Raw genomic sequence first — 56,812 nt, 5'->3', positions numbered from 1 at the left:
TGGCGACGAGCCTCGCCATAGCCGGCCCCTACCCCGACAAACCCATCCGCATGGTGGTGCCCTTCCCGCCCGGCGGCACCACCGACCTGCTTGGCCGCGTACTGGCCACCCGCTTGTCCGAAACTCTCGGCCAGCAGGTGGTGGTGGACAACCGGCCGGGCGCCGGCGGCACCATCGGCTCCGACCTCGTGGCCAAGGCGCCGGCCGACGGCTACACGCTGATGTTCGGCACGGTGGGGACGCAATCGATCAACGCCACCCTCTACAAGAAGCTGCCGTTCGATCCGCAGAAGGATTTCTCACCGGTGGCATTGTTCGCCGGCGTGCCCAACATCCTGGTGGTCAATCCGAACGTGCCGGCAAAAAACGTGCGCGAGCTTGTCAGCTATGCCAAGGCCAATCCCGGCAGGCTCAATATGGGATCGGCCGGCAATGGCACCACCAACCATCTGTCGGGCGAGCTGTTCAAGTCAATGGCGGGCGTCGAGATCGTGCACGTGCCTTACAAGGGCAGCGGCCCGGCGATGGCCGACCTGCTTGCCAACCAGGTGCAACTGATGTTCGATAACCTGCCTGGCTCGCTGCCGCATGTGAAAGCCGGCCGGCTGCGCGCACTGGCCGTGACCAGCGCCACGCGCTCGCCGGCCCTGCCTGACGTGCCGACCATGGCCGAGGCAGGCATCGCGGGCTATGAGGCGGATGTCTGGTTCGGCGTGGTCGGTCCGCGCGGATTGCCGCCCGAGGTATCCAGCCGCTTGTCGCAGGAAATCGCGCGTATCGCGCAGGACAAGGCGATGCGGGACAAGCTGGTGCAGGCCGGGGCCGCGCCGCTGGCTTCGACGCCGGAGCAGTTCTCGGTACTGATCCGGCGCGATACGGACAAGTGGGCCAAGCTGGTGAGGGCGTCGGGGGCGAGTATTGATTGAGTGGGCGTTGGTGGCGCGCCAAGGTCGCGCCGGCGGCCCAGGCCCGCCTCCCCGTCGTTGCTGGCGTGTATCGCCGTTTTGCGGCAACCAGTTTTCCCATTCATTCTGGTCAAGGAACGCCAGGCGAGGCTCGGTCATGGAGCGGGGCGCCATCGGACCAATGTGTCAGACCACTCCCTCATCCCGCAACCGACCCAGCTCTTCCGCTCCAATCCCCAACTCCCCGTACACCTCCGCATTGTGCTCGCCCACATCCGGCCCGGTACGCGGTGACGGCGGCGCATAGCCCGAGAAGCGCGGCACCACGCATGGCGCCGGCACCGTGCCCAGGTCCGCATCGGGCAGCCGCACGACGGCCTGGCGCGCCACCATCTGCGGGTCGTTGACGATATCGGCGATGCTGAACACCTTGCTGAACGGCACCTGGCATTGTTCCAGCCGTGCCGCTGCCGCGGCATAGGGCTGGGCGGCGAACCATTCCGCGATGCTGGCATCGAGTGTTTCGATATGGCGCACGCGGCCGGCGTTGGTGGTGTACTCCGGTGCCTGCGCCAGTTGCGGCACGTCCATGGCTTCGGCCAGCCGGCGGAAGGTGGCGTCGGACGAGGCCACCACGGTGACCCAGGTGTCGTCGGCGGTGCGGTACATGTTGGACGGCGCGGCGTAGGTGGTGCGGTTGCCGGCGCGCTGGCGCACATGGCCAAGCTGTTCGTATTCGATGGCAAGCGGATCCAGCAGGCGGAACAGTGCCTCGGTGGCGGCCAGGTCGATCTCGCGGCCGGGCTGGCTGGGCCTGGCGCGCTGCTCCGCCACCGCGGTGGCGATCGCAAAGGCGCCGAACACGCCGGCGATCATGTCTCCCACCGGGTAATTCATATGCATTGGCCCGCTTTGCGCCGTGCCCGCCAGGTTGGTGAAGCCACTGCGGGCTTCGAAGATGCGGGCAAACCCCGGCCGCGCCGCGTCCGGCCCGGTCTGGCCGAAGCCGGTCAGGCGCAGCACGATCAGGCTGGGGTTGGCCGCGTGCAGCGTGTCCAGGTCCAGCCCCCAGCGTGCCAGCGTGCCGGTGCGGAAATTTTCCACCAGCACGTCGAAGCCCGGCAGCAGGCGCAGGAAGAGCTCGCGGCCGCGCGGCGTGCGCACGTCCAGCGAAATGCCGCGCTTGCCGCGGTTGGTCACCTTCCAGTACAGCGCGTGATGGTCGGTGACCGGCTCCAGGCCGCGCAGCGGATCGCTGCCGTCGGGCAGTTCCAGCTTGACCACCTCGGCGCCCATGTCGGCACACAGCGTGGCGGAGAACGGTGCCGCCACCACGGTGGCCATGTCGAGGATGCGCAACCCGGCGAGTGGGCCGGTGGCGAGTGATTCAGACGATACAACTGGGGCGAGGGGGTCTGGCATGTGGGTCTCCGGCGGCAGGTTGTCCGCTGCAAGGTGGCAGGCGGGGCGGCCGGGCGCAAGTACGGTTTCGCTGTGCGGAACGGTCGTGCTACAACGTTGACGCCCCCTTCTCCGGATCCCAGCATGGAACCCAAGCAACCACCGCACCGCATGGACCGCAACCCGGAACTCCTGCCCCTGCCAGGCCTGGCCAGCGAAGACGCCCTGGCGACCGACCGCCAGTTCGCGACCAACCTGGCGCGCGGGCTCGAAGTGCTGCGGGCGTTCACGCCATCCAGCCCGGTGCTGGGCAACCAGGACATCGTCGCGCGCACCGGGCTGCCGAAGGCGACGGTGTCGCGGCTGACCTATACGCTGGGGCTGCTCGGCTTCCTCAGCCGCGTGCCGGGCAACCAGAAGTACCGGCTTGGCGCCGGCGTGCTGGCACTGGCCTACCCCATGCTGGCTGGGCTGGCGATCCGCCAGGTGGCCCGGCCTTACATGGAAGCGATCGCGCGCGAAACCGGCTGCACCGTGAACCTGGGCATGCGCGAGCGCTTGTCGGTGGTCTACGTGGACAGTTGCCGGCTGGACCCGGGCAACCTCTACCAGCCGGACATCGGCAGCAGCCGGCCGCTGCTGGCCAGCGCAATCGGTCGCGCGGTGCTGCTGGCTTGCAGCGCCGACGAGCGCACGGCGCTGCTGAACCGGCTGCGGGTGGAGGACCCGCAGCGCTTTAACCAGGAGCGCCAGATGTGGGCGGACGACCAGAAGCATTTCCGCGCGCACGGCTATTGCCTGAGCCGCGGCGAGTGGCGGCCCGAGATCCACGCGATCGCGGCGCCGCTGCGCCAGTCGCTGCACCAGGACCCGTTCGCGCTGAACTGCACCATCGCGGCATCGCGCAATCGCGACAACATGCTGGAGCGCCAGGTGGCGCCCCGGCTGCGCGAAGCGGTGCGGCAGATCGAACTGAGCTGCGCGCGCTGACCCGTTACGGGACCGTGGCGCGGCAGCGCAGCCTGCTGGCAATGCCGCCGGCAGAAGCATGACCAGCGGCCCGCAAGAGGCCCGCAAGAGGCCTGCAAGAGACTGACCTTGCGCCCGGCAACGTTCCGGCGCAGGCAACCAAGGAGACAAGATGGATGCCTTTTACCCATTGCGCCGGCTCGCCGCCGGCATGCTGGCCTGCGCCGCGCTGACGCCTGCGGCTACGCTTGCCGCCGCCGACAACGCCGCTCGCTTCCCGGACCGCCCGGTGCGGATCATCGTGCCGTTCTCGGCGGGCGGCGTGGTCGACTCGGTCACCCGCATCACCGCCGAAAACATGGCCAGGGTGCTGAAGCAAGCGGTGATCGTCGAGAACAAGACCGGCGCCGGCGGCGCCATCGGTGCCGACGTTGTCGCCAGGTCGCCCGCCGATGGCTATACGCTGCTGGCGGTCAGCCCCAGCTACGTGGTCGGGCCGCTGCTCAATCCGTCGATCCAGGGCAAGAGCGGCAAGGACTTCCGCGCCGTGGCCGGCATCGGCGCGGTGCCCAACGTGATCGTGGTGCCGGCCGCATCGCCGCTACGCACGCTGCCGCAACTGCTCGATGCCGCACGCAAGCAGCCCGGCACGCTGACCTACGCCAGCGCGGGCGTCGGCACCTCGAACCATCTGTCTGCGGAATTGCTGGCGCAGATGACGCACGTAAAGCTGACCCACGTGCCCTACAAGGGCCAGCCGGAGGCCATGAGCGACCTGCTGGGCGCGCGCGTCTCGATGATGGCGCTGACCTCCGCCATTGCGCGCCAGCAGGTGCAAAGCGGCAAGCTGCGCGCGCTGGCCGTGACCTCGGCCAGGCGCACGGCGGTGCTGCCGGACGTGCCCACCGTGGCCGAGGCGGCGCAGCTGCCGGGCTATGAAGTGGGCGCATGGTTCGGGCTGGTGGCGCCGCAGGGCACGCCGGACGCGGTGGTACGCAAGCTGGCCGACGCCGCCGCGCGCGCCACCGCCGACCCCGACACTGCGCACCGCCTGGCCGAGCTCGGCATGGAGCTGGCCCCGCAACCCCCCGCCGCGTTCGAGCGCTTCCTGGATGCCGAAACCAAAAAATGGACCGGCGTGCTGAAGACCGCCGGCATCACGGCACAGTAACCGCGCAACCCCCAACACGTTCAACTCACCCGAACCCTTCCATGATCCGTGACCCCGCCCGCCAGCAAGCGCTGCTTGCCGAACTCCGCCGCTTCGTGCTGGAAACCTGCATCCCGCTCGAAGCGCAGATCGACCGCACCGACGTCATCCCCGAGCCCGTGGTCGAGCAGATGCGCGGCCTCGGCCTGTTCGGCCACAGCATCCCGGAAGCCTACGGCGGCGCCGGCCTGACCACGGAAGAGCTGGCGCAGGTGAACATCGAGGTGTCGCAAGCCGCCACGGTGTTCCGCGCCCGCTTCGGCGGCAACACCGGCATCGCGTCCGAGTCCTTGGTGGCCGACGGCACCGAAGCGCAGCGCCAGCGCTACCTGCCGCAGCTGGCGTCGGGCAAGATGACCGGCTGCTTCGCGCTGACCGAACCGGAGGCCGGCTCGGATGCCACCGCGCTGCAGACCACGGCCAGGCAGGACGGCGACCACTACGTGTTGAACGGCAGCAAGTGCTTTATCACCAATGCGCCGATTGCCGACCTGTTCACCGTGTTCGCCCGCACCGACCCCGATACGCCGGGCGCGCACGGCATCAGCGCCTTCCTGATTGAACGCGGCACGCCGGGACTGAGCACCAGCGAGCCAGAGCGCAAGATGGGCCAGCACGGCTCGCCAGTGGGCGATGTCTACCTGAAGGATTGCCGTGTGCCCGCCAGCGCCATCGTCGGCGGCAAGCCCAATGTCGGCTTCAAGACCGCGATGAAGGCGCTGAACAAGCAGCGCATCAACCTGGCCGGCCTGTGCGTGGGGCCGGCGATCCGGCTGGTCGACGAGATGGTCCGCTACGCGGCGCAGCGCCGCCAGTTCGGCAAGCCGATTGCCGACTACCAGCTGGTGCAGCAGATGATTGCCGACAGCAACACGGAACTGCATGCGGCGCGCGCGCTGGTGCTCGACACCGCGCGCCGGCGCGATGCCGGCGAGGACGTGACCATGGAGGCGTCGATGTGCAAGCTGTTCGCCTCGGAAATGGCCGGCCGCGTGGCCGACCGCGCGGTGCAGGTGTTCGGCGGCAGCGGGTATATGGCGCGCACCGTGGCGGAGCGCTTCTATCGCGACGTGCGGCTGTTCCGGCTGTATGAAGGCACCACGCAGATCCACCAGCTCAATATCGCGCGCCGGACGGTGGAGGCGCGCGCAGCGGCGCTGGTTGCCGGTGGCGGCAGGCTGATGGAACGCAAGGTCGAATGACATGCCCCGTGCCGGGCGGCGGCACGCCGAAGAAGACCTGACGCGCCCCCGGGGACACCCCTGCAGCGACGGCCTCACTGTCGCCTTCAACGCGGCACGAGATTGCGCTGCGCCGCCGCTTCCGCGATAAAGGCCTCCAGCAATCGCTGCGCCGGCAGAGTCAGCGGCGTGTCGGCCCGGTACAGGGCATGGATGGTGGTGCTTGGCAGCGCGTCCGCAAGCGGCAGTTGGATCAGGTCCATGGCCGGCCCGTAGCGCTCGAAGAAGCCCTTGGGCATGATCCCGATCACGTCCAGCCGGGGCATCAGTGCCAGCAGCGTGGCGAAGGATTCGCATTCGAGCCTTACCTGCGGGGTGCGGTCTTCGGCGGGATCGAAGCGCAGGTTGCGCGGATCGCCGGGTCCGCCCGCAGGGCCGGTCAGCACCCAGTCGGCGTCGACCAGTCGCGCCAGCGTCTTCACGCGTGCAAGCGGATGGCTGCGCCGCGCGGCAATGACGATCTGGCTGTCGAAGAGCGGCAGTACCAGCAGCGCGCGCCCCGCCCCTTCCGTCGGCAACGGACCCAGTGCCAGGTCCAGCTCGCCGGCGCGGACCTGTTCCAGTGCGCGCGGGTACAGGGTATCGCGCACACGCAGCCTGACCTGCGGCCACCTGGCGCCGAAGCGCGCCACCGCGCCCGGTGCAAGCAGGATCGCTGCCACCGGGGACAAGCCCACGGTCACCTGCGCCTCGGCATGCCGCAAGTGCCATGCCACTTCCTCCCGCGCACGCTCCAGTTCGCGCACCGCGGTGCCGGCCCGCGCTGCCAGCAACTCGCCGGCAGGCGTCAGCCGCACGCCCTTGGGGGTACGCAGCACGAGCGCGGCGCCAAATTCCTCTTCCAGTTGCCGCAGCGCCTTGGTCAGGGCGGGCTGCGTGACGTTCAGGACCTGCGCCGAGGCGCGCAGGCTGCCGGTCTGGGCGATGGCCAGCAGCAGGTGCAGGTGTTGAAGGCGCACAGGCGCTCTCCGCGGGGGCGATAACCCATGGTAATCGACTTAGCCAAATGTGATGCGATTTTTGGCGGGCGGCCATCTACGATTCGCCCAAGTCGGCACAGTTGGCCGCGCGCCCCCCCGCCGGCGCGACCGCCGAGATGCCGTCATTCCCCTCACCTCGGGAGCGTCCCTTGCAAAAGCGAGTGAAGAACATCCTCTTCATCATGTGCGACCAGTTGCGCGCCGACCACCTGTCCTGCTTCGGCCATCCCGCGCTCAAGACGCCGAACCTGGACAGTCTCGCCGCGCGTGGCGTGATCTTCGACCGTGCCTATGTCCAGTCACCGGTGTGCGGCCCTTCGCGCATGAGCTACTACACCGGCCGCTATGTGCATGCGCACGGCGCGAGCTGGAACTTCGTGCCGCTCAAGGCCGGCGAGATGACCATCGGCGACCACCTGCGGCCGCTGGGTGTGCGTTCGGTGCTGGTGGGCAAGACCCACATGCGTGCCGATCTGGCCGGCATGTCGCGCCTGGGCATCGACCCCGCCTCGCAGATCGGCGTGCGCATTGCCGAATGCGGCTTCGATCCGTACGAGCGCGACGACGGCATCCATCCGTATTCGGGCCACGATCCGGACCCGGCCTACAACGCCTACCTGCGCGAACAGGGCTTCGATGGCGATAACCCCTGGGAAAGCTGGGCCAATTCGACTGTCGACGACGACGGTACGCTTCGCTCGGGCTGGTTCCTGAAGTATTCGAACCGCCCGGCGCGCGTGCCCGACGAGCATTCCGAAACCCCCTATATCACGCGGCGGGCGATGGATTTCATCCGCGATGCCGGCGACCAGCCGTGGTGCCTGCATCTGTCTTACATCAAGCCGCACTGGCCCTACATCGTGCCCGAGCCCTATGCCAGCATGTACCAGCCGGAGGATGCGCTGCCGGTGGTCCGCTCGGAAGCCGAGCGCCACGCCCCCCACCCGGTCTATGCGGCGATGATGGACCACCGGGTCTCGCGCACCTTCTCGCAGGACGGCGTGCGCGACGCGGTGATGCCCGGCTACATGGGCCTGATCAAGCAGATCGACGACCAGCTGGGCGTGCTGTTCGCCTTTCTCGAAGCACGCGGCCTGATGGACTCGACCATGATCGTCTTCACCAGCGACCATGGCGACTACCTGGGCGACCACTGGATGGGTGAAAAAGACCTGTTCCACGAACCCGTCATCCGCGCCCCGCTGATCATCTATGACCCCGACCATCGCGCCGACGCCACCCGCGGCACGCGCTGCGACGCACTGGTCGAGGCCGTCGACCTGGCCCCGACTTTCCTGGACGTCTACGGTGGCGAGGCCGTGCCGCATGTCATCGACGGCCGCTCGCTGCGCCCGCTGCTGTTCGGCCAGCGCCCTGCCGGCTGGCGCGAGCATGTGGTCTGCGAATACGACTTCGCGTTCCAGGACTCGCGCATCGCGCTCGGCACCGGGCCGCGCGATGCATGGATGCGCATGATCTCCGACGGCCGCTGGAAATACGTGCTGTTCGAGCACTACCGGCCGATGCTGTTCGACCTGGCCACCGACCCGAACGAGTTCGACGATCTCGGTGCCTCGGACCACCCGGAGCATGCGGCCGCGCGCGCGCGGCTGCACGAGGCCCTGTTCCGCTGGGCGCGGCAGCCGCGCCAGCGCGTCACGATTGCAGACGGCACCATCGAGTCCACCGAGATCCAGCCGCGCATCTCCGAAGGCGGCATCCTGATCGGCTATTGGGACGAAGCCGACCTGGCGCATGCGCGCCAGTCTTTCAAGCCCCGCTTCGCATCCAGCAATCCGCTGGTCAAGTCCACCCTGGACCGCCTGACCCATCCTCAAGGAGTCGAACATGATGACTGAAACGCCCGACATCACGCGCACCCAGACGGGTATCGATGGTGTATCGTGGAACATTCTCGGGCAGGTCTACGTGCCCAAACAGATAAGCGCCGACAGCATCGCCTGGCACGCCACCTTTCCGGTGGAGACCTTCGTGCCGCCGCATGTGCACCCGCACCAGGACGAATACATCTTCATGCTCGACGGGCAGATCGACCTGCTGCTTGGCGACAACAAGACATCAGCCAGCGCCGGCGACCTTGTGCGCATGCCGCGCGGCATTCCACACGCCTTCTTCAATAACTCCGGCAAACCCGTCACGGCATTGTTCTGGGCCTCGCCTGCCGGCAAGCTGCTTTCGCTCTATCGCCGCATCCACAACATGTCGAGTCCCTCAGAAGTGATGCGCGTCGCGCGCGACTACGATGTCGTGTTTCTTCCCCCGGTCTCGGCCGCGCCCTAGCACACCGGCCCACCCAGCAGGTATGGACGTCACCCAGGCTTGATAACCGGAGGTTCGATGCAATGAATACCTTGGCAAATGACGGCGTCGCGGTCAGCGCGATCGATGTGGCGGCCGCGACGCGGCGCAAGGCCTGGGGCGTCACGGCGATGCTTACGCTCTTCATGGTGCTGAACTTCGGCGACAAGGCCGTGCTCGGCCTGGTGGCCAAGCCGGCGATGGCCGAGCTGGGACTGACGCCGGTCGAATTCGGCTTCATCGGCAGCAGCTTCTTCTTCCTGTTCAGCCTGAGTGCGATCGTGGTCGGGTTCCTGGCCAACCGCATATCGAGCCGCTGGCTGGTCCTGGCGCTGACCATGGTGTGGGCCGCCGTCCAGTTCCCGATCCTGGCCGGCGGCAGCGCCACCGTGCTGCTGGTCTGCCGGATCATCCTGGGTGCGGGCGAAGGGCCTGCGCTGCCAGTTGCCTTGCACGCCACGCACAGCTGGTTCCCCGCCGAAGACCGCGCCCTGCCCAGCAACCTGATCGCCATCGGGCCCACCATCGGTGCCGCCATCGCCGCGCCGGTGCTGTCCTGGGTCATCGCCTCGCCAGCGCTGGGCTGGCGCTGGGCCTTCGGCCTGCTCGGCATGGCCGGCATCGCCTGGGGCATCGCCTGGGCCTGCATCGGCAAGGACGGTCCCTACCGGAGCGGCCACGGCGCCAGCGAGGGCGGGCATGTGGCAAGTTCCACCACCGAGAAACTCAAGTCCGTGCCGCTGCGGCGCGTGTTCGGCTGCAGGATGTGGCTGGCTGCCACGCTGGCGGGGTTTTCCTGCTTTTGGGCGCAGGGCGCCATGACCACCTGGGTGCCGCAGTACATCGGCGGCGTGCTCGGCGTCGAGGCGTCACGGGTCGGCCTGTTCTACGCATTGCCCTGGCTGTTCGGCACCGTCCTGCTCGTGGTGCTGGGCTTTGCCGGCCGCCACCTCATGCGCAATGGCGGCACCGCACGGGTGGCCGTAGCTGGCCTGTTCGGCGCCTCCCTGGTGGTTTCCGGCGCGTGCCTGCTATGGCTGCCACACACGTCCGGCCTGCTGGCAATGGCGCTGACGACGGTCGGCTGGGGTGCATTCCTGGTCTTTCCGATGGCCCCGACGGCGGTTGCCTATGCCGTCAATCCTGGCCAGCGGGCTGCCGTCATCTCCACCATGGTCGGCATCGCCTCGATCGGCGGCGTGCTGTCGCCCGCCGTGTTCGGCTGGCTGGTGCAGAAAGCCGGGTACGTCGCCTCCAGTGGCGGCACGGGTGACACGGCACTGCTTGCGCAAGGGCTGAACCTTGCATTTTCGCTAACTGGCCTGCTGCTGCTCGTTACCGGTCTTGCGGCTGTGATGCTGATCAATCCGGAGCGCACGGCTACGCTGTTGCAGCAGCACGCCGCTGAATAGCTACGGCGCCAGCCCATCGCCCTCATGACCGACGCTGAATTCCAGTATGTGGCCGGGCAGTCCCGGCCAACCTTTGCGGCGCTGCTCGCCGGCTTCGAGGCACGCAGTGCCGCGGCGATCCATACCGGGAACTGCCGGCTCGACCTCGCCTATGGACCGGCGCCGCGCCAGCGCTTCGACTTCTTTGTGGCGCAAGGACGGCCAAGGGGAACGCTGGCCTACTTCCATGCCGGCTATTGGCAGTCGCGGGACAAGGCGTCATTCCGCTTCATCGCGCCGGCCTTCACCCGGCTCGGGCTGCATGTCGCGCTGGTCAACTATCCGCTGTGCCCGGCCGTTTCGCTCGGCGCGCTGATCGAAGCCGCCAGCGCCGCGATCGGGGCTATCGGCGCGTATGCCGCCATCGACGGCCAGCACTCGCCGCCACTGGTGCTGGCCGGGCACTCGGCCGGCGGCCATATCGCGGTCGAACTGGCCCTGGCGCAAGCAGGCCGCCCGCATGCGCCCACGCCTGCCATCGCGGGCGTCGTGGCACTCAGCGGCATCTATGATCTCGCACCGCTGGTCGGCACCTCGCTGAACCGTAACCTGATGCTGGACACCGCAAGCGCTACGGCGCATTCGCCCCTGCACCGGCTGAAGCCGGGCTGCCCGGCGGCCTTGTTTGCCGTGGGCGCGGATGAGACGCTGGCATTCGTCGAACAGAGCCGGCACATGTGCAAGGGCTGGCAGCAGGCCGGCAACGACGCGGCGCTGGAGGTCGCACCGGGTGCCGACCATTTCAGCGTGCTGCAGCAGTTCACGGAGCCGGACACCGCATTGTTCGGTCGGATTGGCGCCTTGCTCGACCAAGCGCTGGGTTGACGCCCATGCAAACCACCACGGGCACTTCTCCAGCCCTCAGTCCGCCCGGAAGTCATCTTTCCCGGGCAGGCTCCGGCAACTAGCCGGGCAACTGCGTTGCCTGAGCCCGCCGTGCCTCCGCGGCTGTGGCGGCCTCACTCTTCCCGGCCCGGCCCGGTGCCGACAGACAGTATCGGCCCCTGCCGCGCCAAGGCCTCGCCAGCCGCAGTGCTTTCAACGGCCTTGCCATTGGCATACCAGACGAGCCCCCCGCTGGCCGCATTGCCTGCCCCAGGAAATTCTCGTCCGCGCTGACCAGCGCCCTCGGGATTGGCTCCTTTGCGCAGAACACATCACACCAATCCCTGTACCCGCACCATTCTCGTGCGTAACCGGCGCCGATCGCTGCCGTCCGGGCGCTTGCCGCCGGCTATGCTGAAATCGCCGCCCGCCTTCGAACAGACGCTGGATTGGTGGAAGTCCCGTCACAATCGTTAGCTAAGACTGGCACAGTGGTCGCTACATCATGGAATCCCCCGGGCGGGCCGGGAGGACGGCGCGCCACGGGGAACGGAGCGCCCGGCAACCCCCACGCATGGGCGGCTGGCATTAGCGCAAGCGCCATGCAAGCCTTGCCAGTTTCCCTCCGATTCTCACCCGACCTGTTGAAGGACTACCGATGCTCTCCGAAGCCGAGCCTGAGCGCGCCAGGCACCTTGCCCCTCGTACCAAAGCCCCTGTGCTGCCGCCCTGGATCACGACGCGCATGGCACAGCATTTCGAGGAGCGCATGGGCAAGCTCTGGGGCGGGGATCACCTGTTGCACGGCCTTCCCCCCGGACCCGACGCGCTGCACCTCAGCAGCAACGACTACCTGTGCCTGCTGGGCGAAGCCACGCTGGTCCAGGCCCAGGCGCGGGCCTTTCACGATGACGCGCCGGAGCTGCTGATGTCCTCCGTGTTCCTGCACGGCGATACGCCGCAACGCCGGGTCGAGCGCAAGATCGCCGACCTGATGCAGGCCGAGGACGGGCTGATCGCGCAGTCCGGCTGGGCCGCCAACGTGGGCCTGGTGCAGTGCATTGCCGGCCCCGGCATTCCGGTCTATATCGACATGAACGGCCATGCCTCGCTGTGGGAAGGCATCATCGCCGCGGGCGCGCAAGCGGTGGCGGTGCGCCACAACGATTGCGAGCACGTGCGTCGCCAGCTGGAGCGCTTCGGCCCGGGCGTGATCATGGTGGATTCGGTCTACAGCACCACCGGCAGCGTGGCGCCGCTGGCAGACTATGTCGCGCTGGCGGAAGCGTCCGGCAGCGTGCTGGTGGTGGACGAGTCGCACTCGCTGGGCACCCACGGCCCGCGCGGCGGCGGCCTGGTGCGGGCGCTCGGGCTGTCGGAGCGCGTGCATTTCCGCACCGCGTCGCTGGCCAAGGCTTTTGCCGGCCGCGCCGGCTATGTGGCTTGCTCCACGGCCTTCAAGGATTTCTTCGCAGTGGAATCGCGCCCGGCCATTTTCAGCTCCGGGCTGCTGCGCCATGAGATTGCGTGGTTCGACGCGGCGACGGACTTCATTGCCGCGGCGGATGAGCGCCGGGCGCGCCTGCATGCCATCACCCGCGAGACCCGGGCTGCGATTGCCGCGCTGGGCTACAACATCAGCGAGGGTTCCGAACAGATTATCGGGCTGGAGGCGGGCAGCGAGCCGCAGGTGAAGGTGCTGCGCGACGCGTTGCAGCGCCGCGGCATCTTCGGCGCGGTATTCTGTGCGCCGGCCACGCCGAAGAACCGGGCATTGATGCGACTTACGCTGCATGCGAAACTTGGCGCCGGCGAAATCGACCGCCTGGTCGGGGTGCTCGCCAGCATCCGCGACGAAGTCAGGCTGGACGAGTGGTCCTCGACGCGCCGGGCCCGGCGCAAGTCCTAGAATCCCACAAGCGGGCCGCTGGCAGGCATCCGCGAGGAGTAGCCCTGGAGATGGATGCAAAGGTAGCGCAAGCGGAGGACGGCCGCACCACCCTGGCCGGGCTGGCCCGCCAGGCGTGGCAGGCCGTGTTCGAGACCGCCGCGCGGGCGACGCTACTGGACGAGGAAAGCGTCATCCGCCTGCGCCGGATCCAGATGGTGGGCGCGCTGGGCGTGGTGGGACACCCGCTGTACTACGTGATCTGGTCCTACGTGTTCCCGCAGCCCTATGAAAACCTGTGGCTGCGCCTGGCCTGCACCGCGCTGTTCGTGCCGCTGCTGTTCGCCTCGGCGTTCTCGGGGCGGCGCTGGCTGCCGCCCTATGCGCTCTTTGCCATCACGGTAGGCCTGCCGTTCGCCTTTATCTTCTTCTACCTCGAGAATGGCGGCTCGATGGTGTGGGCCGAATCGGTGATCATCGCGGTGGTGATCCTGTATCACTTCAACACCGCCTTCGCGACCATTGCCCTGTTCTCGGGCGCCGCGGCCGCGATTGCCCTGTTCGTGCTGGCCGGCAACACCATGGGCGGCATCCCGTGGGAACCGGTGCTGCTGCAGTTGCCGGTGATCGGCTTCGTCATCGCGGTGCTGGTGGTCATCAAGATGGACCGCCAGCTGCTGGCTGAACAGAAGCGGCGCGGCATGGCCGCCGCGCTGGCAACCGTGGCGCATGAGCTGCGCACGCCGTTGACCAGCCTGGCCATGACCGCCAGGGGCCTCAAGGCCCGGCTGCCCGCGGCGCTAGACCAGGACACGCCGCAGCGCGACGACCTGATGCAGGCCGTGGCCCGGATGGAGTCAGACCTGGCCCATATCAGCAACAGCATCGAACTGCTGGTCGCCAACTCCAAGAACCCGGAAAACGCCACGCAGGCCCTGTTCGAAGTGGGCGAGGTGATTCGGGACGCGGTCGGCCGCTTTCCGTTCGAGCACGGCGACCAGGAGCGGGTCACGCTCGACCTGCCCGGCCGCGCCTACGTGATGGGCAACGCCCAGTTGTTCGGGCTGGTTACGACCAACCTGCTGAAGAACGCGCTGGAAGCCATCCGGCGCGCCGGCAAGGGCGCCATCCATATCCGCTGCGAAGTGCGGGCGGATGCCGTCCACGTGTTGTTCCGCGACACCGCAACGGGCGTGCCGCCGCAAGTGCTGGCGCGGATGTTCCAGCCTTTCTTCTCCTACCCCGCGCATCGCGGCACCGGCATCGGGCTGGCGTTCTGCCAGAAAGTGCTCGGCAGCTGGGGGGCCGCCATCAGCTGCCGCTCCGAGGAGCACGTGTTCACCGAGTTCGACATGCGCTTCCCGCGCAAGGAAAAATGGCCCGAGCCGCAGCGGCCGGAACTGCCGCGGCCTGACGGGCCCTTGACGCACAACTGATACCTGCCGGCCCGCGCGGGCCGTTACACCACGCCGGCAGCCTTCAGCGCGGCGACTTGTTGGGCATCCATGCCCAGCAGGTCGCCCAGCACGCGCTCCGTATCCTGCGACAGCAGCGGCGGCGCGGCGCGCACGGGCACCCGTTCGCCGTCCAGCCGGTACGGCGGCGCCAGCACCTCGACGCGGCCGGTTTCCGGATTGGGCAGCTCGGCCAGCAAGCCGGCTTCGGCCGAGCGCTTCGAGCGCAAGGCCTCGAGCAGCCCCAGCACCTCGCCGCACGGGATGCCGGCCGCGCCCAGGCGCGCCAGCAGCAGCTCGCGCGGGCGGCGTGCCAGTTCGGCGCGCAGCTCCGGCAGGAGGGCCTGGCGATTGGCCGAGCGGCCGGTGTTGGTGGCGAAGCGCTCGTCGGTGGCCAGGTCCGGGCGCTCGATCACCTCGGTGCAGAAGCGCTGGAACTGCGCGTTGTTGCCGACCGTGATCACCAGGGGGCCATCGGCAGCGTCGAACACGCCGTACGGCACGATGGACGGATGGGCGTTGCCGTACTTTGGCGGGTCGTCGCCCATCAGCAGCGCCTCCAGGCCATAGTAGGCCGTGATCATCAAGCCGCAGTCATACAGCGCCATTTCCACGTGGCGCCCCTGGCCGGTGCGCTGGCGGTCGTACAGCGCGGCCAGCACCGCCTGCGCCGAATACATGCCGGTGAACATATCCACCACCGCCGTGCCGAACTTCAGCGGCCCCTGCCCTTCCTCGCCATTCAGCGCCATCAGCCCGGCCTCGCCCTGCACCACCAGGTCATAGCCGGGGCGGGTTGCCTCGGGGCCGTTGCTGCGGTAGCCGGTGATGGAGCAATACACCAGGCCGGGGTTGATCGCCTTCAGCGCCTCGTAGCCCAGCCCCATCTTGTCGATGCCGCCGAACTTGAAGTTCTGCACCAGCACGTCGCACTTCGCCGCCAGCTCGCGCACGATGCGCTGGCCCTCGGGCTGCTGCAGGTCGATGCCGATGGACTGCTTGTTGCGGTTGGCACTGTTGAAGTAGGCCGTGTTGCGCGTGCCGACGCGCAGGCCCCAGTCACGCGTATCGTCGCCGCGGCCGGGGTGCTCGACCTTGATCACCTCCGCGCCCAGGTCGCCCAGCGCCTGCGTGCACATCGGTCCGGCCAGCACGCGGGACAGGTCCAGCACGCGCACGCCGGCCAGCGGCAGGCGGGAATTGTTGGTATCAGCCATCCGGCGATCTCCTTGTGTGTGTGTCTTTCTCGGGCATGCGATGGATCGGCCCGGGCTTCGCCCGGATTTTGCACTGTCAAGGCCTGGTCGACAATTCCATGGATCGTTGACACGGTGTCAATCAAAAATTAACACTCCGCTGCCCCAAGCCAACTTTGGATCGGCCACGGAGGGTTTACCTTACTTAGTGCGCGGCAACACAAGAGATTGGGGGGAATCGGCGTGGTGCATCCTACGACCAACTATCCCGGCGCTCCGGTCGATCAGGACACCATCGTCAAGGATCACGACGGGCTGCGCGATATCGAGATCCCGATCCGCCCGCATTTCGGCGTGATCGCCGAGCGCCGGCACAGGACTGCCTGATCAGGACACGCCGTTTCCTGATGACCGTCAGGGGGCTGAGCGAGGACGAGGCGGTCACGCTGATCTCGGTGGCGGTGGACTTCGGCATCACGCAGGTGGTCAACGGCAACTGGGGCGTCCACGCCATCATCAGGCAGTCCCTGTTCCTGCGCCCCTGAGCCCGCCGCGTGCACGCGGGCGCGGCCTGGTGCCGGCCCCTATAGTATCCTCGCGGGTTCCGCACCCCGTACCACGAGATTGATGCAACACACCGACGACGCGCTGCCCGGGCAAGAATCCTCAGCCATTCATGAACCGCGCCTGTGGCGCGACAAGGGCTGGACCGCCCGCGTGATCAAGAACGAGGATGGCGACGGCTGGGCGGTCGAGATGATCCGCGACGGCAGCGCCGAGCCGGCGCTGGTCGGCCCCTGGACCATGGGGCGCAACAAGGTGGACCCGAAGCCGCTCGATGCCACCGCCCACCAGACCCTGGTCAAGACCGCGTCGGAAGTGATCCGGCGCCATGAGCAGCAACTGCACGCGCAGCTCAACAAGCAGGTCAGCCTCGAGGCCGAATCGGGCACCGTGACCGTGAAGCTGGCCATCACGCCCGACGAGTTCGAACCTTCGGCACGCTCACGGCCGAAGACGCCTTCGGCGAGGTCCTTGCGACCATCAAGGTGCGCCCAGACTTCCGCCTGACGCGCGACAGCGCCGAGCGCTGGGCCGCCAGCGGGTTCGACAGGATCCGCTAGGCAGCCTTGCCCGCTACGTTGCCAGCCCGTCGTCCGGATCGATGTTCTGATTCATCCTGAACAGATTGTCAGGATCGTACTTGCGCTTGATCTCGACGAGACGGGCGTAGTTCTCGCCATACGCCGCCCTCACCCGGTCTTTCCCCTCGTCTCCGAGGTTATTGGCGTACACGCCTCCGGTCGAGAACGGACGAACGGCCTGCCACATCGCGCGTGCCCATTCCATCTGCTTGTCATCCTCGGCCGGGTCGTCCCAGATGGCGATGGGGAAGCAATCAAAGTTCGCGTCGCGGTTCACGTATGGGGTCGCACCGCTCGGCACGCGGGCGATCGCACCGCCGACATGCTGGAGAACCAGTAGCGACGAGACCGAAGGCGTGCGCGCATATTCGGCCAGCATGGCTGCAATGGCTTCGCCGTCGATGCGCTGCAGGAACTGCGCTTTCCAGTAATACCGTCGCCCCCGTGGAAAAACGCTGTCATTGGACGATTGCATCGCGAGATAGGTCCTGGGCTCGAGCGTGGCCTCGCCCGGGATGCCGGAATCGATCAATGGCCGCAGCGCCTCGCGTCCCGTTTCGAGGGGACCCACGTAGCAGGCGGATACACTGAAGTACCGTTCGCCCGATGCGTCAGTGACCAGCGCCGCATCGGCACACACTTCGTCCGGCGCACCGCAGGCAAAGACTCCATACTGGCGCAACGCCTCGGGAGCATGGGCCCATCGATAACGCACGGAGTATGTCAGCAGGTGGGACGGGATCGGATGCAGGCGGAAATGGAAGGCGGTGACGATGCCGAAGTTGCCGCCCCCGCCGCGAAGTGCCCACAGCAGATCGGGGTTCTCTTGCTCGCTGGCGATGCGGAGTGCGCCGTCGGCCGCGACGATCTCGGCGGCGAGCAGGTTGTCGCAGCTGAGTCCGTAGCGACGGCCGAGCTTGCCAAAGCCGCCGCCCAGCGTCAGCCCGGCAATGCCCGTGTCGCTATTGACCCCCATCGTGGTAGCGAGTCCGTGCCGCATCGTGGCGCGATCGAACTCGCCCAGGTTGAGGCCTGCTTCGGCACGTGCCACGCGGCGCCCGGCATCGACGTCGATGCCTTTCATCGCCGACAGATCGATGACCACGCCGCCGTCGCACACCGACAAGCCCGCCACGTTATGCCCGCCGCTACGTACCGCCAGCGGCATGGCGGCCGACCGCGCGAACCGGATCGCGGCGCCGACATCGTGCGCATCCGCGCAATAGATGACAAGCGCCGGATACTTGTCCACGGCCCCGTTCCACACGCGGCGCGCTTGCTCGTAGTCGGGATCGCCATCCAGGACCAGATGGCCGTGCAGCGCTCGCCGGAGCGGCTCCAGATCCGCCAGGGGAAGTCCATTCTGCCCACGCCGATGAGGTTGCGCTTGCATTTTCCGTCTCCTGCAGCCATTGGACGTGCGCGCAGCCACGCGCCCTGCCAGCCATCGTGGACTGATTGGCAAGGCGATGCAATGCTTTGTTCGGACGCTTCGCGGCGCGCGGCCGGCAAACGTGCACGCGTCAATCGCGCATGCGCAGCAGATCAGCGTAAGAGACCAACTTGCTGGTCTCCTTGGACAGCGTCTTTCGTTTTGACGCGGGGCGGGGGGATTGGCCATGCTCGAACGTTGCCGCGGCGCGCGCGTCTTCGCGCGCGTTGGTGCGGTCGGTCCTGGCTTCGGCCTTGAGACGGTCGGCTTCGAGACGCGCGGCGACGCGCTCTTCCCGGGCGACGTCTTGCGCAGCCGACAGGATTTCGGCGCGCAACAGGTCGCGTCTTTGCCGGGCGGTGGCGCGGGCGGCCTGCAATGTTTCCTTGCGCTGCCGCAGCCAGTCTCTTCTGTTGACCGGCGCGGGCCTGGCCTCGGCCGGCACGCTCAGGCGCAGCGTCCGGCTGAGCGAGACTTTGTCCGCCAGCTGTTTGCGCCGCGGTTCCTTCGAATTACTCACGCTGCCTCATTCTCCAGATGCACGTGGATGTCGACCATGCATCACTCACGATCCATGCAATCATCGCGTCGACCTTACCATAGGACGCCATCTCAGGCGGATGATGGCGCGGGCATGCCGGCCGCGACGCGGCGACCGTCCGGGCTGGGAGCGCACGGCATTACACCATGTCGATCAGCAGCCCGGACCACGTGAAGTCCTTTGCGCCGAAACCCTCGCCACTGAACGGATCGTAATATTCACGGAAGCCGCTTCGTTCGATCGCGCGATGCAGCGACCGGTGCAGGCGCTCCGCATAATCCCCATAGCCGCACCGCTTCAGCGCATGGAACAGGAACCAATTGTTCAGCGCCCAGGTCGGGCCACGCCAGATAAACGGCGTCTCGCGCGCGCAGAATGCCGGATCGCTGACGGCGACGGACGGAATCGGCAGCGGCACGTTGAATTCTTCCTCGTTGTCAAAGTGCGTTGCCAGCATTCGCTCGATAATCTCGCGCGGAATGCCTTCGAGCGCGAGCGGAAACAACGCGGTGGGCGTGAGGATCGGTAGCTTGCGGGAACCGGGTTCGGCGATGTCATAGAAGGCTGCATCGGCATCGTCATACATCTGTGACAGCATACTGGCGGTGATGCGCTCGCGACGCAGGCGGAACACCGCGGGGTCATCGCCCACCTCCGTGGCAAGTTGTTCCATGGCCGACAGATCGCTGGCGTAGATGGCGTTGACACCGACGTCCTTCACCAGAAACTTGCCGCGTTGCCTGACCCGCGCGGCCTCGTAGCGCACCAGGAAGTTGGACAAATCCACGGCGACCGCTTTCCAGAACAAGCGATTGGCAATAAGCCGACGCGGCATTTTCCGCTCGGTGTAGCCAAGCACCAGGTCGTAGGACGCTTTCCAGTCCATCCCCGACTCGAACGGGGTAATGATGGTCAGCAGGCCATCGCCATCGAAATCGCGCGCACTGGCCAACCATTCGTGATAGCGCCGGACCCTGGCGTACATCTCGCCCAGGTAGACACGGTCGCCACAGGCCTGGAACAACCGCAACAGGGCGGTCGCGGTAAAGGTCGGCTGTATCAGCGCGCTCATATGCGGACGCAGCGAAGCCAGGCTTGGGCGCGCCTGCATGACATCGGTCCTGCGCCGGGGCAGGACCTGATTCCAGAAGATCATATGGCCGACAAAGCCATCCTCTTCCTGCATCGCGAAAAGGCTTCTGAAATTGCGCTTGGCCCACTCGTATTCGCCCAGGCGGGTCAGCATCACCAGATGAAAACAGGTGTCCCAGAACCACTGGTACGGGTAGGTGCCGCAAGCAGGCGCAATATAGCAATAGTGCTGCCCTAGCAGGCTGGAATATCCGTCCCGGATGTTATGCAACAGGAGTTGGCGGACCCGCTCGCGAAGTTGCGACTCGGTCATGAGGCCAGCCAGAGTAGCGTCGCCATGGCCAGCACGGCTGCCGTCATCGCCATCACGGCACGGCTGTGCATCAGCAGCCAGAACTGCAGGCTGAACCTGTGCGCCTCGCGGTCAAACCGGCCATGGGACCCGAACGCGCCTGGCACGGAGGCGTCCAGGTTATCGGGCGCGTCTGGCACCCTGGGTTCCCGGCTCTGCTGGCCCGTATAGGCGGCTCGCGCCAGATACCAGTCGCCTGCCCTTGGCCACAGCTTGTCGGCCCAGATGGCAACGACCGCGGGCATGCCGACCTTCACTTCCCGTCCGCCATGCCTGGCCGCCCAGACAATGGCGTCCGCGGCAAGCTCCGGCTGGTACACCGGCCGCATCGGGCGCGCACGGTTGGGCAGACGCGAGCGGCTCCACTCGAACTGCGGCGTATTGAACGCCGAGAGCTGGACCATCGTCACGCGGACGCGACTATGTTCATGCAGCAGCTCAGCCTGCAGCGAATCGTTGAACCCCTGCAGCGCATGCTTGGCGGCGCAGTAGGCGGATTGCAGCGGGATGCCGCGGTAGGCCAGCGCCGAACCGACGATGACGATGGCACCGTGCTGCCGCGGCGCCATATGGCGCAGGGCCGCCAGCGTGCCATGCACCGCTCCAAGGTATGTCACTTCCATGACGCGGCGATATTCGTGGGACGTCATTTCACGCACGGGCGAGAACACCGATACGGTCGCGGCATTGACCCATACGTCGATCGGGCCCAGTTCGTTCTCGATGCGGGCGGCCGCTGCGTCAACGGCGTCGGCATCGGCTATGTCGACGGGAATGGCAAGAGCCCGGCGCCTTCTTGCCTCGATTTCCACACGCAGCGATGCAAGGCGCTCCAGGTTGCGGGCCAGCACCGCGACGTCCGCGCCAGCGTCGGCGAATGCCAGCGCGGCGGCGCGGCCGATTCCGGCGGACGCGCCGGCCACGACGGCCACGTTCCAGTCTCCCTCCACGCTCCCGGGCCGTTTCGGTATTGCCCGTACAGCGTTCCGCTTCGTCATGGCGAGTGAACCAGTCCACGCGCACTGAGGGCGGCAAACACGTGGTTGACCACCGCGTCGCAGCGTGGGCCGGCAAAGTTGAAGGTGTCTTGCAGATAGGGCTTTGCTTCTTCGGCCAACGCCTGGCGCAGCATCTTGCGGGCGCGCAGGAAGCGGGTCTTGACCACGTCATCACTGACGCCCAGGCAATAAGCCGTCTCCTCCACGCTCATGTCTTCGATCGCGCGCAGGATGAACACGCAACGATAGATTGGCGGCAGGTTCTCGACCGCGCTTTGCAGGAGCTCGCGCACCTGGCTGCGTTCGGCCATGGCTTCGGGGGATGCGTCATCAGCGGTGCGAAAGGCCATCACGTTCTCCTGTGAAGCTTCGCCAGGATCTTCCTCTTCCGCCCGGCCTCCCATCTGGACCAGCCCGCGTCGCTTGCGCTGCGCAGTCAGGGCGACATTGATGGCTATGCGCGCCAGCCAGGTGCTCAGTGCGGCCTCGCTGCGGAACGAATCCAGGCGGGTAAAGGCGCGCAGGTAGGTTTCCTGCACCACATCTTGCGCCTCGGCGTCGTCCGGGACCACGCCCCGCGCGGTGCGGAACAACAGGCGATTGTTGCGCCGCATGATGATTTCGAAGGCCGACGCGGCGCCGGCGCGGGCGCTTGCGACCAGGTCGGCATCCGTCGGGGCACCGGCAGCAGACGGCAGAGGTGGCCAGGGATTCTGCTTTGGTTCCATAGTGGCTTTTCCCGTTCCAGATCATTAGACGGCACCGCCGCGAAAAGGTGACAGGCGGCCCGGGCAGGATCCGACCGCCCCCCCGGGTCCGCTCGATCCACGCGTCAGCAATCATAGGAGAACGCTACACGCCGCCACCGGCCGCCCCCAGCCGCAATGTGGCCCAGGCCTCGTGTCACCTTCCCGAGTCCGTCGACGTCTAACGACATATGCCACGGACGCGCTCGGGCCACTGCCGTCGGACATGTCCGTTGCCATATATCAGTCGCCTCTTCCATGTGACAAGGACGCCGATCATGAACAAGCAACCCTCCGCACTGGCACCCGAAGCCGAAGTCCAGCCCGTACCGCTGCGGCGGGCAACGATGAAGCCCATGCCTCGACGGCGACTGGTCAATGCACTGATGACAGTGGCCGCAATGGCGGCAGCCACGGCATGCGGCGGCGGGTCCGGAGGGGGAGGCACTGACGCGGCCAGCACGGAAGCGGCGCAAAAGGCCCTGGTCGAGCAGGGCAAGCAGATCTTTCGCTTCGATACCTTCGGCGACGAAGCACAGTGGACCGACAAGCTGAGAATGCACGAGGTCATCGCCAGCTCGGTGGATCCTTTGACCGCGTTTTCCGTCGGGCTGAAGGTCGATGCCGACGCCTTGCCCGAGGCGATCGCGAATGGCATCCGCAATGGCACCATCGACCTGAAGAGCCCGGCGACGACGGTGGCGCTGCTGAAACTGAACGCGGTCGTCGGCATCAAGGGGACGGTCGAGACGGTCAACGGGGTAGACAAGCTGACCCATGTCGGCATCACCTGCGCGCTTTGTCATTCGACGGTGGACAACTCGTTCGCGCCGGGCATCGGCAGGCGGCTGGACGGATGGCCCAACCGGGATCTCAATCCCGGCGCCATCATCGCGCTGTCACCTGCCATCGACGATGCCATGAAGAAGGTCCTTAACGCCTGGGGTGCAGGCAAGTACGACCCGCGCAGCAATATCGACGGCCTCAGCAAGCCGGTGGTGATACCGCCCGCCTTCGGGCTCGCCGGCATTCACCGCATCACTTATACCGGCGATGGCGAAGACATCATGTACTGGAATCGCTATGTCGCCGTCTCCCAGATGGGCGGCCTGGGCTCGGTATCCGAGCCACGGCTGAATATTTCCATCACGAATGGTACGGAGGATCTCGTCACCAGCAAGCTGCCGGCGCTGCAAGCGTATCAGCTGTCACTGAGCGCTCCCCCGCCGCCGGCCGGCAGCTTCGACCCGGTAGCGGCAGTGCGAGGACGCCTTGTCTTCGAAGGCGCGGGTCGATGCGCCACCTGCCATAGCGGCCCGGCATTTACCGATGCCAACTCGGGCCTGCATCCGCCCGTCGACTCGATGGCCGAACCGGAAACCCCAAGCTACGCGTCGCGCTCGGCAACCAAGCAATACCGGACCACGCCACTGAAGGGCGTGTGGCAGCACCCTCCATATTTTCATGACGGCTCGGCGGCGACATTGCACGATGTCGTAAATACCTACAACACGAAGCAGGGACTGGGACTGAGCAGCGGGGATATCGCTGACCTGGCGGAGTATCTGAAGGCGCTGTGACCTATATTGCCGGTCGCACTTCCCAGCGGGCCCGGCCAGCCAGCAGGTCCGGGCTCTTTCTCTTTATGGTGCGCAGGCGGTCTGGTCGATCACGCGGGGTTCCCGATCCGAGCGGCGCGGCGCCCTGGCGCCGTTTCAAGCATGCTATAAATCCGCATGCTGCAGTAAACACCTCCCCGACGCCCTCCAGAGAACAAGAAAATGCCAATGAGAAAGACGATCGTTGCCGCGGTTGCGCTACTGGCTGCCGCGCCGGTGCTGGCCCAGTCGCCGGCGCCCGCCACCGCGGTGTCGCCCACGCTGTCACGCGTGGCGCAAGCGGGCGTCCTGCGCGTCTGCACGCCGGGCGACTACAAGCCCTTCAGCTTCATGAAGTCGGAAGGCCTGTACGAAGGGCTCGACGTGGACCTGATGACCTCGCTCGCCAGCTCCCTCGGCGCCAAAGCGCAATTCGTCAAGACCACGTGGGCGACGCTGATGCCCGACTTTGTCAGCGGCAAGTGCGATATCGGTGCCGGCGGCATCTCGGTGTCGCTGGAACGGCAGAAGCAGGCCTATTTCAGCGCGCCCTACATGGTCAACGGCAAGACCCCTATCACTCGTTGCGAGAACGTGGCCCGCTTCCAGACCGTCGAAGCCATCGACCAGCCGAACGTGCGCGTGATTGCCAACCCCGGTGGCAGCAACGAGCGCTTCGCCCGCACGCGCCTGTCGCGGGCGAAGCTGACCATGCACAAGGACAACCTGACGATCTTCGACGAGGTCATCCGCGGCAACGCCGACGTCTTCGTCACCGAGGCCGCCGAAGCCATTGTCCAGAGCAAGGCGCATCCCGAGTTGTGCGCGGTCAATCCAGACAAGCCACTCCAGTACGCGGAAATGGGCTATCTGCTGCCGCTTGGCGATGACGTGTTCAAACGGTACGTCGACCAGTGGCTGCACCTGGCCAAGGCCGGCGGTGAATTCGACGCACGCCGTGCGACATGGCTGGGAAAGTAGTTTGACAACCGGCGGCACCCGCCCGATGCTTGCGCTGTCGCTGGCCTGCGTCGCGCGGGACGATGGCGACGTTCGATCCACGCACGGGGGAAATCATGCGCGCTGCCTGGTACAGCAGGAACGGAGAAGCCGGGAAGGTCCTGGAGTTTGGTGAACTGCCAACTCCGACGCCAGGGCCTGGCGAAGTCCGCGTCAGGCTTGCCACGTCCGGCGTGAATCCGTCCGATGTCAAATCCCGGCAGGGCCGGCCGCTGGCGAGCGAGCGCGTCGTGCCGCATAGCGACGGGGCGGGCGTGATCGACGCGGTGGGCACGGGCGTGGCGCAGGCCCGCATCGGCGAGCGTGTCTGGATCTGGAACGGCCAATGGCAGCGGCCCATGGGCACCGCGGCGCAGTACATCGCATTGCCGCAGGCGCAGGCCGTGCCATTGCCCGCCAACACGGATTTTGCGGCGGCCGCCTGCCTTGGCATTCCGGCGATGACGGCTTTCCAGGCTATCCATCTGCTTGGCGACATTGCCGGAAAGACGGTTCTGGTCATCGGCGCATCATCCGCCGTTGGCCATTATGTCGTGCAACTGGCGGTTTATGCCGGTGCCTCCGTCATTGGCACGGTGGGCTCGACGCAGAAGGCTGAGCATGCGATGGCGGCCGGCGCGCAAGCAACGATCGACTACAAGCAGGAGCCGGTTGCGCAAGCCGTGATGGCGCAGACCGGGGGCAAGGGCGTACATGCCATTGTCGATATGGACTTCTCCACCACGGTACAGCTGCTGCCACAAGGGGTGCTGAGGCCCCACGGCACGTTGGTCAGCTATGGCTCGAACGCGTACGGCGAGATCCCGGTCCCGTTTCGCGACCTGCTGTTCAGCTCGGCCTCCCTCCGGTTTTTTCTTGTGTACGATCTCTGCCGCGCCGACCGGGAACGCGCCGTCGGCGGGCTGACCCGGCTGATGGAGGATGGCAGGCTCACGCATGCCATCGGTGCCCGCTTTCCGCTGCAGGCGATCGCGCAGGCGCATGAGGCGGTCGAAGGCGGCAAGCTGATCGGCAACGTCATCCTGGACATACCACCGGAATAAGACCGTCGGCCATCAGCATCGCGCCCGCCCGCCGGACATGTCGAACACAGCGCCCGCGTTGAAGCGGCTGGCGTCCGAACATAGCCACGCGACCAGGTGCGCGGCCTCGGCCGGATCGCCGAGACGACCGGCCGGGCTCTCGCTCACCATGGCCGCCACCTGCTGGCTGCCGAGCGCGCGGATCATGTCGGTATCCATGGGGCCGGGTGCGACGCAGTTCACAAAGATATTGCGCTTCACCAGTTCGCGGCCGATGGCCTTGGTCAGGGTCACCACACCGCCGCTGGCCGCGGAGTAGGCAGCCAGCCCCGCCAGCCCTTCCTTGCCGGCCATCGATCCCATATTGACGATGCGGCCGCCGCCCCAGCGCAACATATGCGGCAGCATTGCCTGCAAGACGTACATGGTGCCGACCAGGTTGACGGCGATGATGCGCTGCCATTGCGCGGGATCGTGGATTTCGAACGGCTGCACCGGGCCCAGGTAGCCAGCATTGTTGACCAGGATGTCGAAGCGATGTCCCGCTTCCACCAGCCGCGCCAGCGCCAGCCGAACCTGCGCCCCGTCGGAGATATCGACGACCTCGGCGGTGGCATCTGCCGTCTGGAGCGGGACGATATCCCACACATGCACGCGCGCGCCGCCGTCAACCAGTTGCGCGACGATCGCCCGCCCCAGTCCGTTTGCCCCGCCCGTCACCAGCGCTGTCTTGCCCGACAGGTCATAGCGATTTGACACGGTACCTCCAGTGCACCCTGCGGTGCGCAGCAGGGCAACGCGTCGGCAAGGCGCCTTGGTGTGGTCTTGCCACGCGGCCTACCCGCGGACCGCTACGATACAGGCCGTCTTGCGTACGCTCTGTTCGGTTTCGGACAAATCGGACCCTGCGCCGCGGTCAGGCATCCTGATCGAAGTACCGGCCATGCGGCTGGTCGTCGCCATCGTCAACCGGTCGCCGCACGGGTATGAGGGCAGCGCGCGCCGCGGCCGCGCCATGCTGGCTAGCGACGAAGGTCAGCCACCGCGCCGCGCTTCAAGCCCTGCGGATGGAGCCGCTCGGCGTCCAGTCGCCGGAACACCAGCCCCGACAGCATCGTCACCACGCCCATGCTGAAAAAGGCCAGCCGGTAGGCCGGCGCGGCGACGCCGAGCGTGGCCGAGAAATAGCTGACCAGCCCACCGCCGATTGTGACGCCCAGTCCGATCGCCAGCATCTGCACCATCGAGAACAGGCTGTTGCCGCTGCCGGCATCCGCGCGCGACAGGCCCTTGAGCGTGACACTGTTCATCGCCGCGAACTGCATGGAGTTGGCGGCGCCGAACACAGCCAGTTGCACGATCGACAGCACCAGCGGCCAGCCTGGCGCGATCGCCGCGAACGACGCAATCGACACGCCGACGATCCAGGTGTTGACCAGCAGGAACGTGTCGTAACCAAAGCGGTTCACCAGCGGCACGATCCAGCGCTTGGACAGCGTGCCGGCAACGGCGATGGGCAACAGCATCAGCCCTGAATGGAGCGGGGAATAGCCTAGCTGCAGCTGGAACAGCAGCGGCAGCAGGAACGGCACCGCGCCCACGCCGATGCGGCACACCAGGTTGCCGGCCAGGCCGACGCTGAAGTTCGGTTCCCGGAACAGCGCCAGGCGGAACAGCGGCGACGCGTGCCGCCTGGCATGCGGAACATAGAGCAGCGCGCTGGCGACGCTGACCGCGATCAGCAGCGCGCTCCACAGGCTGTGCGCGCCGTGTTCCAGCGCCAGCGAGAACGTGACCATGCACAGCGACAGCAGGCCGCAGCCGATCCAGTCGAACGGCGGCGCCACGCCGGCCTCGCCTTGCGGCAGGTAGCGCCGCACCGCCAACAGGCCGGCCAGGCCCACCGGCACGTTGATCAGGAAGATCCAGTGCCACGACGCGCCCTGCACCAGCCAGCCGCCCAGCACCGGGCCGAAGATCGGTCCGACCTGGCCGGCAATCGAAACGAAGGCCAGCGCCGCGATGTACTGTTCGCCTGGGACATTGCGCAACACGGCAAGCCGGCCCACCGGCAGCAGCATCGACCCGCCGATGCCCTGCAGCACGCGCGCCATCACCAGCTGTGGCAGCGTGGACGCGGTGGCGCAGAACACCGAGCCGAGCACGAAGATCAGGATCGCGCTGAAGTAGACCCGGCGCGTGCCGAACTTGTCCGCCAGCCAGCCCGATGCGGGCGTTAGCATCGCCATGGTCAGCGTATAGGCCACCACCACCGGCTTCAGGTCGAGCGGGCTTTCGCCCAGGCTGCGCGCCATCGCCGGCAGCGCGGTGTTGACGATGGTGGTGTCCAGAGTCTGCATGAAGAAGCCGGCAAAGACGATCCAGAGCATGGCCTGGCGGGACACATCGGGCGCGGCGGCGGGACTTGAGGCGGTGGGCATGCGGTTCCTGGAGGATGCCGGCCCGGCGGGCTCCGGGATGGCTTGACGTGGATGCTACGCAGCGCCGAGCCCATCGGGAACCCCTCTGGCCTTGTTGACTGTCATCGCAAAATCCGATGACAATGCCGCGATGCTCAATCCCGTCTGGATCCGCACCTTTGCCACGGTCGCCACGGCGCGCAGCTTTACCGAGGCCGGGCGCCAGCTGGGCCTGTCGCAGTCATCGGTCAGCGATCACATCCGCCGGCTGGAACAGAGCGTGAACCGGCGGCTGTTCGTGCGCGACACCCATTCCCTGTCGCTGACGCCGGATGGCGAGGCGCTGCTGGTCCATGCACGCCTGGTGCTGGAAGCGCTGGCGCGCCCCGAATCGCAGTTCAGCGCGCCGCGGCTGCAGGGGCGGGTCCGGCTGGGCACGTCCGAGGACCTGGCGCAGGGGCCGCTGCCCAACCTGCTGGCGGCGTTCCGCGCGACCCACCCGGACGTCGAGCTCGAGATCATGATTGCCATGACCAGCAAGCTGTACGAAGAGATCGAGGCTGGCACGCTCGACCTGATCGTTGGCAAGCGGCGCGAAGGCGAGCGCCGCGGCGTGCCGGTGTTCCGCGGCCAGCTGGAATGGCTGGCGGGGCCTGGCACCGTGGTCGATATCAGCCAGCCGCTGCCGCTGATCCTGGTCCATGAGCCCAGCGTGACGCGCTCGGTGGTGCTGGACACACTGGCCAAGGCCGGCTGGCGCTGGCGTGTGGCCTGCACCAGCAGCAGCCATTCGGGCTGCATCGCGGCGGCACGCGGCGGATTGGGCATCACCGTGCGCGCGCAGAATCTTGCCGGCGGCGGGCTGGTGCCCCCCATCAACGTCGAGGCCCTGCCGGCGCTGCCCGGCGTCGAATTCATCACCCTCGCGGCGCGGCGCCTGAGCCGGCCGGCGGAAACCCTGCGGCAACTGATCGCCAAAAGCGACCTGCGCGCGGCGCGGCTGGACTGAAGGCCTGGCATCGGATCCGGTGCCGAGGGCGAGCGGGCCTGCCCCACATCGCCCGCCTCATCATGCGTGCGATGACGCACAGACCAGAATTTGCCAGCCACTAATCTGGATCCTCAGAACACGCCGTCGCTTCGAACGGTGTGCACCGGTCTCCGGGAGGATCGGATGGATCGATTTTATTTGTTGGACGCGTCGCTCTGCCCCAGCGTGTCCGTGGGTCGCACCCCCATTTACAGCCACTCGCCCGAACGCGCCGTGGCGTCGCAGATGACCGCCTTTACCGCGGCGCTGCAGGCGTGTACGGACCAGTCCTTCCATCGCTACGACGCGCTGCACGATTTCTCGGTACGGGAATACCGGACGTTCTGGCGCTGCTTCCTGCAGTGGTCGCACGGGCTGGCGTGGTCGGGCAGCCCCGACCCGGTCTGCGTCGGCGACGACTGCGAGCATGCCAGCTTCTTCCCCAACGTCCGGCTGAACTACGCCGACAACCTGCTGAGCCTGGAGGTGGCGGGGCCGGACGCGCCGGCGCTGACGGCTTGCCACGCCGATGGCCGGCGCCAACGCCTGAGCCGCGGCGAACTGCGCGAGCGCGTCGCGCGCGCGGCGCATGCCCTGTCGCAACTGGGACTGCGCGCAGGCGACCGCGTCGTGGGCGTGATGCGCAACGACGCCGAGGCGGTGGTCGCCGCGCTGGCCGTGACCGCGCTTGGCGCGACGCTGTCGACGGCGGCCGCCGAGATGAGCGTGGAAACGCTGCTCGATCGCTTTGCCCCGCTGGCGCCGCGGCTGCTGCTCGCGCACACCGCGCAGCGCGCGTTCGACACCGGCCTGGCGCTGGCGGACAACGTCGCCGGCCTGGCGGCCGCGCTGCCGTCGCTGCAGGGCATCATCCAGCTGGACGACGGCACCTTGCCGGGGACCGTCAGCCAGCCGGTCCATGCGCTGGCCGACCTGATAGACCGCGGCGACGCGCAGCGCTTCACCTGGCAGCGCTTCGGGTTCAACCATCCGCTGTTCATCATGTTCTCGTCGGGCACCACGGGCAAACCCAAGTGCATCGTGCACGGCGCCGGCGGCAGCCTGCTGGAGCACCTGAAGGAGCATCGGCTGCACGCCGACCTGCGGCCCGGCGATCGCATGTATTTCCACACCACCTGCGCGTGGATGATGTGGAACTGGCAGCTGTCGGCCCTGGCGTCCGGGGTCGAGATCGTGACCTATGACGGCCCGATCGCCACGGTCGACGCGCTATGGCGCCTGGTCGCCGACGAGCGCGTCACGGTGTTCGGCACCAGCCCCGCCTACCTGAAGATGTGCGAGGACGCGGGCCTGGTGCCCGGCCAGCAGTTCGACCTGGGCGCACTGCGCGCGATGATGTCGACCGGATCGGTGCTGTTCGACGCGCAATTCGAATGGGTGCGCGATCACGTCAAGGCGCTGCCGCTGCAGTCGATTTCCGGGGGCACGGACATCCTCGGGTGCTTTGTGCTGGGCAATCCGAACCTGCCGGTCTACGCGGGCGAAGCCCAATGCAAGAGCCTTGCGCTCGATGTGCAGGCGTGGGAACACGGTGCGCCCACCGGCGGCATCGGCGAACTGGTCTGCGTGAACCCGTTCCCGTCGCGTCCGCTCGGCTTCTATGGCGACGTGGACGGCAAGGCCTTTCACGCGGCCTACTTTGCCAGCAACCCGGGGGTCTGGACCCACGGCGACCGTATCGAGTTTCCGCCCGAGGGCACGGCGCGGCTGCATGGCCGCTCCGACGGCGTGCTCAATGTGCGCGGCGTCAATGTCGGGCCGGGCGAAATCTATCGGGTGCTGCGCGATATTCCGGAGATCCGCGAGGCGATGGTGGTCGAGCAGCGCTCGCGCACGGCTGCACCCGACCTGACCCACGCCGAACGGTATGAACAGCGCATGGTGCTGCTGCTGGTATTGCACGACGGCGTCGCGCTGACCGGCGCGCTGGCCGCGCGCGTGCGCCGCAACCTGGCGCGCCGCGCCTCGCCCACCCACGTGCCCGACCGGATCCTCGCCGTGCCGGCGCTGCCGGTCACGCATAACGGCAAGTTCTCTGAAGCGGCCGCGCGCAATGCGGTCAACGGCCTGCCGGTGGGCAATGCCGCGGCGTTGCGCAATCCGGGCTGCCTGGACGCGATCCGGAACCATCCCTCACTGAACTTGGCCGCGCGCGAACTGCCCGCCGCCGGCGCGTCACGCGAGCAACTGGAACGCCATTTGCAAGCGCTATGGGAAAAGCTGTTCGATTTCGCCCCGATCGACCGCGACGACAACTTCTTTGACCTCGGCGGCCATTCGCTGCTGGCCGCGCGGCTGCTGGCCGACGTGCAGCAATCGACCGGTCGCACGATTCCGCTGGCGACGCTGCTGTTCGCACCCACCATTGCCCGCCTCGCGGCGGCGCTCGACGAAGCCGCCGCGCCGCCGCCCTCGCCCAACCTGGTGCCGGTGCGCGCCGGCATCGGCGCGCCGCTGTTCCTGGTGCATGGCGCGAGCGGCTCGGTGATGGAATGCTGGGGCATGGTCAACGCGCTGCAGACTTCGCGTCCGGTCTATGGCCTGCAGGCACGCGGCCTTGACGGCGAGCAGCCGACGCAGCGGCGGGTCGAGGACATGGCGGCCAGCTATATCGAACAGATCCGCACCTTGCAGCCCAGCGGTCCGTATGCGCTGGCCGGCTACTCGTTCGGCGGGCTGGTCGCGTTCGAGATGGCGCAACAGCTGACCCAGGCTGGCGAGCACGTCGAACTGCTATGCCTGCTCGACACCTATGTCGGCGAGCATTTCCTGCCATGGCGCGCCTGGATCCGCTACTGCTGCCAGTATCCCGGATGGCAGTGGCGCAAGCTGCGCGCGGTGTCGGCGGCGCAGCGCGTGCGCTACCTGAAGTACGCGCTGCGCCGGGCGGCCGAGGGCGTGGGCATGCGCCGCGGCGGCATCGCGTGCCGGCCCAATGCGTTCACCGAATCGCTGCCGCCGGCGCTGCAGCAGGTGCGCGAAACCATAGGACGCGCCATGACGACCTATCGGCCGCGGCCGTACCACGCCGGCCCGGTGCTGTACCTGCGCGCCGCGGTCAGGCAGCTGCATCGCGGCGATCCGCTGTCGCTGTGGCGCCGCGTCGCGCGCGGCGGCCTGACGGTTGCCGAAGTGCCCTGCAGCCATTTCGACATGGTCCTCGAGCCGAACCTGCAGGTGGTGGCGGCCATCCTGGACGAAGGGCTCGCGGGCCCGTGATGCCGGCACCGCAACGCCTCGCCTTGCCGGACGGCGCCGTACAGGTATGGCTGCTGGCAGACGCGCAGGTCGACTCCATGTGCGCGCGGCTGGCCCATACGCTTGCGCCGGACGAGCGCGCGCGCGCCGGGGCCTACCGGCACGCCCGGCACGGCAATGGCTATATCGCCCGGCGCGGCCTGCTTCGCTGGCTGCTCGGCGGCTATCTGCAATGCCCGCCCGAAGCGCTGCGTTTTGCGGTTTCGGCATTCGGCCAGCCCGTCCTGCAATGGCCGCAGGCCGGGCTGGCTTTCAGCGTGTCGCACACCGACGGCATCGCGCTGCTGGCTTTTGCCCGGGATTGCCGCCTTGGCGTGGATGTGGAGCGGCGTGCCGGCGGACTCGACGCCCCGGGCCTGGGGCGCGGCGTATTTTCCGCGGCGGAGGCGCAAACGCTGGCGCGCGCGCGGCCCGATTCGACCGACGCCCTGCTCGCGCTCTGGACGCGCAAGGAAGCGCTGCTGAAGGCGCTCGGCACGGGCCTCTCGGGCGATCCCACCGCCTATACGACCGCCGACGACGAGCGGCGCGGCACGGGCCATTGGCGGGCGTCGCACCATGGCATCGCCATCTCGGGCTGGACCTGCCTGGACCTGGACGCCGGGGCAGCGTTCAGGGCGGCGCTGGCCGTATCGCTGCCGGACGCAAGCCTCACGTGCCAACGCTGCGCGTTGCCGGACCCGCCGCGTAACACGTTACGTTACACGTAACGCCGCGCAGCGCTTTGCCAGCGCGTCACCGCGCTCGCGCCGGCCCGCATTTCTGCGGGAAACCCGCGGCCCACCTGGTTCCGGCGCTGACACGGCCTGGCACGCCCCGCGCTGCGCGGGCTGGCATCGCCCTTGCTGATTGCCGTGAAAAGCGTTGGCCATGACGCCAACGCCAGACAACCGGAGGAAGGGATGAGCTGGATTAACCTTGGAACGCCGGCCCCGGCGCAAGTGCTGCAGTACGGCGACGAGGCGCATGCCGTGGTCATCGACGACATGCCGATCTACCGGCACGGCGTCATGCGGCTGCTCGGCGAAATGCCGGGCATCGGCCGAGTGGAACCGGTGGAGACGGAAGCCCTGGCGGCGCGCAACCCGCGCTTGCCGGCGCCGGCGCTGCTGGTGTTCGGCATGCCGTCGGACCTCGTCGACGGCTGGAGCGGGCTGCGCCTGGCCAGCCTGGTGCTCAGGCCGCGGCGCCTGCTGCTGGTCGCGGACAATATGTGGCTGCGCCTGCCGCCAGGCCTGGACCCGCGCTTTGCCCGCACCTTGTGCCGATCCGCCTCCGTCGCAACCATCGAACGGGACGTGCGCGCGCTGCTGGACCTGCCGCTCGCCGCGCCGGCCCAGGCTGAGCCGGACGCCGCGCCTACCAGCTTGCAGCGGCCCTTCCACGCGTTCGCGTAAGCCGCGGCTATCGCGTCGGCGAAACCATATGCACCCGTGCCGTGGAACCGACGATCCGGCGGGAGAACGCACTTGCGTTCTCGTTCTCGCCGTAAAAGAACGTTGGCGCCGGGGCCAGATGCTTCAGGAACGGCTGGAACTCCCGGCTGCCGATGCAGATCTTGGACCGTTCCGAGGCCGCTCCCAGCAGCACCTCGCGCGCCGCGTGGTCGGCCTTGTCCAGGCCCACGGCACGTGCGCGCTGGTCCGTCAGATCATCGTCGACCAGCACATAGCGCCCCGGCAGCAGGTGCGACAGCATGAAGTCACTGAGCGCTTCCTGGACCGATATCGACAGGCCGAACAAGCGCCTGGGCATATTGGCGGGATTGATGCCGCCCCAGTCGTAGGTGCCGCCCTCGCGATTGCGGCGGGGGTTCACGGTGAACTTTGACGACATCGTGCCGATCGCCATGACGTGGACATCGGCGGGCGACCGCAGCAGGGAATACTGCGCCTCGTGCACCGCCAGCAAGCCTGGCGCATTGGCGTAAAGGCCGCCGTCGACAAACTGGTTATGGTTGAACGTGTAGCGGGCAAAGTAGCCTGGCGCCGCGCTGGTCGCCATTGCGATATCGACGATGCGGAACTTGTGATCCCGCTTGAAATTGACGTGGTGCGGTGTCTTGAAAATCTGCGGCCGGCCGGTGGAGTAATTGATCGCGGGAATGACCACGCGGTGCGCGCACGCGCCCAGCAGGCGCTGGCCGAACATATGGTCATCGGCCAGCAGCTCGCCGAGCCGGCGCGAGGAAAACGGGGCCCGCCAGATCCCGGCCAGCGACCAGCGCCGCTGGAAGATTTTCTCGCCATACTCGGTCAGCAGCGCCACAATGCGGCTCGCCGGCACTTCCAGCGACAGCGCCAGTGCAATCACCCCGCCAATCGAGGTGCCGGCGATCAGGTCGAAGCGGGTCGCAATCGGAGCACCGATTTCTTCCTCGAAATCGGCAAGCAGCCGCGCGGTGTACAGCCCGCGAAAGCCGCCGCCCGAAAGCGCGAGAATCTGAAACCGGGTTGGCGCCGCCTCGTCCAAGAAGTCCCCCCCTTCAGCCGCATAAGTCTTCCGCTATCACCACGGGCAAGGGCGGCGCGTTCGGGAACGGTTGCCGCCAGTGGCCGCGTGGACACGAAACCGAGGTTTGAAGTCTCGTGGAACGAAGCGCGCCCGAGATGCCATGCGCATCCATACTAGGCGACGTCAGAATATTTTTACAGCACAGGGTCGTGCCGGCAGGGGCGGCGCAGTGCAAGGCCCGGCCTCGAAACAGGCAATTAGACGGCATTTAATTCTGACCTGCGTCGCCGTGCTTGTGGCGCACGGCCCGGGCCAGCCGCTACGTGATCGGCTGCGTTGCATCGAAGTCGCGACGGAATGCGCTCGATGTGGTGGCCAGCGGGCCTCCGGCGCCGGGCTTGTTGTCGACAATGATCGGCTGGCCCATGCGCAGGCTCATCACCTCCGCCAGCGAGCGCGCGATGCTATCCATCGCGCCGCCTGGCGGGGGCGGCACGACAAAAGTGATCGGCTTGGCCGGATATGTGTCCGCCCGGGCCAACAGGCTAAAGGCCATGGCGGCGGTGCCGGCGAGCAGTTTCCAATTCATTCACATCCACGACCAGTTCAAGTATGGTGTTCCGGGTTCCGTTGTTGTCCGGGCCACGCCACCTGCTTCCAGTAGGCATCCTTCAGCCGCAGCTTGCCGTCGGCCACGCGGAACAGGTCCAATCCATGCGCATCAACGGGCCGGCCATCGTCCGCCGTGCCCCGCACGCGGTATTGCAGGAGCACGACGTCGCCAAGGATCTCCATCCGGCTGTCCGAGAACGTGACTGCGCTGCTGCCGGGCGCGAAGCGCTCGCGCAGGTAGCGGCGCACCGCTTCCTTGCCATGTAGCACATCGCCTTGCGGGTCGCCGGTTCCGGTGGGCAGGCGCCACGTGAAGTCTTCGGCCAGGCAGGCGGCCACGCCGTCGGCATCGCCCGCACGGAATGCGCTGCCGAAAGCGGCCATCAGGGTGCGGATTTCAGCTTCGGTCATGGTTGTCTTCTTGGAGGGTGAGGGGTGGCATCGGCCATGGACAGATCGCCTCGAACGCCCGCGCCGCACGCAACACGCGTGCGTCGGCATGTTTGGGGCCGATGATCTGCAGGCCCACTGGCAGACCCGCACGCGTAAAGCCGCATGGGACGCTGGCGGCCGGCTGGCCGGTCAGGTTGAACGGCAGGCAATGGGGGGCGGACCACGAAGCGCCCACCGGCGGCGACACGCCTGCAAGCGTGGGCGTCACCAGCAGGTCATACCGCTGATGGAAGCGCTGCATGGCAGCGCCGAGTTCGCTGCGCCGCCCGGTAGCGTCGAGATAGGCCACGGCATCCAGTTCGCGGCCGCGCGCTGCGGCTTGCTGCAGCAGCGGGTCCAGCAGCGCGATGCGCTCAGCCGGCATGTCGCGCAGCAGGCGCGCGACACCGGCGTCCCACAACACGCGAAATACCGGAGCTGGGTTGTCGAAGCCGGGCTCCGTCTCTTCCACGACAGCACCGAGCGCGGCGAGCCGCTGCACGGCCGCATCGCACCAGGCGCCCACTTCAGGATCGACCGCCAGGTAGCCCAGCGTGCGGCTGTAGGCCACGCGCATGCCGGCGATGCCTGCATCGAGACCCTGGCGCCAATCCCGCACCTCATGCGGCAAGGCGTGCCAGTCGCGGCTGTCCGGGCCGCTGATCACATTGAACAGCAGCGCCGCATCGGCGACCGAGCGCGCCATCGGGCCAATGTGGAACAGCGTGCCCGAGTGTGCCGGCGGGTAGCACGGCACACGCCCGGTGCCGGGCTTGAAGCCGAACACGCCGCAAGCGGCCGACGGGGCACGGATCGAACCGCCGCCGTCGGTGGCCACATGCAGCGGCCCAAAGCCCAGCGCGGTGGCGGCAGCTGCGCCGCCGCTGCTGCCGCCCGGCGTGTGTGCCGGGTTCCACGGATTGCGCGTGACGCCAGCCAGCGCGCTCTCGGTGGTGCCCTTGGTGCCGAACTCGGACGTATTGGTCTTGCCCACTAGCACGGCGCCATGCTCGCGCAGCCTGGCAGCGGCCGGGCAATCATCGGGCTGGGGCGCGTCGCCGGTGACGAGGCTGCCCATGCGCGTGGGCCAGCCACGCACGTGCAGCAGGTCCTTGAAGGAAACGGGCACGCCGTCGAGCTGGCCCAGGGGCTCGCCGCGCAGCCAGCGCCGCTCCGACGCACGGGCCTGCTCGCGCGCGCCATCGGCATCGACGAAGCGAAAGGCGTTGCAGACCGGATCGTATCGCCGCACGCGATCGAGGATGGCGTCGAGCGCCTCGACGGGCGACAGCTCGCGGCGGGCATAATGCGCCAGCAAGGCGGTGGCGGACAGCTCGGCGGGATTCGACATGGTATCGGCCTTCATCGGATGGCGTACCAGCCCGCCACGGCCAGCAGGCCGAGCGAAGCACCGGCACGCAACGCCCGCGCGGGCAGCCGCGGGGCCAGGAAGCTCCCCAGCAGGGCGCCGCCAGTCACCAGCGCGCCTGTGCGCAAGCCCAGGGCGAGCGGGAGATCGCCGGACAACCAGTGCGCGGCCGTTGCAGCAAGTGCGACCGGAAGCTGGACCGCCAGCGCCGCGGCCAGCGCGGGACCGGTCGCCGTGCGCAACAGCAGCAGCAGCGGCAACAACAGCACCGGGCCACCGGTGCCGGACAACGCAGAGCCAATCCCCACGGCGAAGCCAAGCACCGCCAGCGTCGCGGTGCCCGGCAACGGACGTTCGCCCTGGGTGGTAGCCACCGATGCCAGGCCGTACAGTCCGGATGCCGCCGCCAGCCCCGCCAGCCACAACTGCGCGCCGGCGGCCGGCACCACGTGCACCAGCAGCGCCCCGCACCCGGCGCCCGGCAGCGCCGCGGCATGCAAGGCCCAAGGCGTAGCCCCGCCGTGGCCCCGCGAGAGGCGCCAGCCGAGCAGTCCCGCGGGCAGGAAGGCGAGACTCGACGCGGCCACCGCTTGCGCGAGCGGCACGCCGGCCACGCCCGACAGCACCGGCACCACCAGCACGCCGCCAATCGACGTCGCGCCGATGGCTACGCCCGCCACCGCGATCAACACCTCAGCGCTCCATGTCATTCGATCTTCGCGCCCGACAGGCGCACCAGCCGCTCCGTAACGGGCAGGGTCGCGTCAAAGTCGCGCCGGAACGCAGCGGAAGTCGTGCCCAGCACAGACAGGCCGTAGACCTGGAAGCGCGCCTTCATCTCGGTGGTCTGCACCGCCGCGCGCGCTTCCTGTTCGAGCCGATTCATGACGGCCGGGGGCAGATTGGCCGGGCCAATCAGGGCAGCCCAGCCAACCGGGCGGTACTCCGGCTCGGGGAAGCCCGACTCGCTCATGGTCGGCACATTCGGCAGCTCGGACAATGGGCGGTCACCCATTACCGCCAGTGCGCGCAGGCGCCCGCTCTGCAGGTACGGCGCCATCACGCCGACGCTTCCCATCGCCCAGTCAATCTGCCCGCCGATCAGGTCCTGCACCATCGGCGACTCCCCCTTGTAAGGCGCATGCGTCATCTCAAGCTTGTTGGCCTGGCTCAGGTATGCACCCATCAGGTGCCCCGCCGAGCCCACGCCGTAGGAGCCATAGGTCACGGTGCCCTTGCGCTGCTGCGCCCAGGCGATGAACTCCTTCACGGTCTTCACAGGTACCTTCTGCGGATTGACGGCAAGCACCAGTTGCCCCGTACAGATCTGCGAGATAAGGCTCAGGTCGCGCTTCACGTCATATGGCACCTTCGCGTACAGATAGGGCGCGGTCAGGATGGGCGCCGAAGGCGTGACGAGCAAGGTGTAGCCGTCAGGCACCGCACGTGCGACAAATTGCGCGCCGATCATGCCGCCCGCGCCGGGCCTGTTGTCGACGAGGATGGGCTGGCCCATGCGCCGGCTCATCACCTCCGCCAGCGTGCGGGCGATGGCATCCGTCGCGCCGCCCGGCGGGGCGGGGACGACAAAGGTAATTGGCTTGGCGGGATAGCCTTCGGCGCGCGCCAGCAGGCTGAACGCCATCGCCGCGATGCCGATGAGCAGTTTCCGGTTCATGTGCGGGTCTCTCCGGGTCGATGGCTCAGAAGGGCCGGTCGCCGATGATCGTGGCGCGCATCATGCGGCGCACGGCGGGAAAATAGTCCTGGATGGCGTAGTGCTGCGTGGAACGGTTGTCCCAGAACGCAATCGTGTTGGGACGCCAGCGCAGGCGCATCTGGTATTCGAGGATGGCGGGCTGGCGCAGCAGGTATTCCATCAGGTCCTGCTTCTCCGACTGGCCTTCGAAGGCGCCGCGCACCGCATTGCGCGAGCGGAAGTTGGCGAAGTGCGTGACGAAGGCGCCGTTCACGTAGAGGATTTTCTCCCCGCTCTCTGGATGGGTGCGCACCACCGGATGAACAGACGCGGGGAACTGTTTGCGCTGCTCCGGCGTCATCTTGTCGCCGAAGGCCGGCAGGATGTCGTGTACAGCGAGCAGGCCTTCGATCTGCTGCTTGCGCGACGCCGGCAACTTCTCGTAGGCAAGCGCCATGTTGACCCAGACGGTATCGCCGCCGATCTCCGGGCATTGCACGCAGCGCAGCATCGACGCCATCGACGGAATCTCGCGCCACGAGACGTCGCTGTGATAGCCGTTCTCCATGGCCGGCTTCTTGTCGTCGCCGCCCAGCAGCACCAGTTCCGGGAACTCGTCATGGTGTGGGAAGGTAGGATGCACCTCCAGTTCGCCAAAGCGCCGCGCCAGCCTGACATGCTGCGCCGGTGTGATGTCCTGGTCGCGAAACACCAGCACCTTGTGCTCGACCAGCGCGCGCCGCAGCGCGGCGATGATGTCGTCATCGAGTTCCGCGGCGAGGTCGATATTCCCGACTTCCGCACCCAGCGCCGGGGAAATCCGGCTCAGCACGAACGACGACTGCAAAGCACTGCGCCGCACGACGGCCGGGGCAGCAACGGTTGAATGCGGCGGTTGGGCGATATCCATGTCTTGCCTCCAATTTGTATTCGCGAGTATATTTTTGGCATGTGGACGGCCCGGACGCAACCAGCGAAGCGGGTGGCTAGGGAAAACCATGTCGGAACTTATGTCGCAGGGCACGCTTGCCGCACTGGATGGCCAGCAAGGCTTCAACCCTCCCCGGTACGGCCGTGCCGGCCGCACCACCGAGGCGCTGCTCGAGGCGGGGCGGCAGTTACTGCGCGAGCGCACCCTCGACAGCCTCACCAATCAGGAGATATGCGCCGCCGCGCATGTGACGACAGGAGCGTTCTACGGGCGCTTCAAGAGCAAGCAGGCCTTTTTCCGCGCACTGCAGGCGGTAACGGCCGAGGACACCGACCGCAGCATGACGGCCTGCCTTGCGGCGCTGGTACAAGGCAATGCGGACCTGCAGGCGGCAGTGCACGCGCTGCTGTCGGAACTTCGCCGCGTCACGCTGCGCAACCTGGGAGTCTTGCGCGCGACCATCCTCGAGGCCAACGGCAATGCCTGGCAGGGCTTCAAGCAGCGACGTGCCGCCTTTATCGAGCGCGCCGTGCCGGTACTGGCCGCGCGCCACCAGGACGGCGATGCGGAATGGCTGTACCGCCGTATCCGTATCGCCTTCCAGTTCGCGATCGGCAGCATCATCAATGCGGTGCTGAACGACCCGGGACCCCTGCGGCTGTCGAGCCGCGAGTTCGACATGGAGCTGACGCGGGCGTTTTGCGCCTATGTGGCCGCGCCGTGAGACGGCGCGCCAGGGTCGCCGGATCCAGGCAGATGCCGGCGACGCGCGCGCTCAACGGGTGCCGCGCACTGTCCGGGGGGCAACCGCTCAGGCGTTCGCCGCCAAGGCGGCATCCGGCGGACGCCGGAAGCTGATGGCGAGCCGGTTGAAGGCGTTCATCAGGCCGATGGCCATGGTCAGGTCAGCGAGTTCCTTTTCGCCGAACACCGCCGCGACACGCTGGAATTCTTCGTCCGGCACGTGGGTGTCCGCGACGCGGGTGACCGTCTCCGCCCATGCCAGTGCCGCCTTTTCGCGCTCGCTGAACAACGTGCCGGCTTCATGCCAGGCTTGCACGAGCGCCAGCTTTGCCGGCGTAACGCCATGCCTGATCAGGTCACGGGTATGCATGTCGAGGCAATAGGCGCAGCCGTTGATCTGGCTGACGCGCAGATAGACCAGCTCGACCAGCACATCGTCCAGGCCTGACTGCATGACATAGCCATAGACAGACCCGAATGCCTTCATGCCGCCCGGCGCTGCCTTGGTGTAGTCCAGCCTCATTTCAATCTCCTTGGTTGTCGTGGGTAGTCAGTGCCGTGTCGTTCGTATCGACCACGAACACGGCCAGCAGTTTGGCCGGCTTGCGTCGGTCCGCATTACGGCTCACGCGATGGCGCGATCCCGGTTCCTCGAAAAAGGCTTCGCCGGCCTGGTAGACGCGCTCCGGTTCGTCGTTCACCTTGCTGGCGATGCTGCCCGAGACGACATAGGCATAGATGAACGCCGACCTGGCGTGGGTATGCGGCAACGACGCACCGCCGGGCGGATAAACGACTTCCACCGCGATCAGCGATTTGCCCGGGATGTTGGTAATGGCGTGCGAGAAGTTCGGCTTGACGATATCGCCGGCGCCGGCCCCTGGCGCGCCATGCGCGGCGGCGGACCCGGCGATGGCCATGCCGGCAGCGGCCATCATTGAAAGAAATGCGTGTCGAGGTGTCATGGGTATAGAAGGCAGGGAGTGCTACAGCGCGCCGCCAGCATGGCTTGCAAACGGCGCTGGAAAACAGCGCGGGAGAACGGCCCGGCCGCCGCGCATCACGCCGCTTCGGCCTGGCCGGCGGCTGTGGCGCGACCATGCAGGGCCGGCCGCGCGATGCGGCGATGCGCGGCCGCGGTGAAGACAAACGCCAGCGCAATCATCGCTGCCGCGAACAGGCTCAGATACTGCCCGCCGGTCGATCGGAGCACGATGCCGCCAAGCACGCCCGAGCCGGCAAGCCCAAGATAGGTGGCCGTATTGTTCAGCGCGAGCAGCAGTGGCGCTACCTGCGGCGACAGTTGCACCAGCCGGTGCTGTTGCGGCACGATGAGCCCCCATCCGCAGAGGCCCCAGATGACCAGCGCGATGACAGCGCTGGCCGGATGCCCAGCGGTCCACGGCAGCGCACAGAAGTTGAGGATGGCGATCCACAGCATCGCATTGACGATATGGCGGCTGTCGAAGCGGTCCACCAGGCGGCCGGCGACCAGGTTACCGACCGTGGCGGCGACGCCCCACAGCAGGAACAACCCCGCGAGCATGCGTTCGTCGCCGTGCGTCAGCGGTTCCAGCACCACGCCGGCATACGTATAGACCATCAGGAAGCCGCCGAACGCGAACAGCGACGTCAGCAAGGTCAGCGCGACGCGCAAGTCGCGCATGGGAGCGAGACGCTCGCGCAGCCTGACCGCCGCGGGCAGCGGAACCGACGGCAGCAGGGTCCAGACGCCGATCATCGCCGCGACCCCGAGCGCCGTGACGAACCACAGCGTCGACCGCCAGCCGCCGAATCCGCCGATCAGCGTGCCGAGCGGCGACCCCAGCGCGGTGGCGCCCGTGAGCCCAGCGGTTACCGTAGCCAGTGCACGGCCGCGTTTTTCGGGCGAGGCAAGCGCCGCGGCAACGCCCAGCGCAGTGGGCGAGAACAGCGCGGCGCCAAACCCGGCCAGGGCCCGGCTCATCAGCACCCAATGCACGTCGGTCGCGAGCGCGCTGACGGCGTTGCCGACGACGAAGATGCCCAGCGCCGAAACCAGCAGCAGCTTGCGCGGCAAGCCGCCCGCCACCGCTGCCATCACGGGCGCCGCCACCGCATAGGTCAACGCGTAGCAGGTCACCATCAGGCCGGCCACGCTGACCGATGTATGCAGCGACGCCGCGACGCTGGGCAGGATACCGGCGACGACAAAGTTGTCGGTGCCCATTGCAAACATGCCCAGCGCCAGGATCAGTAGTCGACGGTCCATACGAAAGCTCTTGCGGAATGCGGTTGAGGTTGGGCCTCGGAAGCGGCGCATACGCCGCGGTGTTACGGCGCAGTCACCGTTTTGGCCCGCTCCGGTGGTTACCTGCGAGCAATCATAGCCAGCGTTGACCGCGTCTCAAATGTCATATATACCGTCAATTCAGGACATGACTCAGGAACTGACTCAGGACACCGCATGCACACCATCGGCTTCGTCATATTCCCCAACTTCTATGTGATGGGCCTGGCGGCGATCACCGCGTTCGAACTGGCCAACGTCGTGCTCGAAGAGCGCGCCTACGACGTGACGGTGCTTTCCGAGCAGGGGGGGCTGGTGATGTCGTCGGCGGGCATCCGCGTCGAGTCGCAGCCGTTCGGCAAAGCCGCGTTCGACACCGTCATGTTCGGCTCCGGCGTGGAAATCGACGTGGTTTCCGCAGCGCTGACCGGGTTCGTCAGGCGCGCGCTGAAGACCTCGCGGCGGATTGCCGCGCCCTGCACCGGCGCCTTCATCCTGGCGCACGCGGGCGTGCTGGACGGCCGGCGCGCGACCACGCACTGGCGCTTCGCGCACGACTTGCAGCGACACTTCCCCAAGGTCGTCGTCGAGGAAGACCAGATCTTCATCGTCGACGGCCCGATCTGGACCTCCGCCGGCATGACCGCCACCATCGACATGGCGCTGGCCATGATCGAGAAGGACCACGGCCAGGAGGTCTCGCGCGCGGTCGCGCGCAAGCTGGTGATCTACCATCGGCGCGCCGGTGGCCAGTCGCAGTTCTCGACCTTGCTTGACCTCGAGCCGAAGTCCGACCGGATCCAGAAGGCCATCGACTATGCCAACGCCAATTTGCGCAACGCGCTGACTGTCGACGAACTGGCCGATGTCGCCGGGCTGAGCCCGCGCCAGTTCAGCCGCGCCTTCAGCGCCGAGACCGGCCAATCGCCTGCCAAGGCGATCGAGCATCTGCGCGTGGAGGCCGCCAGGCTGTTGCTGGAAAAAGGCCGCCTGTCGCTGGACGTGATCGCGGACGAGGTGGGTTTCTCGGACCGCGAGCGGATGCGGCGCGCCTTCCTGCGTACCACCGGGCAGCCGCCCCAGGCGGTGCGCCGCCTGAGCAGGGAAACGCGCGGGCCGGTCGCTGCCTGAAAACAGCAGCCCATGCGATCATAGCCAGGCCCCAGGCCAGCCTCGCCCCGCCATGCCGACCCGCTCCCCACGCTCGTCCCCGGTACAACGCGCGCTCGCCATCCTGCGTGCGCTTTCCGATCCGCAGGTGCGGCACCTGTCCGATGTCGCGCGCGCCACCGGGCTCGACCCGGCGACGACGTCGCGGCTGCTGGACATGCTGGTCGCCGAAGGATTTGCCACACGCGATGCCCGGCGGCGCTTTGGCATCGGCGCCGAGGTGTTCCAGCTTGCCGACGTGGCGCAGCGCCGCGTCGACTTGCGCGCGCTGGCCCGGCACAGCCTGGAGCGGCTGGTCGAGGAGTTCGAAGACACCGCCGTGCTGACCGAAGCCAGCCGCGGCGAAGCGGTCTGCACGCAGATCGAGCTGGGGACCTTTGCCATCCGCGCCAACTATGTCGAGGTCGGCACGCGCCGGCCGCTCGGCGTGGGCGCGGGCAGCATGGCGGTGCTGGCGTGGTTGCCCGCGGCCGAGCGGGCCCGGCGACTGCAGCAGACTTCGCGCAAGCTGGCGGCGTATCCGCGCCTGAGCCCGGAACTGATCGCCAAAGAGGCCGAGGCCGCGCGCGGGCGCGGCCACGTGATGTTCCTGGACTGGGTGGTCGAGCAGATGGGCGGCATCGCGGTGCCGATACTGGACTACGAAGGCCAGCCGCTCGGCGCGCTCAGCATTGCCGCGCTGAGCGAGCGGCTGCGCACGCGCGAAGCGCGTCTGGCCAGGCGCCTGAAGGACGAGGCGCGCCGCATCAGCAGCGCCTGGACCCGGCGCGCGGGGCCGCGCTAGCGCGCCACCGTGTCAGTGCGCCACCGCTTCAGGCCGGCGGCCCGCGCAGCAGGCCGGCGAGCGCATCGGGGATTTCCAGTTCGAAGCGCAGCACCACGCTCGCCAATGCCTTGCCGTAATTGTCGAGCGCCAGGCTGCGCGATACGCCGCCACCGAGCGCGCCGTGCGCGACAAAATTCAGCACCTGCAGGCCATCGACGGCATGGCGCTCGACCTCGCCGGTGATCACGTCCCCGTAGATGGCCTTGAAGGCCTGCGCGGTGAGCTGATCCTTCAGGTAAGGGTAGAACGCCGGGTCATAGGCAATCACCGCCGTGTTGGAAATATTGCCCTTGTCGCCCGACCGGGTATGCGCAACGCGCCGCAATGCAACCATCATGGCTGGCCTCAGATAAAGTGAATGCAGGACTCGACCTGCTCGCGCGGCACCAGTGCCGACCACACGCCGATGATCTCGCGGGTGCGGTCCTGGTGCGGCACGCGCTTGCCGGTCGACGCCAGGCCGCACACCGCCATGCTGTCGATCTCGCGGCCGACCTTGGCGGCCTCTTCGCGCGTGCGGGTGCGGGCGGCCACGCGCACGGCGATCTCGTTCGGCTCGCACGGCGGCACCGGCGACGCCGCGCCATGGATCGCGTTGACGCCGAGAAAGTCAATGCGCAATTCGTCCGCCTGCAGCTTCGCCAGCGCAAAGCGCTGCTCCAGGATGACGCGCGCCAGCTCCGCCTTGGCCAGGCAGCCTGGTCCGGCATAGAAGAACATGTCCTCGCCGATAAAGCCCTCGGTACAGCCCAGCGACACCTTCAGCGTGCCGGTGCGTGGCGCGCCGCGCACGCCGCTGATGCGCACCTGGTCCGGGCCAGCCTGCTCGAGCACGGCCGTGGTGAAGTCCACCACCACGTCCGGCGTGATATAGCGGGCGGGGTCGTGCACCTCATAGAACATCTGTTCCTTGATGGTCTGCAGGTCGATGCGGCCGCCGCTGCCGTCAACCTTGCCGATGACGGCGTTGCCCTGCGCATCGACTTCCGCAATGGGAAACGCGAGGTTCCACGGCTCGGGCACATCCTTGTAGCCCGGGTCGCCGAAGTATCCGCCGGTTGCCTGCGCGCCGCATTCCAGCAGGTGGCCGATGGCGCTGCCGCGCGCCAGCAGGTCCACGTCGTGCGCATAGTCCCAGCCAAAGGCATGGATCATCGGCGCCAGGAACAGCGACGGGTCGGCCACGCGCCCGGTCACCACGATCTGCGCGCCCTGCTCCAGGGCCCTGACGATGGGGAGCGCGCCCGCGTAGGGCTCGGCCGAGATCAGCGTGCCGCGCAGCGAAGCCACCGGCGCCCCGCTCTCCATCAGCGCCAGGTCCTGGTCGCAGATCGTCGCGGTCAGGTCGGTGGTGGTGATGGCGGCGATGCGCGGCACCGGCAGCCCCAGTTCTTGGCAGAGTTCGGCGATGCGGCGCGCCGCGCCGAGCGGATGGATCCAGCCCTGATTACTGATGATGCGCGTGCCGTTGGCCAGGCAATGCGGCAACACCGCGCGCATGCGTTCGTCGAGATAGGTGTCATAGCCGGCAAAGGCGGGATCACGGCGCTTGCGCACCTGGGCCGCCGACACCGTCGCCTCGGCCATGGTCTCGAAACAGAGATAGTCGAGCCGGCCCAGGCGCGCACTGAGCGCGGCCGGCTCGACGCGGTCGCCCCACCAGCCTGAGCCGGAGCCGACGCGCAGCGTTGTCTTGGTCATGGGAAAGTCCGTGTGGAATGGCGCCTTACTGGGCCTGGATGCCAGCCTGGCGGATCACGCGCGACCACTTGTCGTGGTCCGCGCGGAGGATCGCTGCGAATGCCGCCGGCGTGTCGCCGCCCGGCACCGCGCCGAGATGTTCGATGCGCTGGCGCACCGCCGGTTCGGCCAGCACCCCGGCCGCCGCCTTCTGCAACCGCGCGACGCGGTCCGGCGGCGTGCCGGCCGGTGCCAGCAGGCCGAACCAGGAATTGACCACATAGCCGGGCAGGCCGGATTCCTGCACCGTCGGCACGTTGGGCAAGACCGCGGAGCGCTGCGGGCTGGTCACGGCCAGGGCCTTGACCTTGCCGGCCTGGATCTGCGCCAGCGCCGAAGGCAGGTTGTCGAACATCAGCTCGACCTGTCCGGCCAGCAAGTCTGTCATCGCGGGCGCCGCGCCCTTGTACGGCACGTGCTGCATGCTGACACCCGCCATGCTGGCGAACAGTTCGCCCGACAGGTGCGGCGAGCCGCCGGTGCTGGTGGACGCGTAGTTGATGCGCCCCGGCTCCTTCTTCGCCAGCGCAATCACGTCCGCCACCGATCGCACCGGCTGCGCGGCATGGGTCAGCAGCACATTGGGCGAGTTGGCCACCAGTGTCACCGGCGCGAAGTCCTTCGCCGCGTCATAGGGCATCCGCGCGTAGAGGTACTGGTTGGTAACCTGCGTGCCCAGCGTGCCCATCAGCAGCGTATAGCCGTCCGGCGCGGCGCGCGCCACCGCTTCTGCGCCGACGTTGCCGCCCGCGCCGGGACGGTTTTCCACCACGACACTCTGTCCGAGCACTTCGCCCAGCCGGGCGCCGACCACACGCGCCAGGATATCGGTGGTGCCGCCGGGCGTGAACGGCACCACCAGCCGGATCGGCCGCGCCGGATAGTCGGCGGCGCTCGCCGCCTGCGCCGATGGCAGACAACCCACGGCAACCACAAGCGCCAGCCGGCGCAGGTCCCTGATTCGCATCGCTGTCTCCTCGCCCTGCGCCGGCAGCGCCGGCACAGTTTCGCCTGATGAAGGTCTTGTGCGAGCGATGTTAGGCAGCGGGCGGAAACACCGTCAAACTTTGGCCGCGAATTTTCACTGAATGAAAATGTGGGGGCCCGCGCCGGGCCGACCCGCACGCAGGTGACGGACGCGCCGCAGCAAGCAGGCACCCATTTTTCTTTGCTCGCCGCCGAAAAGTTTCACTTCCGCTGGAAAACGCAAGCTGCAACCATGCACCCAATCCTGTCCCGCCCGCATGGACGGTGAGCGCGCGCGGGTGGCATTACCGTTTCCCCATGACGCGAGCGACGGATGACCATGGTGTTCTTGCTGATGCGCCGGCTTGCCGCGCTGGCCATGCTGCCGTGGCTGGTGATCGGCCCGGTCCTGGCCGCGCCGGAGCCCGCCGCCGAAGCGGAGGCCGCGCCGGTCGAACTCCGCCTGATGAACCGCCCGATCCTGGTGCTACGCGCAACGCTTGCGGGCGTTACGCCTGAAGCGCGCGCCCGGCGCGCGCGTGACCGCTTCGAGGCACTGACGCCGTCCGACCTGCGGCAGCCCATCAGGACCAGCGCCGGCGAACTCGCCGGCCAGCACGGCGAGGCCATCTATGTCGGCGAGCGGTTGCTGATGGCAGTGGTGGAAGGCGACCGGGATCCCGAGGACAAGGCCCCGCTCGAAGCGCTGATCAGGCAGACGGTCGACAGCGTAGGCCAGGCCGTGGCCGCGCGCCGCCAGCAGCAGCACTGGCCCACGCTGGTCCGTGGCGCCTTGCGCGCGGGCGGCACGCTGGCCGTGGTGGTATTGCTGGGGTGGGCGTTGACGAAGACCCGGCGGCTGCTCAGGCGCGTGGTGGATGCCTCGCTGCAACGGCACCTGAAGGCGCGCACCGCCGACGGCTTCGACTGGACCGCCGCGCTCTACCAGCTGACGGACCGCATCGTCCGTATCGTGGCGGTCGCGCTGTTCGCACTGGTCGCCTTTGTCTGGCTGGAATTTGCGCTGCTGCAGTTTCCGCTGACGCACCCGCTGGGCGAGCGCATGGGCGCCTACCTGTGGCGGCTGCTCGAAGAGGTCGGCGCCGCCATGGTCGGCGCCCTCCCGGGCTTGCTGGTGGTCGCCATCATCGTGTTCATCACGCGCGGCGTGCAGGCCGTGGTGTCGAGCGTGTTCGCCGCCACCGAGCGCGGCAACCTCACCGTGCCGGGCCTGCATCCGGAGACGGTGCCGGCGACGCGCCGGCTGGCCACGGTGCTGGTGTGGGCGCTTGGCTTCACCTTCGCCTACCCGTACATCCCCGGCTCGCAGAGCGACGTGTTCAAGGGAGTCTCGGTGCTGCTCGGCTTCATGCTGACGCTGGGCTCGGCCAATGTCGTGAACCAGCTGATGAGCGGCATGGTGCTGGTGTATGCGCGCGCGCTGCGCGTGGGCGACATGGTCAGCATCGGCGATACGGTGGGATGGGTCGAGAGCCTCGGTCCGCTGTCCGTCCGGCTGGTCAACCTGCGGCAGGAACAGATCACGCTGCCGAACGCCGTGGTGGTCGGCAGCGCCGTCCACAACTATTCGCGCTCCGGCGACATCAACGGCGGCAGCGCGGCGCTGCTCTCGTCGGCGGTGACGATCGGCTATGACACGCCCTGGCGCCAGGTGCACGCGATGCTGCTCAACGCCGCACGCGAAGTGCCCGGCCTGGATCAGGGAACAGCGCCCTTTGTCCTGCAGCGCGGGCTGTCGGACTTCTACGTCGAATACGAACTGTTCTTCGCCATCGAAGACCCGCGCCGCCGTTTCTTCGCCCTCTCCACACTGCATGCCGCCATCCAGGACGAGTTCAACCGCCACAACGTCCAGATCATGTCGCCGCATTTCGTGCTGCAGCCGAAGGACCCGGTGTTGGTGCCCACCGAACAATGGCATGCGCCCCCGGCGCAGCAGCGCAGCGACGGCTGACGTGCGCGCGCCCCGCCGCGATCATGCATCGGTGAAGGCCATGCATGCCCCCGTGGCCCCGCTGGTCTCCTCCAGGGAGCGGACATGAATACGGCATACCGCAATGCAGAAGGTCCTGGCTCCGGCCGGGAACCCCTCGTCGACGCTTTTTCGCTGGTGCGGGACGACGCGCTGTACCGGATGCAACGGCGCATCGGGCTGATTCCCGCGGAGAGCCTTGGCGTGGCCAGGCGCGCGCTCTGTTACAGCATGGTGGCATGGCTGCCGCTGGTAGCCTGGGCGGTGGTACAGGGCCGCATCACCGGACAGGATGGCGAATCCCTGCTCGGCCATTACGCCATCCATGTCCGTTGCCTCATCGGCATTCCGCTGCTGATCTTCGCCGAAGCCATCGCGCATAGCGTGATCCCGCTATGCCTGCGGCAATTCGCGCGCAGCGGCCTGGTCGACGAGGCGCTGGCGCCGCGCTTTCGCGAGATCGTGGAAGGGGCCACCCGGCTGCGCGATCGCACCTACCCGTGGGTCATCATCGGCGGGCTGGTGCTGGGATGGACCATCGCGGTCTCGGTGGCGCCTGACCGCGACGAGATCGGCTGGGGCGACCTGGGCGGTGCCGCGGGCTTTGCGACATGGTGGTTCCTGCTGGTGTCGCGGCCGCTCTTCAATGTGCTGCTCCTGGCATGGCTGTGGCGGCTGCTGCTGACCACCATCGTGCTGATGCGCATTGCCCGGCTGCCGTTGCGCCTGGTGCCCACCCATCCTGACCGGGTCGGCGGCCTGTCGTTCCTGAATCGGGTCCAGTTCATTTTCGCGCCATTCTCGTTCGCGGTGTCCGCGGTGATGGCCGCGGCCTGGGCGCACGAAGTGGCGTACCACGGCGTCGCCATTCCATCGCTTTACCTGCAGATGGGCACACTGGTGTTCGTGCTGACGCTGATCACGCTGCTGCCCATGTTCGGCTTCGTGCCGCTGCTGGCCAGGACGCGCAAATGGGCCTTGCTCGACTATGGCGCGCTGTTGGCCGATCACAACCGGAAAGTCGACCGCCGCTGGATCCACGGCGAAACCGGACAGGCGGACGATCCACTGCTGGATGCGCCGGAGCTGGGGCCGGTCGCGGACACACATGCCATCTACAACGCCGTGGCCGGCATGCGCAGTTCGCTGGTCGACAAGCGCGTGCTGCTGGCTACCGCCTTGCCCGCGGCGTTGCCGATGCTGATGCTTGCGTCCTCGCAGCTGCCGCTGAAGTCGACGCTGGGCAAGTTGTTGATGACGTTGCTGTAGAGGGGGACGCGCCATCGCGGCCCGACGGTCCCCCACGCTGCGCTGCTTATCCGGCCAAGCCTGGCAGCGGCTTGCCAGCCGGCCACATCGCTTCGTCGTGGTGTCGTTCTCGCTGTCCGTCACGCTGCTCCTGCTGCGGCTGTGGCGCAGGTTTCAGCTGTCGCAGGGCCGCGAGATCGAATCGCTGCGGCATATGCCGGCGGTGCGCGCACAGAGCATGGACGCGCTGCTGCAATGCGAGGCTGAACGATTGCTCAGCGTCAGGAATTTCGCCGAGCACCTGCTGCAGATCCAGCCGAGCGCGCGTGGCGGGCTGGATCCAGACTTGCGCGATACCCTGGCGCATCGCGACGAGCCGGTGCGGCTGGCGCCCGCGCATGACGCGGCGGCGGTCTACGGCTTCAGCGCTGCGGCGCTGCGCGGCCTGGACGGCTTCGCCCGCAGCGAAGCGCGGCTTGGGGCGGACGTCGCCGTAACGCGTTCGCTCAGCCATTTGCTGAGCGCGGTGCCAGAGGGGTCCGGGATACGCCGGCGTCTTGCCTATGTTTCGCGCAACGGCGTGCTGGCCGCCTACCTTTCGATTCCGCAACAGGAGGTCGTGTCCGCCGTACAGCGCCTTGCCGCGGCCCCCTACTTCCGGGACAACGTTCCTTCCCGCAATCCCGGCCGGCGCGTGCAATGGCGCATCGCCCCGGCAACTGTCGAGCGTGACCAGGTTTCACTGTTCCTGAGCGTGGCGGTCCTCACGCAGGCTTAAAGAGCTTATAAGCCATCCTAATCAATCCAGCACGGCAATCTTGACGACAATGATGGCTTTATGACGCGAGCTGCAGTCTGGGCTCATTGGCATGACGCCATGCCCTTTGTCTTCACAAGGAGTTTCCCCATGACAAGATTCCAGGTCAATGGCCAGGCCAAGGACGTCGACGTTCCCGACGAGATGCCGCTGCTGTGGGCATTGCGCGATGAGCTCGGCCTGACCGGCACCAAGTTCGGCTGCGGCATGGCGCTGTGCGGCGCCTGCACGGTGCATGTGGACGGCACCGCGATCCGGGCCTGCGTGACGCCGGTGGCCGCTGTCGCGGGGCGATCCGTCGCGACCATTGAAGGCGTAGAACGCGACCGGGTGGGCCAGGCGGTGCAGCAAGCGTGGATCGAGCATAACGTGGCCCAATGCGGCTATTGCCAGGCCGGCCAGATCATGACCGCGGTCAGCCTGCTCAAGACCGCGCCGGCGCCGACCGACCGTCAGATCGATGAAGCCATGAGCGGCAACATCTGCCGCTGCGGCACCTATCCGCGTATTCATGCCGCGATCCGGCAGGCGGCCAAGCATCTTGCGCAGGGCGGCAAGTAAATGGCCGACATCGCTCAACTCTCGCGCCGCCAGTTCCTGCGCGGCAGCCTCGGCCTGATGACGCTGGCCGTGACCACCGGTGGCCTGGTGACCGTCGCCCGCGCCGCGGATCCCGCGCCAAAGAAATTTGGCGCCGACGGCATGCCAGGTGGCACCGTGGACGATCCGCTGGCGTTCGTCTCGATCGCGGCGGACGGTACCGTCACCATCGTGGCCCATCGCGCCGAGATGGGCACCGGCGTGCGCACCAGCCTGCCGATGGTGGTGGCCGATGAGATGGAGGCGCGCTGGGAGCGCGTCAAAGTCGTTCAGGCCGAGGCCGACGAGACCCGCTACGGCAACCAGAACGTCGACGGCTCGCGTAGCGTGCGGCATTTCCTGATGCCGATGCGGCGCGTTGGCGCGGCAGCCCGCCAGATGCTGGAAGCTGCTGCCGCCGCGCGCTGGTCGGTGCCGGTGTCCGAGGTCAGGGCCGTCAACCACGAAGTGCTGCACCAGCCCACCGGCCGCCGCCTGGGCTATGGCGAACTGGCGGCCGACGCGGCCAGGCAGCCCGTGCCCAAGGGGAATGCGCTCAGGCTCAAGCCCCGCGCCGAATTCCGCTATATCGGCAAGAACGCGGTACGGCCGGTCGACCAGCAAGCCATCGGCACCGGCCGCGCCGTCTACGGCATGGACCTGCGCCTGCCTGGCATGGTGTACGCCGTGGTGGCGCGCCCGCCGGTGGTGGGCGGCAAGCTGCGCCGCGTGGACAGCCGCAAGGCGCTGGCGCTGCCGGGGGTATTGAAGGTGGTGGAGATTCCCGCCTTCCAGGGCGCGCCGGCGTTCCAGCCGCTGGGCGGCGTGGCGGTGGTCGCGCGCAACACCTGGGCGGCCATGCAGGGCCGCGCCGCGCTGGCAATCGAATGGGACGACGGCCCTAACGGCAGCTACGATTCCGCGGCGTATCGCCGCACGCTCGAGGCGGCTGCGCGCGTGCCGGGCAAGACCATGCGCAACCAGGGCGATGCCCGGCAGGCCTGGGACCAGGCGCCGCCGGCCGCGCGCCTTGCCGCCGAGTACTACGTGCCACATCTGGCCCACGCGTCGATGGAACCGCCGGTAGCCACCGTGCGCATCCGGGGCGGCAGCGCCGAGGTCTGGACCTCGATCCAGAATCCTGTCGCCGCGCAATCCGCCGTGGCAAAGCGCCTGGAGCTGAAGCCGGGCAACGTCAGGGTCAATGTGCTGCTGCTGGGCGGCGGCTTTGGCCGCAAGTCCAAGCCCGACTTTGTCGATGAAGCCGCCATCGTTGCGCAGGCGATGCCCGAGGGCACGCCGGTCAAGCTGGTCTGGACGCGCGACGACGACATCCACCACGACTACCTGCACACCGTTTCCGTGGAGCGGCTGGAGGCGGTCATCGACAAGCAGGGGCAGGTACAGTCGTGGCTGCACCGCAGCGCCGCGCCGACCATCGCCTCGCTGTTTACCGAGGGCGCCAAAGGCCAGCAACTGTTCGAGTCGGCCATGTCGGCGATCAACATGCCCTACCGCATTGCCAACGTGCGCGTGGAAACCGCCGAAGTCCCGGCGCATGCGCGCATCGGCTGGTTCCGCTCGGTGGCCAATATCCCGCACGCGTTCGCGTCACAGTGCTTTATCGCCGAGCTGGCGCACCGCGCCGGCAAGGATCACCGGCAGTTTGCGCTCGACCTGATCGGACCGGCGCGCAAGCTCGACCCCGGCACGCTGGCCGATACCTGGAACTACACCGAATCGCCCGATCGCTATCCGTATGACACGGGCCGCCTGCGCGGAGTGATCGAGGCCGCCACCCGCGGCGCGGGCTGGGGCCGCAAACTGCCCAGGGGCCACGGGCTGGGCCTGGCGTTCTGCTACAGCTTCATGAGCTACACCGCCACCGTGGTTGAGGTGGCCGTGGATGCGAAGGGCGAGGTGCGCGTGCTGTCAGTCGACATGGCGATGGACTGCGGCCCGCAGATCCACCCCGACCGCATCCGCGCGCAGATGGAAGGCGGCGCCATCATGGGCCTGAGCCTGGCGCTGGCCAGCGAGATCACCTTCGACAAGGGCCGCGTGATGCAAAGCAACTTCCACGACTACGAAGTGCTGCGCCACCATGCGTCGCCGCGCGTGATCCGCACCCACCTGGTCAACGACAACCATGACCTGCCGCCGGGCGGCGTGGGCGAGCCGCCGGTGCCGCCGGTCGCGCCCGCGCTGTGCAATGCCATCTTCACCGCCACCGGCAAGCGCGTGCGCAGCCTGCCGGTGCGCAAGGTGGCATAGGAAGGACGCCGCGACCATGGTCGCGGCGCCTTGCCCTGAAAGCGCGTCAGGCGGCCCGCGCCGCTTCGGCGCGCGCGGTCAGCCAGGTCAGCAATGCCGCAATCATTAGCAGCGCCGCGCTGACGGCGAAGGTGCTTTGATAACCGTTGCGGTCAAACAGCATGCCACCCACGGTAGAGCCCAGCGCGATGGCAAGCTGCACCACCGCCACCAGCAGGCCGCCGCCGGCCTCGGCATCAGTCGGGAAGGTCTTGGCGATCCAGGCCCACCAGCCCACTGGCGCCGCGGTGGCAACCAAGCCCCACAGCCCCAGCAGCATGACCACCGCCGCAGTCTTGCCGCCGAATGCAACCAGCGCCAGCGCGATCCTGGCCATCACTACGGGTATGGCAATCATCGTCGCGTAGAAGCCGCGCCTGAGCGCCGCGCCGATGGCCATGGTGCCGATGAAACCCGTCACCCCGATCACCAGCAGGATCAGCGACAGCGACGACACCTCCACCCGCGTCACCGTCTCGAGGAACGGGCGTACGTAGGTGAACAGCGTGAACTGCCCCATGAAGAAAATGCTGGCACCGAGCATGCCCAGCGCTACCCGCGGCTGGCGCAACAGCCGCAAGCCGTTGCCGGATCCGCTGCCGCGCGCCGCCACCGGCATCGCCGGCAGGCTGATCCACTGCCACGCGAAAGCGATCAGGGCCACCGGCACCAGGCAGAAGAACGCGCCGCGCCAGCCGATCACCGCGCCCAGGTAGCTGCCCAGCGGCGCGGCCACTACCGTGGCCAGCGCGTTGCCGCCGTTGAAGATCGCCAGCGCGCGCGGCACCTGGCCCGGCGGAACCAGCCGCATCGCCGTTGCCGCCGACATCGACCAGAAGCCGCCGACCACCACGCCGATCAGCGCACGGCCCGCCATGTAGGCAAGGTAATGGGGCGCCAGCGCGATCACCGCGCCGGAAACCGCCATCAGCGCCGTCAGCCCCAGCAGCAGCGTCTTGCGGTTCATGCCGCCGGCCAGCGCGGCGATGAACAGGCTGGTGAGAACGGCAAAGGCGCCGGAGATTGCGATGCCCTGCCCCGCCACCCCTTCGGTGACATGCAGGTCGGCGGCCATGGGCGTGAGCAGGCTGACCGGCATGAATTCGGAGGCGATCAGCGCGAACACGCACAGCGTCATCGCAAAGACGCCGCCCCAGTTGGCCGGCCGGCGTTCGGCATCCTGCGAAGGAAGGGTCGCGCCCACGGGCGCGTCACAGAGTTGGGTTGTCATGCAGTCCGGGAAGAAGTGGATGCGCGCACGACACCGCGCGGCTCCGAAAAAAGTCCGGAGCGGCGTGGCATGCGCGCGGTGTGCGGAGAAATGTGCCGGAAGCGGCAATGGCGATGCCGGTTTCCCGGCGTCTGCGTCACGCCATCTTCGCGCGAGGACAGGCCTGGGACTAGCTAATGAGTGCTTAAAGAGGATATAAGTAGCACTAATGAATCTGCCGATGGAGACCTACGCATGGTCCGACGCAATCTCAACGATCTGCTGGCCTTCGTGACGGTGGCGCGCGAAGGCAGTTTCACGCGCGCAGCGGCCTCGCTGGGCGTGACGCAGTCAGCACTGAGCCAGGCCGTGCGCGGCCTCGAGGAACGACTGCGGATCCGGCTGCTGACCCGCACCACGCGCAGCGTCTCGCCCACCGCAGCGGGGGAACGGCTGATGCAGGCGATCGGCCACCGCTTCGACGAAATCGAGGCGGAACTCGATGCACTGACCGCCTTGCGCGACAAACCCGCCGGCACGGTGCGCATCACCTGCGGCGACAACGTGCTGCACACGATCTTGCTGCCCCGGCTCGCACCGCTGCTGCATGAATATCCGGACATCAAGCTGGAGTTCGACGTCAACTATGGCTTCCGCGACATCGTCGCGGACCGCTTCGACGCCGGCGTGCGCCTGGGCAGCACCATCGACAAGGACATGATCGCCGTACCCATCGGCCCCCCGCTGCGCATGGCCGTGGTCGCGTCACCCGACTACTTTGCCACCCATCCGTCGCCGAAGACGCCGCAAGACCTGATGGCGCACCGCTGCATCAACCAGCGCATGCCAACCTCCGGCGGGTTGTACGTCTGGGACTTCGAGCGGCGCGGCCGCCAGGTCAACGTACGCGTGGACGGCCCGCTGAT

50 protein-coding genes and 2 pseudogenes (2 of these 52 only partly in view) are annotated in these 56,812 nt (G+C 67.7%); 28 read left to right on the top strand and 24 right to left on the bottom strand.

The genetic code is table 11. The features are described 5' to 3' along the window. On the top strand, positions 1–926 hold the 3' portion of the coding sequence (locus tag E5S69_RS12170; RefSeq protein WP_171514900.1) for a Bug family tripartite tricarboxylate transporter substrate binding protein. It extends 43 nt beyond the left edge of the window; only the last 926 of its 969 coding nucleotides appear in the window; the start codon falls outside the window, past its left edge; it ends in the stop codon at positions 924–926. A gap of 165 nt (positions 927–1,091) precedes the next feature. On the opposite strand, the gene E5S69_RS12165 is transcribed toward E5S69_RS12170, so the two are convergent. Beyond that, positions 1,092–2,327: a CaiB/BaiF CoA transferase family protein gene (locus E5S69_RS12165; protein WP_171514899.1), complete on the bottom strand. Its 1,236-nt coding sequence runs from the start codon at positions 2,325–2,327 to the stop codon at positions 1,092–1,094. A gap of 123 nt (positions 2,328–2,450) precedes the next feature. Here E5S69_RS12165 and E5S69_RS12160 point away from each other — a divergent pair, with 123 nt between their 5' ends. From E5S69_RS12160 to E5S69_RS12150, 3 genes are all read left to right on the top strand, one after another. Next, complete coding sequence (locus E5S69_RS12160; protein WP_423766623.1) at positions 2,451–3,296, top strand: IclR family transcriptional regulator; 846 nt, start codon at positions 2,451–2,453, stop codon at positions 3,294–3,296. 151 nt (positions 3,297–3,447) lie between these two features. Next, on the top strand, positions 3,448–4,446 hold the full coding sequence (locus tag E5S69_RS12155; protein ID WP_171514898.1) for a tripartite tricarboxylate transporter substrate binding protein: 999 nt from the start codon (positions 3,448–3,450) through the stop codon (positions 4,444–4,446). Between the two features lie 41 nt (positions 4,447–4,487). Next, positions 4,488–5,687 carry an acyl-CoA dehydrogenase family protein gene (locus tag E5S69_RS12150; RefSeq protein ID WP_171514897.1) on the top strand — a complete coding sequence of 400 codons (1,200 nt, stop codon included), beginning with the start codon at positions 4,488–4,490 and terminating at the stop codon, positions 5,685–5,687. 86 nt (positions 5,688–5,773) lie between these two features. Here the strand turns inward: E5S69_RS12150 and E5S69_RS12145 are convergent, their stop codons facing one another. Next, positions 5,774–6,685: a LysR substrate-binding domain-containing protein gene (locus E5S69_RS12145; protein ID WP_171514896.1), complete on the bottom strand. Its 912-nt coding sequence runs from the start codon at positions 6,683–6,685 to the stop codon at positions 5,774–5,776. Positions 6,686–6,867: 182 nt separating this feature from the next. Here E5S69_RS12145 and E5S69_RS12140 point away from each other — a divergent pair, with 182 nt between their 5' ends. The 6 genes from E5S69_RS12140 to E5S69_RS12115 all read left to right on the top strand — a co-directional run bounded on the left by E5S69_RS12140 (position 6,868) and on the right by E5S69_RS12115 (position 14,625). Continuing rightward, entirely contained in the window at positions 6,868–8,565 is a 1,698-nt protein-coding gene (locus E5S69_RS12140; protein ID WP_336510588.1) for an alkaline phosphatase family protein, read from the top strand. After that, positions 8,555–9,007: a cupin domain-containing protein gene (locus E5S69_RS12135; RefSeq protein WP_171514894.1), complete on the top strand. Its 453-nt coding sequence runs from the start codon at positions 8,555–8,557 to the stop codon at positions 9,005–9,007. The genes E5S69_RS12140 and E5S69_RS12135 overlap by 11 nt, the downstream gene beginning before the upstream one ends. A gap of 62 nt (positions 9,008–9,069) precedes the next feature. Then, positions 9,070–10,437 (top strand): MFS transporter, encoded by a 1,368-nt coding sequence (locus E5S69_RS12130; RefSeq protein WP_171514893.1) that lies wholly within the window; start codon positions 9,070–9,072, stop codon positions 10,435–10,437. Between the two features lie 24 nt (positions 10,438–10,461). Next, positions 10,462–11,301 carry an alpha/beta hydrolase gene (locus E5S69_RS12125; RefSeq protein ID WP_216621310.1) on the top strand — a complete coding sequence of 280 codons (840 nt, stop codon included), beginning with the start codon at positions 10,462–10,464 and terminating at the stop codon, positions 11,299–11,301. 658 nt (positions 11,302–11,959) lie between these two features. Next, on the top strand, positions 11,960–13,210 hold the full coding sequence (gene cqsA / locus E5S69_RS12120; RefSeq protein WP_171514892.1) for an alpha-hydroxyketone-type quorum-sensing autoinducer synthase: 1,251 nt from the start codon (positions 11,960–11,962) through the stop codon (positions 13,208–13,210). Positions 13,211–13,260: 50 nt separating this feature from the next. Continuing rightward, on the top strand, positions 13,261–14,625 hold the full coding sequence (locus E5S69_RS12115; protein WP_171514891.1) for a sensor histidine kinase: 1,365 nt from the start codon (positions 13,261–13,263) through the stop codon (positions 14,623–14,625). Between the two features lie 23 nt (positions 14,626–14,648). On the opposite strand, the gene E5S69_RS12110 is transcribed toward E5S69_RS12115, so the two are convergent. Next, positions 14,649–15,860 carry a CaiB/BaiF CoA transferase family protein gene (locus E5S69_RS12110; protein WP_171514890.1) on the bottom strand — a complete coding sequence of 404 codons (1,212 nt, stop codon included), beginning with the start codon at positions 15,858–15,860 and terminating at the stop codon, positions 14,649–14,651. 219 nt (positions 15,861–16,079) lie between these two features. On the opposite strand from E5S69_RS12110, the pseudogene E5S69_RS12105 reads away from it, so the two are divergent. Together E5S69_RS12105 and E5S69_RS12100 are read left to right on the top strand one after the other, a co-directional pair. Beyond that, positions 16,080–16,384, top strand: a pseudogene (locus E5S69_RS12105) (hypothetical protein); the annotation flags it as partial. Positions 16,385–16,466: 82 nt separating this feature from the next. Continuing rightward, positions 16,467–16,963 (top strand): annotated as a pseudogene (locus E5S69_RS12100) (hypothetical protein). A gap of 13 nt (positions 16,964–16,976) precedes the next feature. Here E5S69_RS12100 and E5S69_RS12095 read toward each other — a convergent pair. The 5 genes from E5S69_RS12095 to E5S69_RS12075 form a co-directional block, all read right to left on the bottom strand. Further along, positions 16,977–18,377, bottom strand: a complete 1,401-nt coding sequence (locus E5S69_RS12095; protein ID WP_171514889.1) for an FAD-binding oxidoreductase — start codon at positions 18,375–18,377, stop codon at positions 16,977–16,979. Between the two features lie 130 nt (positions 18,378–18,507). Next, on the bottom strand, positions 18,508–18,936 hold the full coding sequence (locus E5S69_RS12090; RefSeq protein ID WP_171514888.1) for a hypothetical protein: 429 nt from the start codon (positions 18,934–18,936) through the stop codon (positions 18,508–18,510). A 160-nt stretch (positions 18,937–19,096) separates the two neighbouring features. Next, positions 19,097–20,362 carry an amylo-alpha-1,6-glucosidase gene (locus tag E5S69_RS12085; RefSeq protein ID WP_171514887.1) on the bottom strand — a complete coding sequence of 422 codons (1,266 nt, stop codon included), beginning with the start codon at positions 20,360–20,362 and terminating at the stop codon, positions 19,097–19,099. Then, positions 20,359–21,333, bottom strand: coding sequence for an SDR family oxidoreductase (locus E5S69_RS12080; RefSeq protein WP_336510586.1), 975 nt, complete (start codon positions 21,331–21,333; stop codon positions 20,359–20,361). The genes E5S69_RS12085 and E5S69_RS12080 overlap by 4 nt, the downstream gene beginning before the upstream one ends. Before the next feature lie 62 nt (positions 21,334–21,395). Further along, the gene (locus tag E5S69_RS12075) at positions 21,396–22,127 is read right to left on the bottom strand and encodes an RNA polymerase sigma factor (RefSeq protein WP_171514885.1); all 732 of its coding nucleotides are present in this window, start codon (positions 22,125–22,127) and stop codon (positions 21,396–21,398) included. Positions 22,128–22,423: 296 nt separating this feature from the next. Between E5S69_RS12075 and E5S69_RS12070 the strand changes: the two genes are divergently transcribed. From E5S69_RS12070 to E5S69_RS12060, 3 genes are all read left to right on the top strand, one after another. Beyond that, on the top strand, positions 22,424–23,725 hold the full coding sequence (locus tag E5S69_RS12070) for a c-type cytochrome (RefSeq protein WP_236901297.1): 1,302 nt from the start codon (positions 22,424–22,426) through the stop codon (positions 23,723–23,725). Positions 23,726–23,932: 207 nt separating this feature from the next. After that, complete coding sequence (locus tag E5S69_RS12065) at positions 23,933–24,724, top strand: transporter substrate-binding domain-containing protein (RefSeq protein WP_171514884.1); 792 nt, start codon at positions 23,933–23,935, stop codon at positions 24,722–24,724. A gap of 62 nt (positions 24,725–24,786) precedes the next feature. Further along, positions 24,787–25,806: an NADPH:quinone reductase gene (locus E5S69_RS12060; RefSeq protein ID WP_236901296.1), complete on the top strand. Its 1,020-nt coding sequence runs from the start codon at positions 24,787–24,789 to the stop codon at positions 25,804–25,806. Positions 25,807–25,818: 12 nt separating this feature from the next. Here the strand turns inward: E5S69_RS12060 and E5S69_RS12055 are convergent, their stop codons facing one another. Continuing rightward, complete coding sequence (locus tag E5S69_RS12055; RefSeq protein ID WP_336510585.1) at positions 25,819–26,544, bottom strand: SDR family NAD(P)-dependent oxidoreductase; 726 nt, start codon at positions 26,542–26,544, stop codon at positions 25,819–25,821. A gap of 263 nt (positions 26,545–26,807) precedes the next feature. Next, a complete protein-coding gene (mdtD, locus tag E5S69_RS12050) occupies positions 26,808–28,226 on the bottom strand; it encodes a multidrug transporter subunit MdtD (RefSeq protein ID WP_236901295.1) in 1,419 nt (472 codons plus the stop codon). Positions 28,227–28,356: 130 nt separating this feature from the next. Between mdtD and E5S69_RS12045 the strand changes: the two genes are divergently transcribed. From E5S69_RS12045 to E5S69_RS12030, 4 genes are all read left to right on the top strand, one after another. Next, a complete protein-coding gene (locus E5S69_RS12045; RefSeq protein ID WP_171514883.1) occupies positions 28,357–29,214 on the top strand; it encodes a LysR family transcriptional regulator in 858 nt (285 codons plus the stop codon). A gap of 165 nt (positions 29,215–29,379) precedes the next feature. Then, positions 29,380–32,475, top strand: a complete 3,096-nt coding sequence (locus E5S69_RS12040; RefSeq protein ID WP_171514882.1) for an acetoacetate--CoA ligase — start codon at positions 29,380–29,382, stop codon at positions 32,473–32,475. Beyond that, positions 32,475–33,224: a 4'-phosphopantetheinyl transferase family protein gene (locus tag E5S69_RS12035; protein ID WP_171514881.1), complete on the top strand. Its 750-nt coding sequence runs from the start codon at positions 32,475–32,477 to the stop codon at positions 33,222–33,224. Before E5S69_RS12040 ends, E5S69_RS12035 begins: the two co-directional genes overlap by 1 nt. 192 nt (positions 33,225–33,416) lie before the next feature. Then, positions 33,417–33,911 carry a DNA-binding response regulator gene (locus E5S69_RS12030; protein ID WP_171514880.1) on the top strand — a complete coding sequence of 165 codons (495 nt, stop codon included), beginning with the start codon at positions 33,417–33,419 and terminating at the stop codon, positions 33,909–33,911. A 7-nt stretch (positions 33,912–33,918) separates the two neighbouring features. Here E5S69_RS12030 and E5S69_RS12025 read toward each other — a convergent pair whose 3' ends face one another. From E5S69_RS12025 to E5S69_RS11995, 7 genes are all read right to left on the bottom strand, one after another. Next, positions 33,919–34,986 (bottom strand): CBASS cGAMP-activated phospholipase, encoded by a 1,068-nt coding sequence (locus E5S69_RS12025; RefSeq protein WP_171514879.1) that lies wholly within the window; start codon positions 34,984–34,986, stop codon positions 33,919–33,921. A gap of 301 nt (positions 34,987–35,287) precedes the next feature. Next, entirely contained in the window at positions 35,288–35,557 is a 270-nt protein-coding gene (locus E5S69_RS12020) for a tripartite tricarboxylate transporter substrate-binding protein (protein WP_171514878.1), read from the bottom strand. Between the two features lie 17 nt (positions 35,558–35,574). Further along, positions 35,575–35,991 carry a nuclear transport factor 2 family protein gene (locus E5S69_RS12015; RefSeq protein ID WP_171514877.1) on the bottom strand — a complete coding sequence of 139 codons (417 nt, stop codon included), beginning with the start codon at positions 35,989–35,991 and terminating at the stop codon, positions 35,575–35,577. Further along, positions 35,978–37,378: an amidase gene (locus E5S69_RS12010; RefSeq protein WP_216621309.1), complete on the bottom strand. Its 1,401-nt coding sequence runs from the start codon at positions 37,376–37,378 to the stop codon at positions 35,978–35,980. Before E5S69_RS12010 ends, E5S69_RS12015 begins: the two co-directional genes overlap by 14 nt. Further along, on the bottom strand, positions 37,375–38,091 hold the full coding sequence (locus E5S69_RS12005; protein WP_171514876.1) for a sulfite exporter TauE/SafE family protein: 717 nt from the start codon (positions 38,089–38,091) through the stop codon (positions 37,375–37,377). Before E5S69_RS12005 ends, E5S69_RS12010 begins: the two co-directional genes overlap by 4 nt. After that, positions 38,088–39,059, bottom strand: coding sequence for a Bug family tripartite tricarboxylate transporter substrate binding protein (locus E5S69_RS12000; protein WP_171514875.1), 972 nt, complete (start codon positions 39,057–39,059; stop codon positions 38,088–38,090). Before E5S69_RS12000 ends, E5S69_RS12005 begins: the two co-directional genes overlap by 4 nt. Before the next feature lie 25 nt (positions 39,060–39,084). Further along, complete coding sequence (locus tag E5S69_RS11995) at positions 39,085–39,990, bottom strand: TauD/TfdA dioxygenase family protein (RefSeq protein ID WP_171514874.1); 906 nt, start codon at positions 39,988–39,990, stop codon at positions 39,085–39,087. Between the two features lie 88 nt (positions 39,991–40,078). Between E5S69_RS11995 and E5S69_RS11990 the strand changes: the two genes are divergently transcribed. After that, positions 40,079–40,735 carry a TetR/AcrR family transcriptional regulator gene (locus E5S69_RS11990; protein ID WP_171514873.1) on the top strand — a complete coding sequence of 219 codons (657 nt, stop codon included), beginning with the start codon at positions 40,079–40,081 and terminating at the stop codon, positions 40,733–40,735. A gap of 87 nt (positions 40,736–40,822) precedes the next feature. On the opposite strand, the gene E5S69_RS11985 is transcribed toward E5S69_RS11990, so the two are convergent. The 3 genes from E5S69_RS11985 to E5S69_RS11975 form a co-directional block, all read right to left on the bottom strand. Further along, positions 40,823–41,284: a carboxymuconolactone decarboxylase family protein gene (locus E5S69_RS11985; RefSeq protein ID WP_306853225.1), complete on the bottom strand. Its 462-nt coding sequence runs from the start codon at positions 41,282–41,284 to the stop codon at positions 40,823–40,825. After that, positions 41,280–41,720 carry a cupin domain-containing protein gene (locus tag E5S69_RS11980; protein WP_171514871.1) on the bottom strand — a complete coding sequence of 147 codons (441 nt, stop codon included), beginning with the start codon at positions 41,718–41,720 and terminating at the stop codon, positions 41,280–41,282. Before E5S69_RS11980 ends, E5S69_RS11985 begins: the two co-directional genes overlap by 5 nt. A 95-nt stretch (positions 41,721–41,815) precedes the next feature. Next, the gene (locus tag E5S69_RS11975) at positions 41,816–43,006 is read right to left on the bottom strand and encodes an MFS transporter (RefSeq protein ID WP_171514870.1); all 1,191 of its coding nucleotides are present in this window, start codon (positions 43,004–43,006) and stop codon (positions 41,816–41,818) included. A 195-nt stretch (positions 43,007–43,201) separates the two neighbouring features. Here E5S69_RS11975 and E5S69_RS11970 point away from each other — a divergent pair, with 195 nt between their 5' ends. Both E5S69_RS11970 and E5S69_RS11965 read left to right on the top strand, forming a co-directional pair. Continuing rightward, positions 43,202–44,155 carry a GlxA family transcriptional regulator gene (locus E5S69_RS11970; RefSeq protein WP_171514869.1) on the top strand — a complete coding sequence of 318 codons (954 nt, stop codon included), beginning with the start codon at positions 43,202–43,204 and terminating at the stop codon, positions 44,153–44,155. A gap of 52 nt (positions 44,156–44,207) precedes the next feature. Further along, positions 44,208–44,978, top strand: coding sequence for an IclR family transcriptional regulator (locus E5S69_RS11965; RefSeq protein ID WP_171514868.1), 771 nt, complete (start codon positions 44,208–44,210; stop codon positions 44,976–44,978). 28 nt (positions 44,979–45,006) lie between these two features. Here the strand turns inward: E5S69_RS11965 and E5S69_RS11960 are convergent, their stop codons facing one another. From E5S69_RS11960 to E5S69_RS11950, 3 genes are read right to left on the bottom strand one after another with little or no spacing between them, the layout of a single operon-like run. Then, a complete protein-coding gene (locus E5S69_RS11960) occupies positions 45,007–45,357 on the bottom strand; it encodes an AtuA-related protein (RefSeq protein WP_171514867.1) in 351 nt (116 codons plus the stop codon). 8 nt (positions 45,358–45,365) lie between these two features. Next, complete coding sequence (locus tag E5S69_RS11955) at positions 45,366–46,721, bottom strand: acyclic terpene utilization AtuA family protein (protein WP_171514866.1); 1,356 nt, start codon at positions 46,719–46,721, stop codon at positions 45,366–45,368. 25 nt (positions 46,722–46,746) lie between these two features. Beyond that, positions 46,747–47,727 carry a Bug family tripartite tricarboxylate transporter substrate binding protein gene (locus E5S69_RS11950; protein ID WP_171514865.1) on the bottom strand — a complete coding sequence of 327 codons (981 nt, stop codon included), beginning with the start codon at positions 47,725–47,727 and terminating at the stop codon, positions 46,747–46,749. Positions 47,728–48,060: 333 nt separating this feature from the next. On the opposite strand from E5S69_RS11950, the gene E5S69_RS11945 reads away from it, so the two are divergent. From E5S69_RS11945 to E5S69_RS11925, 5 genes are all read left to right on the top strand, one after another. Beyond that, positions 48,061–49,701, top strand: a complete 1,641-nt coding sequence (locus E5S69_RS11945) for a mechanosensitive ion channel family protein (RefSeq protein ID WP_236901294.1) — start codon at positions 48,061–48,063, stop codon at positions 49,699–49,701. An 84-nt stretch (positions 49,702–49,785) separates the two neighbouring features. After that, on the top strand, positions 49,786–50,988 hold the full coding sequence (locus E5S69_RS11940; protein ID WP_171514864.1) for a hypothetical protein: 1,203 nt from the start codon (positions 49,786–49,788) through the stop codon (positions 50,986–50,988). Positions 50,989–51,088: 100 nt separating this feature from the next. Further along, entirely contained in the window at positions 51,089–51,745 is a 657-nt protein-coding gene (locus E5S69_RS11935; RefSeq protein ID WP_336510583.1) for a hypothetical protein, read from the top strand. A gap of 129 nt (positions 51,746–51,874) precedes the next feature. Next, the gene (locus E5S69_RS11930) at positions 51,875–52,345 is read left to right on the top strand and encodes a (2Fe-2S)-binding protein (protein ID WP_171514863.1); all 471 of its coding nucleotides are present in this window, start codon (positions 51,875–51,877) and stop codon (positions 52,343–52,345) included. After that, complete coding sequence (locus E5S69_RS11925; RefSeq protein ID WP_171514862.1) at positions 52,346–54,637, top strand: xanthine dehydrogenase family protein molybdopterin-binding subunit; 2,292 nt, start codon at positions 52,346–52,348, stop codon at positions 54,635–54,637. Positions 54,638–54,683: 46 nt separating this feature from the next. Here E5S69_RS11925 and E5S69_RS11920 read toward each other — a convergent pair whose 3' ends face one another. Then, complete coding sequence (locus E5S69_RS11920; protein WP_171514861.1) at positions 54,684–55,907, bottom strand: MFS transporter; 1,224 nt, start codon at positions 55,905–55,907, stop codon at positions 54,684–54,686. A gap of 234 nt (positions 55,908–56,141) precedes the next feature. On the opposite strand from E5S69_RS11920, the gene E5S69_RS11915 reads away from it, so the two are divergent. Next, positions 56,142–56,812, top strand: the 5' portion of a protein-coding gene (locus E5S69_RS11915) for a LysR family transcriptional regulator (RefSeq protein ID WP_171514860.1). The gene runs 232 nt beyond the window's last position; the window shows 671 of its 903 coding nt (coding positions 1–671); it begins with the start codon at positions 56,142–56,144; the stop codon falls past the right edge of the window.

Origin of the sequence: Cupriavidus necator (assembly GCF_013141915.1) — a bacterium.
In the GTDB taxonomy this organism is placed as follows: Bacteria; Pseudomonadota; Gammaproteobacteria; order Burkholderiales; family Burkholderiaceae; genus Cupriavidus; species Cupriavidus necator_B.
The sequence above is the reverse complement of the archived record's forward strand: the minus strand, read 5'-3'. Positions and strand labels throughout refer to the sequence as shown.

Bases quoted from the DNA above. Each gene is read 5' to 3' on its own strand.
- E5S69_RS12165 (WP_171514899.1), bottom strand. From the start codon at position 2,327: ATGCCAGACCCCCTCGCCCCAGTTGTATCGTCTGAATCACTCGCCACC.
- E5S69_RS12160 (WP_423766623.1), top strand. From the start codon at position 2,451: ATGGAACCCAAGCAACCACCGCACCGCATGGACCGCAACCCGGAACTC.
- E5S69_RS12155 (WP_171514898.1), top strand. From the start codon at position 3,448: ATGGATGCCTTTTACCCATTGCGCCGGCTCGCCGCCGGCATGCTGGCC.
- E5S69_RS12150 (WP_171514897.1), top strand. From the start codon at position 4,488: ATGATCCGTGACCCCGCCCGCCAGCAAGCGCTGCTTGCCGAACTCCGC.
- E5S69_RS12135 (WP_171514894.1), top strand. From the start codon at position 8,555: ATGATGACTGAAACGCCCGACATCACGCGCACCCAGACGGGTATCGAT.
- E5S69_RS12130 (WP_171514893.1), top strand. From the start codon at position 9,070: ATGAATACCTTGGCAAATGACGGCGTCGCGGTCAGCGCGATCGATGTG.
- E5S69_RS12125 (WP_216621310.1), top strand. From the start codon at position 10,462: ATGACCGACGCTGAATTCCAGTATGTGGCCGGGCAGTCCCGGCCAACC.
- cqsA (WP_171514892.1), top strand. From the start codon at position 11,960: ATGCTCTCCGAAGCCGAGCCTGAGCGCGCCAGGCACCTTGCCCCTCGT.
- E5S69_RS12115 (WP_171514891.1), top strand. From the start codon at position 13,261: ATGGATGCAAAGGTAGCGCAAGCGGAGGACGGCCGCACCACCCTGGCC.
- E5S69_RS12110 (WP_171514890.1), bottom strand. From the start codon at position 15,860: ATGGCTGATACCAACAATTCCCGCCTGCCGCTGGCCGGCGTGCGCGTG.
- E5S69_RS12095 (WP_171514889.1), bottom strand. From the start codon at position 18,377: ATGCAAGCGCAACCTCATCGGCGTGGGCAGAATGGACTTCCCCTGGCG.
- E5S69_RS12085 (WP_171514887.1), bottom strand. From the start codon at position 20,362: ATGACCGAGTCGCAACTTCGCGAGCGGGTCCGCCAACTCCTGTTGCAT.
- E5S69_RS12075 (WP_171514885.1), bottom strand. From the start codon at position 22,127: ATGGAACCAAAGCAGAATCCCTGGCCACCTCTGCCGTCTGCTGCCGGT.
- E5S69_RS12070 (WP_236901297.1), top strand. From the start codon at position 22,424: ATGAACAAGCAACCCTCCGCACTGGCACCCGAAGCCGAAGTCCAGCCC.
- E5S69_RS12065 (WP_171514884.1), top strand. From the start codon at position 23,933: ATGAGAAAGACGATCGTTGCCGCGGTTGCGCTACTGGCTGCCGCGCCG.
- E5S69_RS12060 (WP_236901296.1), top strand. From the start codon at position 24,787: ATGGCGACGTTCGATCCACGCACGGGGGAAATCATGCGCGCTGCCTGG.
- mdtD (WP_236901295.1), bottom strand. From the start codon at position 28,226: ATGCCCACCGCCTCAAGTCCCGCCGCCGCGCCCGATGTGTCCCGCCAG.
- E5S69_RS12045 (WP_171514883.1), top strand. From the start codon at position 28,357: ATGCTCAATCCCGTCTGGATCCGCACCTTTGCCACGGTCGCCACGGCG.
- E5S69_RS12040 (WP_171514882.1), top strand. From the start codon at position 29,380: ATGGATCGATTTTATTTGTTGGACGCGTCGCTCTGCCCCAGCGTGTCC.
- E5S69_RS12035 (WP_171514881.1), top strand. From the start codon at position 32,475: ATGCCGGCACCGCAACGCCTCGCCTTGCCGGACGGCGCCGTACAGGTA.
- E5S69_RS12030 (WP_171514880.1), top strand. From the start codon at position 33,417: ATGAGCTGGATTAACCTTGGAACGCCGGCCCCGGCGCAAGTGCTGCAG.
- E5S69_RS12020 (WP_171514878.1), bottom strand. From the start codon at position 35,557: ATGAATTGGAAACTGCTCGCCGGCACCGCCGCCATGGCCTTTAGCCTG.
- E5S69_RS12015 (WP_171514877.1), bottom strand. From the start codon at position 35,991: ATGACCGAAGCTGAAATCCGCACCCTGATGGCCGCTTTCGGCAGCGCA.
- E5S69_RS12010 (WP_216621309.1), bottom strand. From the start codon at position 37,378: ATGAAGGCCGATACCATGTCGAATCCCGCCGAGCTGTCCGCCACCGCC.
- E5S69_RS12005 (WP_171514876.1), bottom strand. From the start codon at position 38,091: ATGACATGGAGCGCTGAGGTGTTGATCGCGGTGGCGGGCGTAGCCATC.
- E5S69_RS12000 (WP_171514875.1), bottom strand. From the start codon at position 39,059: ATGAACCGGAAACTGCTCATCGGCATCGCGGCGATGGCGTTCAGCCTG.
- E5S69_RS11995 (WP_171514874.1), bottom strand. From the start codon at position 39,990: ATGGATATCGCCCAACCGCCGCATTCAACCGTTGCTGCCCCGGCCGTC.
- E5S69_RS11990 (WP_171514873.1), top strand. From the start codon at position 40,079: ATGTCGGAACTTATGTCGCAGGGCACGCTTGCCGCACTGGATGGCCAG.
- E5S69_RS11980 (WP_171514871.1), bottom strand. From the start codon at position 41,720: ATGACACCTCGACACGCATTTCTTTCAATGATGGCCGCTGCCGGCATG.
- E5S69_RS11975 (WP_171514870.1), bottom strand. From the start codon at position 43,006: ATGGACCGTCGACTACTGATCCTGGCGCTGGGCATGTTTGCAATGGGC.
- E5S69_RS11970 (WP_171514869.1), top strand. From the start codon at position 43,202: ATGCACACCATCGGCTTCGTCATATTCCCCAACTTCTATGTGATGGGC.
- E5S69_RS11965 (WP_171514868.1), top strand. From the start codon at position 44,208: ATGCCGACCCGCTCCCCACGCTCGTCCCCGGTACAACGCGCGCTCGCC.
- E5S69_RS11960 (WP_171514867.1), bottom strand. From the start codon at position 45,357: ATGATGGTTGCATTGCGGCGCGTTGCGCATACCCGGTCGGGCGACAAG.
- E5S69_RS11955 (WP_171514866.1), bottom strand. From the start codon at position 46,721: ATGACCAAGACAACGCTGCGCGTCGGCTCCGGCTCAGGCTGGTGGGGC.
- E5S69_RS11950 (WP_171514865.1), bottom strand. From the start codon at position 47,727: ATGCGAATCAGGGACCTGCGCCGGCTGGCGCTTGTGGTTGCCGTGGGT.
- E5S69_RS11945 (WP_236901294.1), top strand. From the start codon at position 48,061: ATGACCATGGTGTTCTTGCTGATGCGCCGGCTTGCCGCGCTGGCCATG.
- E5S69_RS11940 (WP_171514864.1), top strand. From the start codon at position 49,786: ATGAATACGGCATACCGCAATGCAGAAGGTCCTGGCTCCGGCCGGGAA.
- E5S69_RS11930 (WP_171514863.1), top strand. From the start codon at position 51,875: ATGACAAGATTCCAGGTCAATGGCCAGGCCAAGGACGTCGACGTTCCC.
- E5S69_RS11925 (WP_171514862.1), top strand. From the start codon at position 52,346: ATGGCCGACATCGCTCAACTCTCGCGCCGCCAGTTCCTGCGCGGCAGC.
- E5S69_RS11920 (WP_171514861.1), bottom strand. From the start codon at position 55,907: ATGACAACCCAACTCTGTGACGCGCCCGTGGGCGCGACCCTTCCTTCG.